Genomic DNA, 56,090 nt, shown 5'->3' with positions numbered 1-56,090 from the left:
GAATCAATGAGAAAAAAAATTAAAAATAAACGTTAACTTCAGCACCAAAATGAGTCGATCTCGTGCACTTGATTTGCACTGCTCACTTTCATCCGCCGCAGGTGGTATACATTGACCGCCCTATCCAAATAAGCTCAAAATCTCCTCGTCTAAAACGGTCAAACTTGATTCGCTATAATCCAATCCATCATCTAGTCTTTTATTGAAACTAGAAATCAGTCGTTCAGCATTATTTGTAGATTTTTCAATAAATTCCAATTGCGTTTCATCAATCGGATTTTGATTAGATTTTTCGTTTCGTTTTGTCTTGAAAAAGTCAAATATTCCCATAATTTTATTTCGTTATAGATTTTCTCAAATGTGTGGTAACGGTCTCGGCTATGAGTAGTTGCGTGGGTTAGCATTAAACTTTGCAAGTACACACCAAACTGAAAATTCGCGAGGATTTTCAGAAGTAGGCGAGAGCAAGCAATTACTTATAGCCATTGTTGTGCGTAGTTTTTATTTTTTCTAATAAGTCAGTTGATATTTTAATTAAATCTTCGTCATTAATTTTTCTGTCTAATGAAAATCGTCCATCCATTAATGATTGATAGAAATTCCGGGAAACAATTTTTGAATTATTGTAGTAGAAATCAGTATAATTAATTTTATCCCATTGAAATTCAGGATTTAATTCTCTAATGCTAACCTTTATTAATTTATCGTTTTGAAAGTAATAATCAAAAATTAAAAATCGGTCAAATCTTTCAAAAAAAATGGTTGTGGTTATGAAGTTTTTTGTTTTGTAAAATGTAAAAGGTTTCGATGATTTTGCTTTAAAGAAACGTCTTTTAACTTCCTTATCGTTTAAATAGACAAGAACATTCAATATCTTTTCTTGATAGAAACTTCTTCTAAAATCATCGAATTTTGAAGGTGTTAAATAAGAGAGATTACCATTTTCAAATACAAAGTTAACTTTAATGTCATTCGCCCAATAATTGGTCGTTATCACATTTTCGCATTTTTCAATATCGTCTATATATTTGAATGAATATTCGAGATTTTCCAAATTATTTTGAGAGTATATTTCGTAGCAAAGCGAATCAATCTTCTGTGGATTAATTTGCTCAGTTTTTGCTTCATAAACATCTTTTTCATTTTGAGATAAAACGAAGGTTGGAAGAAGAAATAATACTATAAAAATTACTAAATATTTCATTTTTCAAATTACGCACAACGGTTTGGCTATGATTTCGGCGTGGATAAATCCGGCAGGATTTGTCCGGGAGAAATCGGGCCCTGTTAATGGTTGATAGGTTTAAATTTAGCAATAAAGCAGCAATGAATTATAGCCAGTGTTACCTGTAGTTTTTTAATGAATTGTTATTGTAACATGTCGAGAGTGACACCAATCGATTACTTTTCCTTTATCATTTAATTCTATATGATAGTTATTCCCTTGTCTTTCATATGACTCATAGATATTAACAAAAAATCTTGTTGGGTCTTTAGTAGAAACCATCGGATAGCTTATGAATAATTTAGGAAAGTTGCCTCGTCCATTTCTCCTGATTCTAAATTGTTTTTTGTCAATTTTGCTTAAGTCCAATTCAAATTTGTCTGAATCGATATGTAATTGTTTGTACTCAGCTTCATCAACTTTTTTCAATTGATTTTTAAATATGGGATTTTCCAAACATTCTCCTTCCACAAAATGTCTAGTAGAATCTTGAAATTCAAAGTAATATCTATAAACGCTTATTCTTTTTTTTACAGGATTCACTTTAAGTATCTCTTTCGCATAGAAGTCAAACGCGTTTTGCTCGAAAAAAGGAAATTCCGTTTGTGCCCATCCAATTCCGACACCAAAAATCCATAATGTCAATATTTGTAAAGGTTTTTTCAAAATTACAGGTAACGGTCTCGGCTATGAGTAGTTGCGTGGTTTAGCACTTAACTTTGCAAGTACACACCAAACTGAAAATCCGCAAGGATTTTCAGAAGTAGGTGAGAACAAGCAATTACTTATAGCCATTGTTGTGGTGTCGTTTTTTTATTCAGTTTGTTTGTCATTCTCTATTTCAGATGGTGGCAAATAAGGCACAACTTCCCAAAATGATATATTGAGTTCCAATTCAGTTTTTAGTTTGTCATATTCTTGAGTTAATTCATTTAGGAAATTTTCAATTCCGTTAATTTTTTCGTCCCGATTAGATTCCATAATCATAAAATAACTTTTGATAACATCAGTTTCGTCTTCTACCTTGAAATAGGCAAAGTCGTTCTTTAAAGTCCAATCCAAAGAATCCGCCTTAATTTCTTTGCTAAAATGGTCTTTATAAAATTTACCTTTTGTAAAAGAAACATAGTGTTTTCCTTCTGGGTCAAAAATCATCGGTTCGCAATGTTCAATCGGATAAATATTCCGAACTATATTTTCTTCTTTAATGACTATTCTGGGAATACTATCATTGCAGGTTATTTCACGAATTCTGTCAATGAGTTTTCCATAATTTTTAAATTCCGATAATTTAAGAGATACATTTAAACTTCCACTTTCGCTTTTTGGAAATCCATAATTCTTTATTTCAGTTTCTTGCTTTCCACAATTTGCCAAAAGCAGCATAATTATCAAATATTTGGCAAATTTTAAATTCATTTTTAGGGTTTGTTTAAATGCACCACAACGGTCTCGTATAACCGTCATTTACGGGTTAATATGCGTTAATTTTCGGTTTGGCACTGACGTTAGCAATTCCGAGTGGATTCGGACGTAGTCGAATCCGCCGTAATTGCGGTTATACATTGTTGTAACACGTTTTTATTTTATTTCACAGCTCCGCAAATAATTCCCGAGTAATTCAGTCAAATTCTCTTTTTCTTCGAGTTTGTAATATTCATCATCTAATCGGTCGAGTTCTTGTTCTATTTCTTCATTTTCCCAATATTTATTCTGGGTTATGAATTCAAACAGGTCAGTTTGCGGTTCTTTATGTTTATTTAATATTTTGATTGCACTTTTTAAAAGTGCAAAAGTCAATTCAGCTCCAATTTTTTTCAGTCCATTTAGCGTTTCCTCTGCAAAAATTCCATAATCATTGTCGAAATACTGTTCAAATCCACCATTCATTACTTGCATATTTAAAACTCCAATTCCATACCTATATCGAACAGGTTCTGATAATTCAAAAACTGTGTCGTACCACATTTTAGTTTGACTCCAATCATTGATTTTTTCATTCAGATATTTTCCTGCAATATCATAGTAGACATAATCAATTAATTCTTCGTTTGTCAATGTTTCTTGGGTTTTCATCAAATGTGTTACAACGGTCTCGCGGTAAGAAATCGTTGGGGATTTCGAGCTGCGGTCGTATCCTGGTGCACGGGAAACGATACGAGCCGTAAGGCTCGCCATACCACCCAAACCCCCAATGTTTTTTACCGCGTGTTGTGCGGTCGTTTAGTATTAAATTTTTACATGTCAAATTCAAAATAATATGCCTTATTATTCTCATTGTCAAACCAATAATACTTATAATACTGACCTCCATTTGTCCAGCTATATTTAACGAGTTGTGAGATTTTATCTTTATCCCACCAATCAAAGTCATGCTGGAGATTAAATCCATTATCTGAGTTATTAGTATCTCTGGTCAAATTGTGGGTTTTAATAATCTTATCAGATGTCTGTGAGTTACAAGTAAATGAAAACATGTAATCAGCGTCAATTCCTATCGCATCATCAAAGCAATAAATGTTTTTAACATCCTCTGTCAACTCAACTTTTATAAAATCCTTAAATCTTCTTTTATTATTTTCTGTATCAGCTTTGTCACTGTCAAAAGGTGGAAATACCTTATCAACAACTTTATCTGTTTGTTTTTTTATTTCCTTTTTTGTCTTTGACTTGACTTTATTGGTTATATCGTCAGTCTTATTTTTAATCCGTGAGCAATTCACAAGTGTTATTGAAATCAGAACAAATGGTAATATTTTAAAATTATAATTCATAGTCAGTTATCCTATTACATGAACAACACCACCAATATTTTTTCTCTTTGTCTTCCAATCTACTTTCAGTTTTTTTTCCACAATTTGAACATTCTCGCTCAAAAGATTCATCCTCATAAGCTATATATCCACAATCATAGCAGCCCCAAGAGGTTAGGTTTACGTCATCATCAATATGCCAGGTAAAAGAATTTGCTTTACATTTCGGACAAATTTGTGTAGACATGTCTTATTATCTTAATCAAGTTATCAATTTTGCAGTGTCGTTGGTAAATGCCGCACAACTTGTTTATAGAAACGTATAATACATCTCTATACACCCAAAATAGGAATAAAAGCGATGATTTGGGTTGTTTTCTATATTAAATCTCAAACTCATCAAACGGATTCTTTATTTTGTCCAGACTTGTGGTGCTAACATGAGTGTAGATCATGGTGGTTTTGGGGCTATTATGGCCCAGTAGCTCTTGTATATATCTTATATCTGTACCATTTTCTAATAAATGCGTAGCATGACTGTGACGTAAAGTATGCAAGGTAATTGACCTTTCAATTTTGGATAAATGTAAAGAACGTTGTAAGATCTGACGTGCACTCACAGCCGAATATTTTCCGCCATTTTGACCTTCAAAAACAAAATCATTGGGAGTATAGCGGACCATGTATTTATTCAGTAAATCAATCATCCTAATTGGTATTGGAACATACCTGTCCTTGGAGCCTTTCGCTGATTTGATATGCATGGACCTCCTTTTGTTGTCAATATCCTTCACCTTGAGTTTTAGTGCTTCTCCAATTCTTAGACCACAGGAATAAAGTAAGCTGATCAAGGTTTTGTGCTTTAGGTTCGTTGTATTCTGAATTATTAGCTGGATTTCCTCAACACTCAATACCTCGGGCAGCTTCTTTGTTTTTTTAGGACGTTCCAAATTTTCTGGTAACAATTGTGTTTTCCCTTGTTGGCGGTAAAAAAGTTTAATGGCATTTATTGCTTGGTTTTGGTAAGTATATGAGAACCCATTGGCCAAAATATAATCAGTATTGAAAGTGACAATATCTTTTTCTGTAATTTCCAACTCCGTCTTTGGGAAATGAAACCGAAAGAATATAAGCAGCATCCCTTCATAAGTCCTGATTGTATTCTCACTATAGCGTTTTTGGCTCATCCAAGTTTTAAAGTAATCAATACTAAGTTTGACTTTTTTGACTATTCGGTGCCCAGCATCCACTTTTTTGATTTTCTCAGTATTTACATTGGATGATTTTCCAGTGGTTAACGCAGAATAGTCAATATAATAATTTTCCGCTCTGAGATATTGGAACAAGGCATTGGTTATTGCCTTGGAAAAAGGCAGGTAAAATGCCCCAAGAGATTTACTCCAAATAATACCATTAAACTTCTTTAAATATCCATGCAATTTCAAATTGCTTGGAAAATTCACAAGGAGAACTACCTGTCCCTCATAGTTGGATTTTGAGAATAAAACAACGGGCTTTTCCATGAAAAGTAAATTTAAAATCTGGCCGTGAGACCAGAATCGTGAAGAGGTTGGGAATCTATGAAAAGATAAGATAAAAACTATGAAGTTAATATCAGGGAAAAATGCGGAGAATATTCATCATTGGTCACCCTTTAATATGGAACTTATAAAGCAAGTTCTGTCACCTAGATTGTCAACCAAAAAAAAAGCCCCTAAAAAAGGGACTTTTCACGTCATTAAGCGGAGAAAGAGGGATTCGAACCCCCGGAGGTGTGACCCTCAACAGTTTTCAAGACTGCCGCATTCGACCACTCTGCCATTTCTCCAGTAAAAAAGAAGGTCTGTTTTCAAGATTGCCGCTCCCAATAACCATCGGGACGACCACTCTGCCAATCCTCCTAAGCGGGTGCAAATATATAAAGCTTTTTCCTTCTGTGAAAAACCAAAGCATTTTATTTTTTAATCGCACAAGAATTCAACTATTGCCTGTACTTTTGCCCCATGTTGGAATGGTATCATTATTTGCTTCTTGTTGCCGTTGGTTTTACTGTTGGTTTTATCAATACTATTGCGGGTGGGGGTTCCCTACTTTCGTTACCAACGCTCATCTTTTTAGGGCTTCCCGCCGCGGTGGCCAATGGTACCAATCGGGTGGCCATTGTAATACAGACCGCCATGGCCACGGCCGGTTTTAAGAGCAAGGGCATTTCCACCTTTCCATTCAATGTCTATTTGGGCATTTCGGCTTTTTTTGGATCTATACTGGGGGCTTGGATTGCGGTCGATATCAAAGGGGAAACCTTTAATCGGATCTTGGCCATGGTCATGTTGGCCGTGGTACTGATCATCATTTTTAAGCCCAAAATGCGAATGGAGGACATGCAGGAGCGACTCACCGGAAAATATTTATGGATCAGTTTGATTGTTTTTTTCGGCTTTGGTGTCTATGGGGGCTTCATCAACGCTGGACTTGGCTTTCTGATGATGCTGTTTACGCACTACGTTAACCGAATGAATCTTGTACGGTCCAATGCCACCAAAGTAACGGTCGTATTTATCTATATGTTGGCGGCATTGGCAGTATTTGCCTTTCATGATAAGGTCAATTGGAAAATCGGGTTAATTTTGGCCATAGGCAACGGGTCGGGAGCCTGGGTGGCAAGTCGTTTTTCGGTAAAACGCGGAGATGGCTTCATCAAGACCTTTTTGGTGGTAGCTGTAGTGATCATGGCCATAAAACTGTGGTTTTTTTAAGTCGAATTAAAATGGAACAATAGGAATGCCGGGATTTGAACTTTTTGGTGACAAGGAAAGAAAAGAGGTGCAGGATGTGTTGGACTCGGGGGTGCTTATGCGCTACGGATTTGATGGTATGCGTAATGGTCATTGGAAAGCCAAGGAATTGGAAGCAGCCCTTGCCAATCGCATGCAGACCCAACATGTGCATTTGGTGAGTAGCGGTACCGCCGCCTTGACGGTGGCCTTGGCCAGTATAGGGGTTGGTGCAGGGGATGAGGTCATTATGCCTACCTTTACCTTTGTGGCCAGTTTCGAATCCATATTGGCATTGGGAGCCGTTCCTATCCTTGTGGATATTGATGATACACTTACCTTAGACCCCGCTGCGGTGGAAAAGGCCATCGGACCACGTACCAAAGTAGTGATGCCCGTGCATATGTGTGGCTCCATGGCCAATTTGGACGCCCTGCAAAAAATCTGTACAAAACATGGACTGTCGCTTTTGGAAGATGCTTGTCAGGCCATTGGAGGTAGTTATAATGGTAAACCGCTGGGAAGTTACGGCGACCTCGGCTGTTTTTCTTTCGATTATGTAAAGACCATTACCTGTGGCGAGGGCGGGGCCATCATCACCAATAACGAGGCTTATTACGAAAATACCCATAAGTATTCCGATCATGGCCATGACCACATAGGTAGCGATAGGGGAGCGGAGCAGCATCCTTTTTTGGGATACAATTTTAGAATCTCGGAATTGAATGCTGCGGTAGGATTGGCACAACTTTCCAGATTGGACGAATTTCTTTCCATCCAAGAAAGAAACTATACCATTTTAAGAAATGCTCTGTCCGGTATTCCAGAGGTCACCTTTAGAAGAGTTCCCGATGGAGGGGAGGAGAATTATTCATTCCTCAGCTTCTTTCTTCCAACGGAGGGATTGGCACGAAAGGCACACAAATCCCTCAGGGAGAATGGAGTTGACAGTTGTTTCTATTGGTACAACAATAATTGGCATTATTATAGAAAATGGGAACACCTTACCCAGTTAAAATCGTTGGGCAATTTACCGCAAGAGATTAGGAATGCGGTTCCGGATTATACCCAAACTGATTTTTCTGCTTCCGACCATTGGATGGGCCGAACGATTTCTTGTCTTATTAAGTTAAGTTGGTCCGAAAAGGAAATGGAGGACAGGGCATCAAAAATGGTTTCCGCTATCCAGGAGACACTTTTCAATTGACAATAAGCCATTAACACTTTTCAATTTGGGTTAAGGCTGGCGTACGGAGCAAAGCGAAACATCTCATCACGTCTGTTTTTTAATAAAGTGGAACTACCCTGTCATGCTGAGCAGAGCGAAGCATCTCAAAAAAGGATTGAATGCCACATGATCAAAGGCAATAGATAACTTTAACACTTGCCCCTTGATTCTTTTCAATTTTACCCGAACGAAGAGTCTTCAATCGCAGTCTTTTAAAGAATGACAGGAGGGGAGGTACACGTACTTTAATAATTCACATATTCCACAATCTCCAATCCGTACCCCACCATGCCAACACGACGGGTGTGTGCAGAATTGCTCAAAAGACGGATTTTAGAAATATTGATGTCATGCAGTATTTGGGCGCCGATGCCAAAATCCTTACTGTCCATATCAATTTTTGGGGCACTGGTTACACCTTGCGCCTGTAATTTCTTGAATTCGGACAACCTGCTTAACAAGTTCATGGATTGGTTGCCCTGGTTGATGAAGATCATGGCACTGTTTTCTTCGGCATTCAAAACCTTGAACATGCGTTGGAGGGCTTCATCAGGGTTATTGGTCAACGTTCCCAGTATATCATTGTTCACTAATGTTGAATTGATACGGGTCAACACGGGCTCGCCACTTTTCCAGTTTCCTTTTAAAAGGGCAATGTGCACCTGGTCATTGGTGGTTTGTTGGTAGGCTCTCAACCTGAACTCGCCAAACCTGGTTTGGATGGTAAAGGCTTCCTTGAGTTCTATAAGGCTATCGTGTTCCATACGATAGGCGATCAAATCTTCAATGGAAACGATTTTAAGGGCGAATTTTTTGGCAACCTCCATCAATTGTGGCAATCTGGCCATAGATCCATCCTCATTCATGATCTCTACAATGACCCCGGCAGGCTCCAAACCGGCCAATCGGGCAAAATCTATGGCTGCCTCGGTATGTCCAGTCCGTCTTAATACCCCACCTTCCTTGGCAATCAAAGGAAAAATATGACCAGGTCTTCCCAAATCATGGGCCTTTGTGGTAGGATCGGTCAATGCCAATACCGTTTTGGCCCTGTCAGAGGCAGAAATACCGGTGGTGACACCATTTCCTCTTAAATCAACAGAAACCGTAAAAGCTGTTTCCAAAGGGTCTGAATTATGGGTGACCATTTTATGCAGACCAAGATCTTTGCATCTTCCCTCTGTTAAGGGCGCACAAATAAGCCCGCGACCGTGGGTGGCCATAAAATTGATGGTCTCAGGGGTAATGAGCTCTGCTGCGGCTAGAAAATCACCTTCGTTTTCCCGGTTTTCATCATCAACCACAATGATTACCTTGCCTTCACGAATATCGGCAATGGCATCCTCTATGGCGTTGAGCTGTATTTTTTTGTCTTTGGCGGCCATCATTCCTCTGAATCTTTATTCTTTCTCTTAAAAATGGATTTAATCCGATCCCATACATTTCCGAACCCGAACAACCCTTTGTCCGCAGTGGCTCTTTTGGTCAAGGATACGCCCAAGGGCAACATGATCAATGTGGAAAGCCACGCACCCAGGGCTGGGTGAATGTTACCTTCCTTGGCGTAATTACCAGCAAATACCCCAATAAAATAATAGGTCAAAAATAAAATAATAGCGATTACCATGGGCAATCCAAGTCCTCCCTTCCTGATAATGGCACCCAAGGGCGCCCCTACAAAGAAAAGGATGATACAGGACAGCGCCAGTGCATATTTTTGGTGCAGGGATAGGATATGGCTGTTGTAGAACTTAAATCTGGTCTGTAGCTCGTCTTTTTTAGCGATCACAGTGCTCAAAATACCGGCAACATCATTCTGTGCCTTTTTCATCACTTGCAGTTGCTCCCATAGCTCGAGATTTTTCACCAGATCATCAGTACTTTTTATGGAATCCTTATGTATTTTTTTGACTTTTTCTGAAACAATCAGTTCTGGGCCATTCTTTTGTTCCGTGCTGTCTTTTTTGGGTAGGATAGGGAATGCACCCATTCGGTTGACGATGTTCTTGGAAAAGGCCTCTACCTTTTCCAAGTTGTTTTCACGCAATGAGTCGATATCCTTGATCAACCGACTCACATTCTTCATTTTATTGGTGGTGATGTTCTGATCTTCTTCCAGATCCTGATCGTTCAGTTCCGATATGTCGATATTGATGGTATACGTCTCGAAATCGGATTTGGCAAAAGGTTGTTTTCTGCGTTCTTTGGCATCTTTTGGCTGCAGTTCCTCGTAATAATTTCCATCCTTGAGTACCAATTGGATAATATCCGATGTCTCGCTACTGATAAGCTCCCCGGATTTTGCCTTGATCACGGTAGTATTGATTCCTTGGTTCGATTTTTTATGGATGATCACATTTTCCAAAAAACGATCCTGTTCCCCATGCTTTCGGTCTACTTTGATGTTCATGCCTTGGGCAGTTCCTTCAAAATTACTGAAAACCCCTTCAGTAATGGCGGCAGCAGGTTTTACCTTGGCTATGTTCCGCCTCAGGTTGAACATTTTTTGCTCTGATTTTGGGATTACGTTATTGGCAAAGAAAAAGGTGACCACTCCCAAAAAGAGTACGAACACGATCAAACTCCGCATACCTCGCTGGAGCGAAATACCCGAAGCTTTCATGGCGGCAAACTCATAGTTCTCAGCAAAGGTCCCAAAAGTAAGGATAGACGAAAGCAATACCGTTAATGGTAAAACCTTGTCGATCAATGTAGGAATGAAATAAAAAATGAATTTGGCGATGATGACGATACCCAGACCTTTCCCGGCCAAATCATCTATGAACAGCCATATTCCCTGAAAAATGAATATGACGATCAGGATGAGAAAGGAACTGAAGAAATTATAAAGGAACCTCCTTAATATATACTGGTCTAGTATTTTCAACGCCTAGTTTCTTGTAATGTAATACCCTTTGTCCTCGTATTTTTTCTCGTTAAAGGTAAACAGAGTGCTCGAAAGTGGTTGATTGGTTTTGAAAGAATTAACGGTAATAGTGGTCTTGGTGCCATTATTTCCCGTTTGGATCAATTTATAGATATGTTTGGTTTCCGTATCTATCCCGAGCAAAATAGATTTAATCTCTGAGTTGGAATCGATAGGGGTAAGCTTTACATATTGAATTTTTCTACCGCCCACATTTTGAAGGATGTCCCATTTGTAGTTATGGCCCGTTTTGTAAAAAGTCAGCATTTTGGATGGGCTCACATTGTCCTCTTCCTCGTTCACGTCCTCAATGGTAACCTCCTCATTTTCGGGTACAATGGTGTATACTTTCTTACCATCAAACAATTGTTCCGCACCAAGGTAGTTCAACACATATTTTTCACCCTTAAGGGTTACATTACCATTGGTTTCCTGTTTTATGTTGGCCTCTGTATTTTCAAGGGAAGATTGAAACTCAATATAAATATTGTCATAGGACTTCACCTTGTTGTATACATCATCCAAAAGGGATTTTGCCTTATTGGCATCCTGACCGTAAGAAAAAAGTCCGACTGTGGCTAAAGCGATAAAAAGTATATATTTTTTGATCATGGTCTTATTTTGTTTCATTTTCCAAATGTTGTTCCAAAGAATAAATATCCGGGATCAATACCTGTCTGGCCTTACTCCCTTCAAATGGCCCCACAATTCCGGCGGCTTCCAATTGATCAATGATCCTGCCGGCCCTGTTGTAGCCCAATTTTAATTTACGTTGTATAAGGGAGGCGGAACCTTGTTGGGCCGTTACAATGACTTCTGCGGCTTCACGGAACATGGCATCCCTTTCCGAAATATCATAATCAATACTTGTGCCAGAATCCTCACCAATATATTCAGGTAACATATGGGCTTCTGGGTAAGCTCTTTGGGATCCGATATACTCAACAATTTTACCTACTTCAGGAGTATCCACAAAGGCACACTGCAAACGTGTCATGTCATTTCCCTGGGTGTAGAGCATGTCCCCACGGCCAATAAGTTGATCCGCGCCTTGGGCATCCAAAATGGTGCGGGAATCTATTTTTGAAGTTACCCTAAACGCAATACGCGCCGGGAAGTTGGCCTTGATAATGCCCGTGATCACGTTCACCGAAGGACGCTGCGTGGCAATGATCAAGTGGATGCCAATAGCCCGTGCCAACTGTGCCAATCTGGCAATAGGCGTTTCCACTTCCTTGCCAGCAGTCATAATGAGGTCGGCAAACTCGTCAATCACCAAAACTATGTAGGGTAAAAACTTGTGCCCATCATTCGGATTCAATTTTCTAGCCTTGAACTTGGCATTGTATTCCTTAATGTTCCGTACCATGGCTGTTTTTAACAACTCATAGCGGTTGTCCATCTCAATACAGAGCGAGTTCAAGGTATGGATCACCTTGGTGGTATCGGTGATGATGGCCTCGTCCGAATCCGGAAGTTTGGCCAAGAAATGGCGTTCAATTTTATTGTAAAGCGTCAATTCCACTTTTTTCGGATCCACAAAGATGAACTTCACTTCCGCAGGATGCTTTTTATAGAGCAAGGAGGTGATGACGGCATTGAGACCAACGGATTTACCCTGACCAGTAGCACCGGCCATAAGCAAGTGGGGCATTTTGGCCAGGTCCACGACAAAGGTTTCGTTGCTGATGGTCTTGCCAAAGGCGACGGGAAGCTCCATTTCCGCCTTTTGGAATTTATTGGAGGCAATCACGGAACGCATGGAAACCACCGTGGCATTTTTGTTCGGTACTTCAATGCCTACGGTTCCTTTGCCGGGAATAGGGGCAATGATGCGGATGCCCAAAGCAGCCAAGGATAAAGCAATGTCATCCTCCAGATTTTTGATTTTGGAAATACGGATACCCGCATCGGGAACAATTTCGTATAGGGTAACTGTTGGACCAATGGTTGCCTTGATCTGGGCGATTCCGATCTTATAATTTTTAAGGGTGCTGACAATACGGTTCTTGTTTTCCTCAAGTTCTTCCTGATTAATGGTGATGCCGCCAGATGCCCCATGGGCATCCAAAAGATCTAAAGGGGGAAATTTGTAATTGCCGAGTTCCAATTTGGGGTCGAATTCGCCAAAATCCTTCACCAGTTTGGCCGCCTTAACATCGCTTTCCTCTTCTTCCTTGGTTTCTTCAACAGTCAAGTCAATGTCAGATGCATCATCTTCCGGTAGGTTTACATCCAAACCGGCTTCGCTTTTAAGAGGGGGTATATCCTTTTTATGGGTGTAGGTGTCTATTTTTTCCTGGACTTTGTCGTCCATCCTGAGTTCAATGCTGCTTTCCTCATCTTCCTCGGTATCATCAGCATCAATAGGTTGTTCATTGGTGTCGGTAAAGTCCGATTTTATCTTTTGTTTTTGTGATTTGAAGAAATTAGCAAAACCTTCCGGGGTAAAATTGAAAAGTCTTACCAAGATGACCATCAATACAAATATCAAAATAAGGAACACCCCAATTTTACCTGTGTAGTCTTGAAGAAAATCATTCATCTCGTACCCGATCGATCCACCCAACAAGGGAAGGTCCGCAGCAAAAAAGCCCAAGGCCACGGAGACCCAAATGATTCCGGTTAGGCCCCAAACCCATTTTCCGACCAGGCCTTTGCCGTCAAGCCCTAAAAAAAGATACAATCCGGTGACAGCCAACAGCAGGGGAAAGGCAAACGAGGCCAATCCGAAGCCTTTGTACATGAAAAAATGGCTAACGGCCGCCCCAAACTTGTTCAAAAGGTTTTTGGCCTGCGCATTGCGATCGGCAAATTCGGAAAGCATGCTCTGGTCTTCCTGCCAAGTGAAATAAAAAGACATGAAGGAGAAAAATAGCGCTATGCTGAGAACGATCAAAAGACTTCCGAAAATAATCTTGTTCTGCTTGGAGGGTTTAAGCGAGAACTTCTTCTTGGAGGTCGTAGGTTGAGATTTTGATTTTGTCCTTTTTTTTGCCATCAATCCTGTTTAATGCGGGGCTAAGTTACAAATTTACGAGGCTACAATTGTTCTTGGATGCCATTACATGAATTTGGGCAGATAAATGATCAACCCAATGATACTGGCAATGATGGACACGATCATAACGGCACCTGCGGAAATATCTTTTATGAACCCGATTTTGGGGTCTAGGTCGGGTTGGATATAATCAGAGACCTTTTCAATTGCCGTGTTCAATCCCTCAATGCCCATCACCATACCAATGGCCAACAACTGCAAAACCCATTCCGTACTTGAAATTTCAAAATAGAACCCAGCGACCGTCATGACAAGGGCAATACAGAATTGGATCTGTATGCTGTTCTCGGTGCGCAACAGCAGGAACATGCCCTTAAGGGCATATCCCACTCCGCGGATTCTATTGGTTATGAAAGATTCCCTAGGCATTTTTCAGTGCGTCCAGCGCTGCCTCATAATTAGGTTCATTGGCGGTTTCGGCCACTTGTTCGGTATATACTACTTTTCCGTTTTTGTCCACCACCACAACACATCGGGACAAAAGGTTTTTGAAAACTGTATCCGCAAAGGTCAAACCGTAATCGTTTCCAAATTTACCGGTCTTGAAATCCGATAGCATGACCACATTTTCAATGCCTTCGGCACCACAAAATCTTTTTTGTGCAAAGGGAAGGTCTTTGGAAATGCAAAGCACCTTGGTGTTTTCCAATTCGGACGCATTCTTGTTGAAATGACGAACCGATTGGGCACAAGTTCCAGTATCTACACTTGGGAAAATGTTCAAAACCAATTTTTGTCCTTTAAAATCCGAAAGGGAGGCTTCGGAAAGATCCAATTTCGTCAATGTGAAATCAGGTGCCATGGAACCAATTTGTGGAAGATCACCGATGGTATTTGCAGGGCTTCCGCCCAATGATATGGATGCCATATGAATATGTTTTTATTTTGGCGTGAAGGTAAAAAGATTAAAGCTGAAAGGCACAAAACCTATCAGTGATTTTAGAAAAAAATTAAAGAAAAGCCCTATTCGGAAATGCTGGTAGTGAGCTGTTTGATCTTAATTTTGAAGGCAGCGAACAAGAGTGTCATGATGGGACTCAGCCAATTGAAAACGGCAAAAATGCCATATTCCGCAACACTAACACCCAAAACCCCGCTGTGATAAGCGCCACAGGTGTTCCAGGGCACTAAAACCGAAGTGACCGTGCCTGAATCCTCCAAAGAACGACTTAAATTTTCAGGGGCCAATCCACGGTCCTTGTACGCTTTGGAAAACATTTTGCCGGGCACCACAATGGCCAAATATTGGTCGGAGGCCGTAACGTTGAGCGCCAAACAGCTCCCCACGGTACTGGCAAAGAGCCCAAAAGTGGTCTTGGCCATTTTCAAGAGGGACTCGGTGATACGTTCCAAAGCTCCTATACCATCCATGATACCGCCAAAGACCATGGCGCACACAATTAGCCAAATGGTTCCGAGCATGCCAGACATACCTCCAGAGGAGAAAAGATCGTTGAGCGCGGGATCTTCCGTGGCAATATTGGTATCTACGGTAATGGCATTTAAAATGCCTTTGTAAGCGGTTTCAAAGGTCAATTGGCTGCTTCCTCCGATCTGTGCCACAATGTCCGGTTGAAAAATCAGGGCAAACACCCCGCCCAAAAGCGTACCGATCAACAAGGCCATTAATGGAGGAGCCTTTTTTACGATCAATACAATAACTGCAATAGGTACCAAAAACAGCCATCCACTAATGTTGAAGGTGTTGCTGATGTTCGTCAAAATGGAACCGGTATCGGCAACACCTGAGGTGTCAATGGTAAAGCCCATAATGATAAAGAACACCAAGGTGATGATGATGGTAGGGGTGGTGGTCAAGGCCATATAGCGAATGTGGGAAAACAAATCACCCCCTGCCATAGCCGGTGCCAAATTGGTGGTGTCGCTCAAGGGAGACATCTTGTCCCCAAAATAGGCACCTGAAAGCACGGCCCCGGCCGTCATTCCTAAAGGAATGCCCAGCGCATCCCCAATGCCTACCAAGGCAATACCCACCGTGGCAGAAGTGGTCCAACTACTTCCTGTGGCCACCGAAATAATGGAACAAATGATCACACAGGCCGCTAAAAATATGGTCGGGTTCAATATCTGCAGACCGTAATAGATCATGGCAGGAATGATACCACTCACCAACCAAGTTCCGGAAAGAGCCCCAACCATGAGCAGGATAAGCAAGGCTCCCGTGGTGGACCGCACATTTTCAGCCACTTCATCTATCATTTGCTGGTAGGAAACCTTGTTGAAGAAACCGACAATTGCCGCCACGGCACCTCCCAACAATAGGATAAATTGATTGGAACCACTCAGTGCATCGTCACCAAAGACAAAAACGTTGTAAGCCAACATACCAACCAAGGCAATCACAGGGATGAGCGCTTCGGCAATGCTAAGATTTTTGTTCTCTACAATATGTTCGTCTTCCCTAAAATGTGGTTTTTCCTCTGGATTAGCCATGTGGTCTGAGTTTGTTAAGAGGTAATATTACGATTTTGCCCCTTGTTCTGCAAACGGGATCGCAATACAATCAGACCAAAGCTGAAACAGGTGAAAGGATTCCCAAAGTTTCCATACAGTGACGCATGGATAGATAGGTTTTGTGAATATCATTGTCCAAACCTATGGAAAAACGGATAAGTCCTTGGGAAAGACCCAATTGCTTTTGTTCTTCTTCGGGGATTTCGGAAGACGTTGACGTTCCGGAAGCACTGAACAAGGTTTTGTAAAAGCCCAAACTCACTGCCAGATACCCCAATTTTTCTTTTTGCATGAGTTCCATCAAAGCATTGGCTTGGTCCAAGGAGCCAACATCCAATGTCAACATACCGCCGAAGCCGTATTCAGGGTTCATCTGTTTTTTCATTAACGCATGGCCAGGATGACTCTCTAAACCGGGATATACCACCTTTAAACCGTCCTTTTCAAATTGTTTGGCCAAATAATGGGCATTTTCACTATGTTTTTTGATGCGGATATGCAGCGTACGCATATTTTTTAGGATGGATGCCGCCCGAAGACTATCCAAGGTACTTCCGAACAGCATGCCGGCACCATTATTCACATCCTTAAGGCTAAGACAAAAATCCTTGGTGCCACAAACGGCCCCAGCCACACAGTCGCTGCTACCGTTAATGAATTTGGTGAGGCTGTGTACCACGATATCTGCACCTAATTGGGCTGCGCTGATGTTCAAAGGGGAAAAGGTATTGTCCACCACCAAAGGAATATTGTTCTTTTTGGCAATTTTGGACAGGGAAGCTATATCGGCCACCTCTAACAACGGATTACTGATCGCTTCACAATAGATCATTTTGGTTTTTGGCGTGATGGCGTTGGCAACGCCATCCAAATCCGTAATATCCAAAAATGAGGTAGTTATGTTGAACTTTTTCAAGAAATTCTTCAAGAAGGCATAGGTGCCCCCGTAAATGGTTCTACTGCATACGATATGGTCGCCACTATCGCACAATTGCATGATCACTGCACTTATGGCCCCCATGCCACTTGCAAATACGTTGGCGGACTCGGTGCCTTCCAATTGGGCCATGGCCTCTCCCAAATATAGATTGGAAGGGGAGGAATGCCTGCTGTATAGGTAACAACCTTCGGTGTTGCCTTCAAAGGTGTCGAACATCGTCTTCGCGGTCAAGAAGGTGTAGGTGGATGAATCTGATATGGAAGGGTTTACACCACCAAATTCACCAAAATATTGAAGATCTTGAATATGTTCTGCTGCTTTGTAATCCATGATATACGATTTTTTGTAAATCTATTCAAATGTTGATTAAAAGTCAATCAATTGACCTAATTAAAGGAAATAGAACTAATATTTTAATTAAAATTAGAATATTGTTCTAATTTTGAAGTATATATCGGTTTCAATAGAAAAATCATCATGATGGAATTGGATGCCTTGGACAAACAATTGGTTGCGCTTCTTCAGGAAGACTGCAAAAAGACCACAAAACAATATGCGGACGCCCTGCAATTGTCCAAAACCGCGGTGTATGAGCGCATTCGTCGCTTGGAACGGACCGGTGTCATTACCGGTTATGTGGCATTGTTGAACAAATCCAAGATCAAGCGCGACTTTACCGTATTATGCCACATTCGTTTGGTGCAGCATACCAAAGAAAATGTGTTGCGTTTTGAACGCGAGATCTTGAAGTTGGAAGAAGTGTCAGAATGTTTCCATGTTGGCGGTGATTACGACTATATTCTGAAAATCAACGTGGAGGACATGAAAAGTTATCGCGAGTTCATGATCACCAAGCTCACCGCCATCAACAATATTGGCAACACACAGAGTTCCTTTGTAATCAATGAGGTGAAGAACAGTCCTTCCGTTCATATTTAACAGCGGACCATGTATTTGTCATATCATCCAAATTGATGTATTTCAGAATCAATTGATGGGACGGTCCCGAAAAACATTCGTATTTTTACAGCTGTTTTTTATGAACAGATCAGTTACAAAAATATCCTTACAAATCATTCAATATGAATCAATATGATGTAGCTATCATCGGCTCCGGACCTGGAGGCTATGTAGCGGCCATTCGATGTGCCCAATTGGGAATGAAAACTGCCATAATCGAAAAATATGCCACCTTGGGCGGAACCTGTCTCAACGTGGGCTGTATTCCATCCAAAGCCCTTTTGGACTCTTCCCATCACTACGAGGATGCCGTAAAACACTTTGAGGAGCACGGGATTGATATTCCTGGCGAGATCAAGGTGAATTTGGCGCAAATGATTGCCCGCAAGCAGAGTGTAGTGGACCAGACCACAAAAGGTATCGACTTTTTGATGGACAAGAACAAAATCGATGTATATCATGGCGTTGGTAGCTTTAAGGATGCCACGCACATCAATATTACCAAAGAGGATGGCCAAGAAACCATTGAGGCGAAGCACATCATCATTGCCACGGGATCAAAACCATCTACCCTTCCTTTTATCAAAATTGATAAGGAAAGAGTAATCACTTCCACAGAAGCTTTGAAACTAAAAGAAGTACCCAAGCACCTGATCGTAATCGGGGGTGGGGTCATTGGTCTGGAGTTGGGCCAAGTGTACAAGCGTCTTGGTGCGGAAGTTACCGTGGTAGAATACATGGACCGTATCATTCCGGGAATGGACGGAGCCCTTTCCAAAGAACTTACCAAGGTTATGAAAAAGCAAAAGGTGCAGTTCAACCTTTCGCACAAAGTGAAATCTGTGGAGCGTAAAGGAGATGAGGTCATCGTAAAAGCTGATGATAAAAAAGGCAATGAAGTGACCATGACCGGAGACTATTGCTTGGTTTGTGTGGGCCGCAGACCTTATACCGATGGATTGAACCTTGAAGCGGCCGGTGTAAAAATGGACGACAGAGGTAGAGTGGAAGTGAACGATCATTTGCAGACCAACGTTTCCAATATTTATGCCATTGGTGATGTAATCAAAGGAGCCATGTTGGCCCATAAAGCGGAAGAAGAAGGGACCTTGGTCGCCGAATTATTGGCAGGCCAAAAACCGCATATCGATTATAACTTGATTCCAGGAGTGGTTTACACCTGGCCGGAAGTTGCAGCAGTGGGTAAGACCGAAGAGCAATTGAAGGAAGAAGGCGTGGAGTACAAAGTGGGACAATTCCCGATGCGTGCCTTGGGTAGATCCCGTGCCAGTATGGATTTGGACGGTTTCGTGAAGATTTTGGCGGACAAAAAAACCGATGAAGTATTGGGAGTCCACATGATCGGTGCGCGTTGTGCCGATTTGATCACCGAAGGTGTCACTGCCATGGAGTTTAGGGCTTCTGCAGAGGATATTTCACGCATGAGCCATGCCCACCCAACGTTTGCGGAAGCTGTGAAAGAAGCAGCATTGGCCGCAACAGCTGATAGGGCGTTGCATATTTAAGGAATACATAAAATAAAAGGATAGCAAAGCATTCAGTTTTAGGACTGGATGCTTTTTTAGTATCGACTATTCGCGTACGGTACGGAATACTCTTTTCAGGAACAATCTTGCCCTCACAAAAAGTTCAAGAATAATTGGAATGGAAGCCTCTCTCAAATCAATTAATTGAGAGACAATTGTAGCGTAGCCCAAACTGATCTGGGATTTGATACGCTCTTCGTACTGGTTGTATTTCAAGGCCAAAAAAGTGCAGGCAACCATAAAGGCCAATGCTCCGGAGATGGCCACTTGCGGAGCCAAGGAGTGGTTAAGGAATCGGTACAGTCCCAATCCCGTAAAACTACCATAAAGGATGATAAAATGTATCACGTAGATGGAAAGAGTACTCGCGCCAATATTCAAAACGGTTTTGTTGGTCATGAACTGGCGAAGCACCATAAATACCGCAAAAACTATGAAAACATTTCCTAATCGGATGAAAAGGTAATTATTGGCCAAAATCATTTTGAACAACTCCAATCCTGTTACATCGTACAGGCCATCAAACATTCGGGAGGATTGATAGATCAACAGATAACCAACCACTAACGCTATGGAAATGGCGGCAGGGAACAAGTATTTGGATTCCCTGTACTTGGTGAACAATACTGAGATAAAGGCTCCCAAGGCCGTATACCCAAACCAAGGAATGATGGTGAACACAGATCCGTTGGCCTTGGTAAAATAGTTGGCAATCAAATCAGGCAAGAACGAGAACGTCCATTGTTTGTAAACAGGTTCCAAGAGGAAAAGCAATAAGGTAATCCCGATCAATACCGATGGAAAAACATCTTTTCTTTTGTTGGAGGTGAGTAAATACAAGCCGATGATGCCCAAAATGGAAAGACCGATGCAGTGCAGTACATCCACCAAATAAAAGGAATTATACAGTTGCCCTTTAAAAAGACCAAAAAGGTTCAATCGGAGCAAATAACCAATGAGCAACAGTTGTAAACCACGACGCACACCTTTGGCAACCCTTGGATTTTCCAATCCCATTTGGGGTACCCTGATGAGCAAATATGTAAAGATGAATCCTGAAACGGTAAAGAAGACAGGAGCGGTTATTCCCCTGAAATAGAGCCAAATATTGTATACGGGATTAGAAGTATCCCTAAAAACAGGGTCAAGAAGCCCATCGATGAAATGCCCCTGTAACATCATCAAAATGGCCCATGCCCGCATGGCATCAATAAAAAATAACCTGTTGGTCTTTGCTGTCATTCGGTCAAATATTATCCTATATACTTGTTTAGCAGTAGGTTTGGATGCTTTTCGTGGCAAAAATATGCAAAATACTCGCTTCTGATCCGCAATTGGGGTATTTTAGCGAAACAATCAACGATTTTCGGGTATGGCTGCAATATTGGCATTTGCTGGAAGCAATTCTTCCACTTCTATTAATTTTAGATTGGTAAAACTTACTGTTTCCTTGGTGCAATCCCATGAGGTTCAGGTGTTAAACATGGCCAATTGTCCTTTTCCCATGTTCAGTGAAGATGTGGAAAAACAGAAAGGGTACTCCAATTCGTTGGTAGAATTGCGAGACGACATTCAAAAAAGCAAAGGCCTTATTTTGTCTGTAAACGAACACAATGGGAATCCTTCGGCGTATTTTAAAAATGTATTGGACTGGTTATCGCGCTTGGACCGCAATTTTTTGCAAGGCACCAGGATCCTGCTGATGTCCACTTCCGGAGGAAAAAGAGGGGCAAAGGGATCTTTGTCGGTCATTGAAAACATGCTCCCTCGGTTTGGTGGCGAGGTGGTGACCAGCTTTTCCCTACCTTCTTTTTACGATAATTTTTCAGATGAAGGAATTCTTGATGCCGATTTGAAAACGGCTCATGAAACCGCTTTGCAAACCTTTCTGGATTCTTTAAAATAAATTGCCTTGCGAATCCTTCGCTCCTTTAAGGTCAAATCTATCTCCGAGACCAAAAGCGCTCTGTTGCAGTGGTCCAAACCGTTTGAGCAGGTGGTTTGGTTGGATAGTAACGGCCATCGTGACCGTTATGGTTCGTTTGAAGCTTGCCTTGCTTTTGGGGAAGAAAAGCGTTTGAACACTTTGGATGGGATCGCTTCTTGCTTGGAAATGGATCCAGACTGGCTTTTCGGCTATTTTTCCTATGACCTTAAAAATGAACTGGAGGATTTGGTTTCCGAAAACGCAGATGGCCTGAATTTTCCAACACTTTATTTTTTCCGGCCCAAAAAAGTCATCGTATTGGAGGGGGATGCCCTTCATTTCAAATATTTGGATGTTTTAGGTCATGAAATCGAATCCGATTTTCAGCAAATTTCCAGTTTCATTGATTTGAAAGGACCATCGACTCCAATGCTCCAACCTGTCAAGATCAAGATGCGTATCCACAAGGATGCCTATTTTGAAAAAGCGAAACAGTTTTTGGGGCACATCCACAGAGGGGATATATACGAGGCCAATTTTTGTCAGGAATTTTATGCTGAAGATGTCCTTCTCGATCCCCTCAATATTTACAGTAAACTCAATGCCATTTCGGAGCCGCCGTTTGCAACGTTTATGCGACTTGACAATCACTATTTGATGTGTGCCTCCCCAGAAAGGTCCCTTAAAAAAGTAGGACAAAAGGTTATTTCGCAACCTATTAAGGGCACCGCCCCCCGCGGGAAAACCAAATCTGAAGACCTGAAATTGAAAACAGAATTGGAGCAGGATGAGAAAGAAAGGGCCGAAAACATCATGATTGTCGACTTGGTTCGTAACGATCTGTCCAAGAGTGCTGTACGAGGTAGCGTTCAAGTAGAAGAACTTTGCAAAGTGAACAGCTACAAGCAAGTACACCAAATGATCTCCACCATCGGTTCAATGGTTTCCAAGGATAAAAACCCTGTGGAATTGATCAAGGAAGCCTTTCCCATGGGTAGTATGACCGGGGCTCCAAAACTATCGGCCATGCAGATCATTGAAAATTTAGAAGAAACCAAACGTGGACTCTACAGTGGAGCCGTTGGGTATTTTGAACCCAATGGGGATTTTGATTTTAACGTAGTCATCCGGAGTATCTTGTACAATGGAGCGAACAAATATGCTTCCTTTTCGGTAGGGAGTGCCATCACTTCAAAATCAGACCCGGAGAAAGAATACCGGGAATGTTTGCTCAAGGCAAAAGCCATGCGTAAAGTATTGGAAAAAGGCTGATGTTTATTCGTAATTTTGCTTTATGCTGTCCAAATTTAAAAGCCACATCAACACCAAACTTTCTTTTTTAAAAGGAAAAAAACTATTGCTGGCCTGTAGTGGGGGACTGGATAGTGTGGTGTTGGCTCAGCTTTGCAAGGCAATCGGGTTGGATCTCACATTGGCGCATTGCAATTTTAAATTGCGAGGAACTGAAAGCGATGGTGACGAGGCCTTTGTTCGGAATCTGGCCAGTTCTTTGGAACTTGAGGTCTTGGTAAAGGAATTCGATACCTTGGATTACGCCCAAAACCATAGGGGCTCGGTCCAAATGGCGGCCAGGGAGTTGCGTTATCAATGGTTCAACCAACTTTTGGCAGACAAAAGCTTTGATTGCCTGCTCACGGCCCATCATCTTGATGATGATTTGGAAACCTTCCTAATCAACCTTTCCCGAGGCACCGGTTTGGAAGGACTTTTGGGAATTCCAGAGCAGAACGATAAAGTCATTCGCCCTTTGTTGGTCTTTACCAGAGAAGAGATAACGGCTTATGCCGAAGAACAAAAAATCCAATGGCGGGAAGATAGCAGCAATTCGGAATCCAAATACCTCCGAAATAAGATTCGGCATGGGATTGTTCCCAAACTGAAGGAGCTGCACCCAACATTTGTCCAAAATTTTATCCAGACCCAATCGTATTTGCATCAGACCAGTGATTTGGTCAACAATCATTTGGAGGAGGTCAAGACTAGGTTATTCCAAAAAGCCGATGGTACAATCAAGGTCAATGTAGCCGATTTACAAAAGTTACAGCCCTTGCAAGCCTATCTATACGGATTGTTCCATGGGTTCGGCTTTTCCGATTGGGAAGCGGTTCATGGATTATTGACCTCCATGAGTGGCAAGGAAGTGCTTTCCAAAACCCACCGCCTGTTAAAAGATAGGGATCAGTTGATCCTTTCCAAAATAAAAACTAGGGTAAATGAACATTTCCCTGTCTTTGATAAGGATACCATGCTCGAACAGCCCATCAAATTGACCATGGAAAAGGTGGACAGTGTGACGAAACCATTAACCAATACTGTATTTTTGGATAAGGAAAAGTTAAACTTCCCGATGGTGTTAAGAAATTGGGGGAAAGGCGACTATTTTTATCCCTTCGGGATGAAAGGCAAGAAAAAGTTGTCCAAGTTTTTCAAGGATGAGAAGATTGATGTCGTTTCCAAGGAAAAGCAATGGTTGTTGTGCTCGGACGATGAAATTGTTTGGGTAGTGGGCAAAAGGGCCGATGAACGATTCAGGGTTGACGATTCGACCCGACAAATAGTAAAGATTACATGGATTTCATGAGAGTATTGAAAGTTTTTTTAGGTTTATTCTTCATCAATCTAACCCTGTTTGCACAAACGGATACCAATCCCGCAGTTTGGAGCCATGAAGTACACAAATTATCAGACACAGAATACGAACTGGTCTTTACGGGAAAGATCATGGATGGCTGGCACGTGTATTCCCAGTTTACTGCAGAAGGAGGTTCCTTGCCCAGCGAATTCACCTTTGAAAAAGCGGGCCAGGACTACGAACTGGTAGGCGGTACCGAGGAAAGCGAAACGATCAAGGAATATAGTGACGTGTTCGAGGTGGAAGAGACCTTCTTTAAAAAAGAGGCCATTTTTACTCAAAAAATAAAACTCCTCAAGCCTGATGTACGGCAGGTTACCGTCAATTTGTTTTACCAGATCTGCAAAGAGGTCTGCATCCCTAAGGATCAAGTGTTCGAAGTTTCATTGGATGGGGGTGATTTTGTGGCCGACACCAAAACCTTGGATGACCGTAGTGTGGCCCTCGGTGAGTCCCTTAAACTGGATTTGAAGAACAAGGAACTGCTTAATCAAGGTGGTTTGGTGGATTCTGAGGGAAAATCGAATCTTTGGATGATTTTCGGGCTTGGCTTTTTGGGAGGGTTGATCGCCTTGTTGACGCCCTGCGTCTTCCCGATGATCCCGTTAACAGTTTCATTCTTTACGAAACAATCCCAAAACAAATCCAAGGGAATTGCCAATGCGGTGCTGTACGGGTTGTTTATTGTAATGATCTATTTCTTGTTGAGTTTGCCCTTTCACTTGTTCAATTCCGTCGACTCACAGATTTTGAACACCATTGCCACCAACATTTGGCTCAACGTGTTCTTCTTTGTCATTTTTGTGTTCTTTGCCTTTTCGTTCTTTGGGTATTACGAACTCACCCTGCCAAGTTCTTGGGCCAATAAGATGGATTCCGCTTCATCCAAAGTAGGTGGGGGATTGGGCATCTTTTTTATGGCATTGACCTTGGCCATTGTATCATTTTCCTGTACGGGCCCCATTTTGGGAGGTCTTTTGGGCAGTACCACTTTAGCGGAAGGTAATGTGGCTACTAACTTGACCATGGGTATGGTGGGTTTCGGTTTGGCTCTGGCCTTGCCTTTTGCCTTGTTCGCCATGTTTCCTGCTTGGTTGCATTCCTTGCCAAAATCTGGCGGTTGGATGACGACTGTAAAAGTGGTGTTGGGCTTTTTGGAACTGGCTTTGGCCTTTAAGTTTTTGTCCAATGCGGATTTGGTAGGCAATTGGGGAGTGTTCAAACGGGAGATTTTTATAGGGATATGGGTGGTATTGTTTGTGTTGATGACGCTTTACCTCTTCGGGGTGTTCCGTTTTCCACATGATGGCCCCAGAAAAAACCTTTCACCCTCAAGAAAAATGGTGGGGCTTTTAAGCTTTGCCTTCTCTGTCTATTTGGTTCTTGGGCTGTTCCATGTCACTAATTTGAAACTGTTGAGCGGATTCCCACCGCCAAGTTTCTACAGTATTGTGGAAACCGAGAGCGATTGTCCGTTGGGATTGGATTGTTTCAAGGATTTTGAGGAGGGAGTGGCCTATGCCAAAGAGGTGAACAAGCCCATTCTACTCGATTTTACCGGTTGGGCCTGTGTCAACTGTAGAAAAATGGAAGAAAACGTTTGGAGCGATGCCAGCGTGTATCCCATCCTAAAGGATGAGTATGTGTTGATCTCACTTTATGTGGATGATAGAAAGGAACTTCCCGAAGACCAAAAATTCGATTTTAAGTTTGATTCAGGAAGAATAAAGTCCATCGAAAATGTTGGCCAGAAATGGGGTACTTTTCAGACGGTCAATTTCAACGCCGCATCACAACCCTATTACGTCTTGATGACCCCGGATATGGAAATCCTGAACGATGCCGTGCAATATGTGGATGTGGAAACCTATCAAAAATGGTTAAAATCCGGTTTGGAAAAGCATCAGCTGTCTATGAACAAATAACGATTATTTTTCATGGGAGTAGGAAATTAGTTATACCTTAGAGTGACTAATTGACTTAACCATATCTTCGTGAAAAAGTTTAAAAAAGTACTTCTGATACTTGGGGGACTACTTCTGCTTTTGGCGATTGCCATTGCCATTTTCTTCAATTCCTTAAAACCTGAATATAGCGGTTCAAAATACATGGAAGGCCTTCAGAGTGAGGTCAATGTGTATTTTGATACGTATGGAATCCCTCATATTTATGCAGATAATGAAAAGGATGCCCTTAGGGCATTGGGCTATGTGCATGCGCAGGACAGGCTATGGCAAATGGAACTTTTGCGAAGGGTGGCAAAGGGTAGGATAGCGGAAGTATTCGGTGCGGATTTTATCAAGACGGATAGGTTTTTTCTTTCAATGGGTATCGATGACCAATCTGCCCTAACAGTTGCCAACCTTGACAAACAGAGTGAGACAGCCATGATGGCCCAGGCCTATTTGGACGGTATCAACGACTTCATCAAAAAGGGTCCGACCCCTATAGAATTTTATTTGACTGGAATTGACAAGGAACCTTTTTCTTTAGAGGATGTGTACAATGCCGTGGGCTATATGGCCTTCAGTTTTGCCATGGCCCATAAAACGGACCCCTTGCTTACCAGTATGAGGAATAAACTAGGGGACGAATACATGAAAGACCTTGCAATCGATTCCGATACTTCTACCGTGTGGATAAAAAATTACCATGGGATAAAAGCTGATACGTTAGGAGCCAATATTACGGCAAGCGTTACTGCCGCTCTTAAAAATTTACCTGTCCCACTTTTTGAAGGTAGCAACAGTTGGGTGGTTTCTCCTGAAAAGACCAAGAACGGTAAGGTTATTTTCGCCAATGATCCCCATATTGGGTTTGCACAACCTTCGGTTTGGTATGAAGCCCATGTGGTCACACCCACTTATGAAAAATACGGCTACCATTTGGCTGGAGTTCCCTTTCCTTTGTTGGGTCATGATAGAAACCTGGCCTATGGTTTGACCATGTTCGAGAACGATGATATCGATTTTTACTTTGAGGAAACCAATCCTTCGGATTCCACACAATACAAAACCGTAGACGGTTGGAAGACTTACGAATATGTCACCAAGACCATCAAGGTGAAAGACGGGGATGACGTATCGTTTACCTTTAAAAAATCGCAACACGGTCCGATCATGAACGACATTGCCGACCAAATATCCGGCGAACGCCCCGTGGCCATGTCATGGATTTATACCAAACCTAAAAATGAGGTGTTGCACGCTTTATATGGGTTGAGCCATGCCACCAATTTGGAGGAATTTCAAAGTGCCCTTCCCAAGATACATGCTCCAGGACTCAATGTAATGTACGGTGATGCCAAAGGCAATGTGGGGTGGTGGGCCACAGCCAAATTATACCAGATGCCGGACAGCGTTTCCACTAAATTTATTTTGGAAGGCACTTCGGGTAAGGACGAACCCATACGTTACCTCGACTTTTCAGAAAACCCAAGTGCCGTGAATCCGCCTTGGCATTACGTCTATTCCGCGAACAACCAACCTGATTCCATTGCAGGGATGTTATACCCCGGTTATTATTTGCCCGAGAACAGGGCCAAAAGAATTGTTCAGTTGTTGGATGCCAAAAATGATTGGGACAAGGAATCTTTTTCCGAAATGATCTTGGATGTTACCTCACCCGTAAATACCGATCTGGTAACCGAATTGATCAAGCTGTTCGATGTATCCCTTTTGTCCACAGAGCAATTGGTTCTGGTCGATTCCCTTAAAAACTGGAGCGGGGAGTACACTTTGAACAGCACAAGCCCTACGTTGTACCATCGCTGCGAGTATTTTATGGCGAAAAACACGATGGAAGACGAATTGGGTCCTGAAATGTTCAACGAATTTCTGGACACCCATGTTTTTAAAAGACAGATTGCATGGGGAGCCAAAATGGATTCGGGAAAATGGTGGGACAATGTGCATACCAAAGACGTAGTGGAAACCCGAAAAGATATTGTAATGAAGTCCTTTGCCGATGCTTGGGAGTCCTTGGTGAATGATTTAGGTCAGGACGCGAGCCAATGGACTTGGGACAAAGTGCATACCTTGGAACATCAGCATCCCTTTGGAAAGGTGGAATCCCTTAGAAAATATTTCAATGTAGGGCCGTTTCCCGTGGAAGGCACCCGCGAAGTCATCAACAACCTCTCTTTTCCGTATGATAGTACAGGCTATTACAAAGTCAGTTCGGGACCATCTACACGCCGGATCGTGGATTTTTCGGATGTAGAAAACAGTATCAGCATTTTGCCCACGGGCCAATCGGGAAATCCGTTCAGCAAGCATTACAAAGATCAAGCTGAAATGTACGTACAGGGCAAGTTCCGTAAGATGATGATGAACAAACAGGAGATTCAGGAAACCGCGGAATCCGTGCTCACGTTTACCAAGAAGTAATCCATTCACTAATTCGGAAAGCACCTGTGTCAATCCAAAATAGGGCATTCATCAATCTACCCTCTCATGCCAATTTGTAAAAGTTAATTTTTGAGGGTAATCTTCAAGAATTTATGAATGCTTATAAAAGTGTATGGCAGTGCCGTTTTTGGCATTGAGGCGACCACGATTGTGGTAGAGGTCAACATAGATAAAGGGGTAGGGTATCATCTGGTCGGGCTGCCGGACAACGCCATCAAAGAGAGTAATTTCCGTATTGCGGCAGCCTTGCAGAACAACGGGTATAGGATTCCCGGCAAAAAGATCACCATCAATATGGCCCCGGCCGATTTACGCAAGGAAGGATCCGCCTATGATCTTACCTTGGCCTTGGGCATTTTGGCCGCTTCGGAACAGATCAAATCCGAAGATATCCACAACTATCTGATCATGGGGGAACTCTCCTTGGATGGCAGTTTGCAACCCATTAAGGGAGCGTTGCCCATTGCCATAAAGGCAGAGCATGAAGGATTCAAGGGATTCATCCTTCCAAAAGAAAATGCCAATGAAGCGGCCATTGTAGACGGACTGCAAGTGTATGGTGTGGAAAACATCAAAGAAGTCATTGCCTTTTTTGATCAAGGCATTCCCTTGGAAGAAACCATAGTGAATACGCGCCAAGAATTTTATGACCATCTGAATTTGCCCGAATTTGATTTTGCTGATGTGAAGGGGCAGGAAAGTATTAAACGCTGCATGGAGATTGCGGCTGCCGGTGGTCACAACATCATTTTGATAGGCCCGCCAGGAGCAGGAAAGACCATGTTGGCAAAGCGATTGCCTTCCATTCTGCCTCCCATGACCTTACATGAGGCCTTGGAAACCACCAAAATACATAGCGTGGTGGGCAAGGTAAAGAACAAAGGGTTGATGAGCCAACGACCGTTCCGTAGCCCCCACCATACGATCAGTAGTGCTGCCTTGGTAGGTGGGGGAGGTTATCCGCAACCTGGGGAAATTTCCTTGTCTCACAACGGTGTATTGTTTTTGGATGAACTCCCCGAATTTGAACGTAGGGTGTTGGAGGTGATGCGCCAACCCATGGAAGATCGGGAGGTGACCATTGCAAGGGCACAATACACGGTGACCTATCCGAGCAGTTTCATGTTGGTGGCCAGTATGAACCCCAGTCCGGGAGGATATTTCAATGATCCCGATGCCCCGGTAACTTCTTCGCCTGCTGAAATGCAACGGTATTTGGGTAAGATATCAGGTCCTCTGTTGGATCGTATCGACATTCATATTGAAGTGACCCCGGTTCCTTTTGAAAAACTTTCCGATGACCGAAAAGGGGAAAGCAGTGTGGAGATCCGGAAGCGAGTGGAGGCGGCACGGGATTTTCAAACCTTAAGGTTTGAAGACATCAAGGACCTGCATTACAATGCCCAGATGAATACCAAGCACATCAGGGAATTTTGTAAGTTGAATGCATCTTCAAAGACACTTTTAAAAAGTGCGATGCAACGCTTGAACCTTTCGGCTAGGGCCTATGACCGAATATTAAAAGTGGCCAGAACCATTGCCGATTTGGAAGGCCAAGAGCATTTACATGAAAACCATATCTCCGAAGCCATCCAATACAGGAGCTTGGATAGGGAAGGTTGGCTGGGTTAAAGGCTCAATTGAATTTTTTGACTATTATCTATTAAAATAGAAAATTAGTTTACTTGAAATTGTTACTGTAAATCAGTGAAATAGATCAGAACTTTTGTTTATTTTAGAACTAAACACATCATTAAACTAGTATTATGGATGCATATGAATGGACATCTAGTATTTTAGGTTTTTTGTCCCTTGTATTAATTTTTGGCGGTCTTATCTATGCGGGTAGACAGGTCTATTATTTGAAACAACAAGTCAAACTTCTCATCAAAGAGAATTCAGATAACCAAGAATGGAACAGAAGAAAAACATCATTAGATATTAATCTAGAAATACTTACTGAAGGATTTTCTAAGATAGCGGATGAATTAAATAATTTTGATATATCGTTGAAAGGAAAAAAGTACAATGAGGTTGTTGACTCAATTGATAAGAATAAGCTTGAAAGTTTTGATTCTAAATTGGATAGACTTCTGAACTATTGCGAGATGATTTCAATAGGCATCAAAAATAATATTATAGACAAGGAGATAAGCTTCGATTACGGGGCAACAATGATTTTGAGATATTACGATTTCGCTGAAGAGTTCATAAAGAACAAAAGAAATGACCAGTCTTCAGACACATTTTGCATCAATTTGGAAAATTTGGTTAAAGAATGGAAAGTTAAAGTTCATGATTTAGATCAAAAAATGAGAGATCAATTAGTTAATGCAGGTAAGGAAAAACTTGGTTGAGTCTATTTCAAGTGAATTTATTTATGAAATTTCGTATTTCATTCAAATTAAGAAAGTTGGTAATCAATTTAGTTAAATCTCTTGATCATCTGATATGAAAACTCGACCATCTCCTTGTAATTTTCCTTGCTGATTTTTTCATCAATGCCATGAAAACGGGAAAAACTCTCCGGACTGATGCGGATGGGATAAAAACGGTACACATCGTCAGAAACCCCATAAAAATAGCGGGCGTCGGTGCCACCGCCGATCAAACCGGGCACGACTACCACATCTGGAAAAACAGAACGGATAGTCGTTTCCAGATTTTTGAAAGCGTCTGAATCAATTCCTGAAACAGGGGAGGGGTCTACGGCAAATCCTGCCAGTTCCACTTTTACTTTATCCCCAACGGTTTTTTCGATATGCTCCTTTACCGATGCAACCGTCTCTCCTGGCAAAATCCTAAAATTGATGGTAGCCTTGCCCACTGTTGGGATCACATTGTCCTTTACACCACCTTCCACAATGGTCGGGGCCGTTGTGGTATGTGCATTCAACGCTTTTAGGACCGGTCCTTTAAAAAGCCATGGATTGGCAAACGCCATTCTTTTAAAGAAAGGCATTTCCGCTCCCATGTATTCAAATTGGTAGTCAATGGGCTTGACCAGTTTATAAGGCAATTGGTTGTTCTCCAAATCCACGATGGCCTGTGCCAACATGCCCAAGGTATTGTCTTTGGGAGGGGATGAGCTATGTCCACCCTTGGTTTCTACGATCAGGTTAAAGGACGCGTACCCTTTTTCCGCCAAATTGAGCATGGCTATGGTCTTATCGAACCCGGGGACCATGTTCTCGGCCAACAGTCCGCCCTCATCCAAGGTCATTGCCGCGTGGATGCTTTTATCTTTCAGATAAGCTGCAATCTTCTGAGCCCCATTTTCACCACCAAGTTCCTCATCATGTCCAAAGGCCAAATAAATGGTCTGGGAAGGGGTGAAGGATTCTTTTAGCAGAGTCTCTATGGATTCCATCAAGGCCATCAAGGAACTTTTATCATCCAAAGTGCCCCTGCCGATGATATGGGTATCGGTAATCTTCCCGGCAAAGGGAGGAGCCTCCCAATCGGACAGGGTAGGTTGGTCCACGGGAACCACATCTTGGTGAGACATAAGGATGATGGGCTTCTTTGATGTATCCGATCCTTCCCATGTATAGAGCAGGCTGTAGTCACTGATTTTCTCCAAAGACAGTTTTTCATGGATCAAAGGATAAGTTTCCCTTAAAAACTGATGGAATCCGTTGAACGCCGTGGAATCCGGTATGGCATCTTCGCTGTAGGAAATGGTTTCGAACTGCACTGCCTTGGAAAGGTGCTGATAGGCATTCGCCGGAAAATCCATTTTTTGCAATGGTTCCGTGGCTACTTGCTTGGAAGACAGGGAAAGGGTATTAAAAGTTAAGACGGCGGCCAATACGATGATAAGGCTTAAGAGCACGAAAAGGAATTTTTTCATTCTTGAGGTGGTTTAGTTGGTTTCAAATTGAAAAGTGTTTCGAATTTTCCTGAAGATGATACACTTGGTGACAAATTAGATAAAAAAGTCAAACGGAAGCCCATACCCCGGATTGTTTTTGAAAAAGGCAAAATTTTAAGGTTTTTCAATCAAAATTGGCAATTTGTATGCATAAAGGATTAACAAGTGTGAAAAATACAACAAATAGTCACATCGATCTGTAATTGAGGTGGTTAATGGCTATATTTGCCGCTATTTTTCAAATTTTAGTGGAATGCAATGTGTGGAATTGAACCCGGTGGGCAATTTTGACCCTTGGGAACAGGAGAAGATCGATGAGTTGCTGCATCAAAAAATAACAGAGTCTTTAAGCAATAGACTTGTGTTTGAAAACGAAAGTGTCAAACTATGGGATTTACATCTCGCACCCGGTGAGCGGATTCCTTTTAGAAGGCATAGTACAAACTACGGTTGGGTTTGCCCAACAGGCGGTCTGGTAATCACCCGCTATGGGAATGGAAAAATCGACATGTTCAAGATAAACCCGGGAGATACCGAATATTTTGAGAACAGGGGCAAAGACTATGTGAACGACTTGGAAAACATAGGGGAACACCCTGTCTGCATCAGTATTTTGGAATACAAGGAAACCAAAAAAAACAACAAGGTGGAATTCTGTGATTAGATGGCCTTGATGTTCGCTTTGAGTCCTGAAATAATTCCCAAGATATTCTGTACCGTTTCCTCTAAATAATATTTGATGGCCAAATGGGGGATCCTAATGGTGGTGAACCCATTTTTGAACGAATGCATGGCATCTTCAAGATCGTTGATGGCCTGTTCATGGGTAATCATGTTGTAGTCCTTGTCGATCTCAATATTGAGCTTTACACGGGAAATGGCGATATCCACGGATCGTTTGCCGTCCCACCATTCCAACATGGGGTGTGCTCCGGCTTCCTTTAGGGCGTAAAAGAGGTGTATGGCCTCCAACGGCGTGTTGTTATCAAGAATTACTTTTTTAATGAGCCGCGAATGACGGTCGCACAAGTGGATTCCCAAAGACTCCATAGAAGTCGTATACTGATGGGAATCAATACTCTTATCACAATCCTTACATGTCATAAGTATTTGTCAAGTTTAAGGTCAAAGTTCGATTTGGGACTATTATAACTTCACCATTTTTAAAATCGTATATAAATTCGATGTAAAACATCCCACTTTTAGACGAAATGCATTTTTTTGGATGAAATACATGGTTTGTCCCAATATCCTGTTAAATTCAACACCGTAAATCAACCCGTTTATGTTGAAAAAAATAGGACCCGGAGTGTTGGTGGCGGCGGCCTTTGTTGGACCTGGAACCATTGCCATGTGTACGTTGGCCGGAGCGCGATTTGGATATGCCTTGATTTGGGCCTTATTGATTTCCATCCTGGCCACGATCGTATTGCAGGGCATGGCCGGGAGAATCGGTTTGGTGACCCAAAAAGGCCTAGTTGACGTGGTTCGGGAACAATTAGGTACACCGTGGGTCCGAAATGTGGTCCTTGCCGTGGTATTGGGAGCTATTCTCATTGGTAATGCGGCGTACGAAGGAGGGAACATTGGAGGGGCTACTTTGGGGCTTGAACAGATTTTTCCAAATCCCCAAATACGACCTTTTCTCCCAATGTTGATTGGTATTGCCATTTTCTGCCTGCTGTGGTTCAGCAATTATAAAGCGTTGGAAAGAATTTTTGTGGGTCTGGTAGGATTAATGGGAGCAAGCTTCATTATTTGTGCACTCATGACCAAGCCCTCCCTATCCGGTATTTTGAAAGGTATGTTTGTGCCAACTCTGCCCAAAGACAGCTTGTTGACCGTAGTGGCCTTGGTAGGTACAACCGTAGTACCCTACAATCTGTTCTTGCACGCATCCTTGGTGCGTGAAAAATGGAAATCCCAAAACGACCTGAAAGTCGTGAAATGGGACACCATCATTTCCATAGCCTTAGGTGGACTGGTGTCCATGGCTATTTTGATCACGGCTTCCGCGGCACCTATTTCCGACATCAACAATGCCATGGACATGGCCAAAGGCCTGGAGCCCCTTTTTGGGAAAATGGCCCTTTACTTTATGGCCATCGGACTTTTGGCGGCAGGGGTGACCTCGGCCATAACGGCTCCTTTGGCTGCTGCGTATGTGGCCAGTAGCTGTTTTGGTTGGGAAGGGGGCATGCAGGATAAAAGATTCAAATTTACATGGGCATTTGTCTTGCTCTGCGGGGTGATTTTTTTGTCCTTTGACATCAAGCCCATCAAGGTCATCCAATTTGCCCAGGTGGCCAATGGTGTTTTGTTGCCTATTATGGCACTTTTGTTATTGTGGGTAGTGAACAAGAAATCTGTTATGGGGGAAAACAGAAACACCCTTTTACAAAATGTTTTGGGAATGGCCATAGTGGCCTTTGCCATTTTCTTGGGAGCGAAAAGTATTTTAAAAGTGATAGGAACCCTGTAGATGAAAGCATTTGCGATTGATATCAACTGTGATGTAGGGGAAGGAATCGGCAATGAACCCGAAATTTTTCCCTATATCAGTTCGTGTAATATTGCCTGTGGCGGCCATGCGGGAACCGAAGAAACCATGTCAAAGGTGGTAGCTCTGGCCCTAGAACACGGTGTTAAGATAGGAGCACACCCATCGTACCCTGATAAAGCGAATTTTGGGAGAGAGGTTTTGAATATTCCAAATGAGATGCTGATACAAAGTATCAAGGATCAAATGAATGTTTTTGATATCATTTTAAATCGAAAAAAAGTAAAGCTCCATCATATTAAGGCACATGGGGCGCTTTATAACCAAACCGCAAAGGATCCAAAATTGGCAAAAACCTATTTGGAAGCTATTTCAGCCTACAAGGAAAAAGCCGTTCTTTATGTACCATTTGGGTCTGTTGTGGCAGAATTGGCAATGGAGGTGGGTTTTCAAATATGGTACGAAGCCTTTGCGGACCGAAACTACAATGCAGACCTGAGCCTCGTGTCCAGAAAAAGTGATAACGCCTTGATCCAAGAGCCGAAAGAAGCTTTGGCCCATGTGCTGCCCATTATAAAAGATGCAAAAGTGAAGACTGTTTCCGGCAGATTCCATAAAATTGAGGCGAACACCCTTTGTGTACATGGTGATACTGCTTCGGCATTGGAAATATTAATGTATCTTTCACGGGAATTACCCAAAAATCAGGTGCAAATACAAAAGTGAAAAGTTACCCCATCAGCATCAAACCCTTTGGAGAACGAGCCGTTCTTGTGGAATGGCCCAGTGAGGTGAAGGAATCCATTTTGGCCGATATCCTAGATTTTATGGAAGCCTTCAAGGCACTCAAAATTCCAGGTTGGGAAATGTCCGTAGCCTATAATTCCTTGACCATGGTCTACAACAACGATCATCTGGACTTTGAGGAAACCCAAAAAATGATTCTGGATTGCCATGCAGGTCAGGCCAAGAGCCCATCGAATAGGGTACAACACCTGTGGACCATTCCGGTATGCTACGATCAGGAATTTGGAATAGACATACAAGAAGTTTCCAAAACTTTAAACTTGTCCGTTGAGGAACTCATCCAACAGCATACGTCACACCAATACGTGGTATATGGCATAGGATTTTTGCCCGGGTTTATGTATTTGGGAGGTCTTCCACAGTCTCTGGAAATCCCCAGACGGTCGGAACCACGTTTGCAAGTTGCCAAGGGCTCGGTTGGTTTGGCAGGGAAACAAACGGGCATTTATCCCCAGGAATCTCCGGGGGGCTGGAACATCATCGGCAACTGCCCCGTTCCGTTGTTCAATCCTGGTTTAAAGGAACCTTGTTTTGTAAAGGTGGGGGACAAGATCCAATTCAATAAAATTTCCAAGGCTGAATACGACCTCCATAAAATAGAGGCCGAAGTAGGTATTTACAAACCCGCTAAAGTTGTGTTGCATGCTTAAGGTACTTAAATCGGGATTTTTTGTGACGATACAGGATCTTGGCAGGTATGGTTATCGTGATATAGGGGTGCCTGTATCTGGGGCTATGGATGCTGATTCCGTAAAAAAGGCCAATCTTTTGTTGGGGAATGACCCCAACGCGGCCGTAATGGAGATCACCATGACGGGACCAACCTTGCAGTTTGACGAGCCGACCTTTATCTGCCTTTCGGGAGCGCACATTTCAGCTACCGTGAACAACAGGCCCATAGAGAACTATCAAGTGGTACAAGTAACCAAAGGCGATATTCTGTCCTATGGGAAATTGCAGAACGGATTTCGTGCCTATTTGGCCATAAAAGGCGGATTCCAGACGGAAAAGGTTTTGGGCAGCCGCTCGCAGTTTGTTCCCGTGACCAAAACAAAAAGACTCAAGGATGGAGAAGAGGTGCCCTATATCAAGAACATCTCTTTTAAACCCCTCATTTCCGAAGTAAAGATCGATGATCATTTTCTAGAGAATCATCTGGACGTGTACAAAGGCCCAGAGTTTGAACTCTTGTCCGATATGCAACTATCCGGAATATTTACCAAAACCTTCACGGTATCCAAAGAAAACAATAGGATGGCCTATCAGTTGTCCGAATTGATAGAGAGCCATTCCCATTCCATGCTTACCTCGGGCACTTTGCCCGGAACGGTACAGTTGACACCGGCAGGACGGTTGATCATTCTGATGAAAGACGGGCAGACCACGGGAGGCTACCCAAGAATACTGCAACTTTCCGAGGAATCCATTTGTACTTTGGCGCAAAAGAAGTTGGGGGACAAGTTCTCCTTCAAATTACTTTAGTTGTTTTTTCTGCTGGGATCCAACATATTTTTTTGTAACATTGAAGCATGAAAAGAAATAATCTGGTCATTAGAGTGGTCATTATTGTTCCAAATTTGGAATGATACAGACTTGCTTTTGATGACGAAGGGCCTGTATCTAAATAGATGCAGGCCCTTTTTCTTTATAAAGAAAATAATTGAATATTGGATTTTGAATTGATGTAAGTATTTGAAAAACAGAATTTTGTATATTTTATGTTTCAAATGGATTTAAACAGGCTTAAACTGTTAAAAATCTAAGGCTTTTTAAACATCTATCTTTGATTGACAGTATAAATTCAGCGGAATTCTGTATTTGAATGAAATTTGACAATGGAACTGAACAAGTTTAGTAAAAGTGTGACCCAAGACCCAACGCTGCCAGCTGCACAGGCCATGTTGCACGCATTAGGGCTCAATGATGAAGATCTTAAAAAACCATTTATTGGAATAGCCAGTACAGGTTATGAGGGGAACCCCTGCAACATGCACCTGAACGGATTGGCCAAGGAGGTTAAAAAAGGAGTGGAGGCTTCCAATATGGTCGGACTCATCTTCAATACCATCGGTGTTAGTGATGGAATTTCCAACGGAACACCTGGAATGCGATATTCCTTGGCGTCAAGGGACATCATTGCCGATTCCATCGAAACCGTAATGCAGGCCATGTATTATGATGGATTGGTGACCGTTGTGGGTTGCGATAAGAACATGCCCGGTGCGCTTATGGCCCAACTAAGGCTAAACAGACCTTCTATTTTGGTATATGGAGGCACCATTGCCCCGGGATGCCATAATAATAAGAAATTGGATATCATTTCCGCATTTGAGGCCTATGGCCAAAAAGTAGCAGGAACCATTGACGAAACTGAATTTAAGGCAGTGATCCATAAGGCATGTCCAGGAGCCGGAGCCTGTGGAGGGATGTATACCGCCAATACCATGGCATCGGCCATTGAGGCCATGGGTATGTCGTTACCCTTTAATTCATCCATTCCGGCAGTAAACTCTGCTAAGGGTGCCGATTGCGAAGCTGCAGGGGAAGCCATTCTGAACCTGTTGGAAATGGACTTGAAACCCAAGGACATCGTGACCAAAAAGGCATTGGAAAATGCTTTTAGGTTGGTAACGGTTTTAGGTGGTTCCACAAACGCCGTATTGCATTTTATGGCCATTGCCCATGCCGCGGAAGTGGATTTTACTTTGGAAGATATCACACGTATCAGCGAATCGACCCCGTTGTTGGCCGATTTAAAGCCCAGTGGAAAATATTTGATGGAAGACCTTCATAAAATCGGGGGTGTGCCAGCAGTGTTGAAGTACATGTTGAAGAAAGGCATGCTTCATGGAGATTGTATGACGGTAACCGGAAAGACCTTGGCAGAAAACCTATTGGATGTTCCCGATCTGGAAGAAGGCCAGGACATCATCAAACCTTTGGAACAGCCAATAAAGGAAACAGGCCATATCCGAATCCTGTATGGTAATTTGGCGACCGAAGGTGCCGTGGCCAAGATCACGGGCAAGGAAGGATTGAGTTTCACGGGAACCGCAAGGGTCTTCAACGGTGAAATTGAAGTGAACGAAGGCATCAAAAATGGGAAGGTGCAAAAAGGGGATGTAGTGGTCATTCGTTATGAAGGACCAAAAGGTGCCCCGGGTATGCCTGAAATGTTGAAACCTACATCCGCCATCATGGGTGCAGGATTGGGTAAGGATGTTGCTTTGATCACCGATGGGAGGTTTTCAGGGGGATCCCACGGGTTCGTGGTAGGTCACGTTTCACCGGAAGCCCAAGTGGGTGGCGGTATCGCCTTGGTGAAAGATGGGGATGAGATCACCATTGATGCCGTGAAGAATACCATCAACATCAACATTTCCGACGAGGAATTGGAACAAAGGAGAAAAGCTTGGGTGCAACCCGAGTTAAAGGTGAAATCCGGTAGTTTGTACAAATACGCCAAAATGGTTTCTTCGGCATCTAAAGGTTGTGTTACGGATACATTCTAACCACTCAAATCGAATTAAAAGTAAGGGGGAGTTCCCAAAAAAAGATAAGCTTATGGAAACATTGAAAGCGGAAAAGAAGGAAAAAAAGCAAGAAACTACCATGCGCATCACAGGTGCGGAGGCCATTATACATTGTTTGTTGGCGGAAGGTGTCGATTTGATTTACGGTTATCCCGGAGGTGCCATCATGCCCGTGTATGATGAGTTGTACAAGTTTCAGGATAAGCTGACGCACATCCTTACCCGCCATGAGCAAGGTGCCGCACACGCCGCACAGGGCTATGCCAGGGTTACAGGTAGAGTGGGTGTGGCCATGGCCACCTCCGGACCTGGAGCCACCAATTTGGTCACTGGTATCGCCGATGCTCAAATCGATTCAACCCCAATGGTGTGCATTACAGGTCAGGTGACCAGGAGTCTTTTGGGTTCCGATGCGTTCCAAGAAACGGATATTGTAGGTATTTCCACCCCGGTGACCAAATGGAACTATCAGATTACCCGTGTAGAGGAAATCCCTGAGATCATGGCCAAGGCATTCTATATTGCAAAATCTGGAAGGCCAGGCCCCGTTTTGGTGGATATCACCAAAAATGCACAGTTTGATGAACTGGATTTCAAATACGAAAAATGTACTGGAGTAAGAAGTTACAAGCCGGTTCCAGAGCCCGATGCTTCAGCTATTGAAAAAGCTGCTGAACTCATCAACAACGCCAAAAGACCTTACATCATTTTTGGTCAAGGTGTTATTTTGGGCGAAGCTGAATCTGAATTGAAAGCGTTGGTTGAAAAAGGAGGAATTCCTGCCGCTTGGACTATTTTGGGCCTTTCCGCTATGGAAACGGACCACCCCTTAAATATGGGTATGGTTGGTATGCATGGCAATTATGGTCCAAATGTTTTGACTAACGAATGTGATGTTCTAATTGCCATCGGTATGCGATTTGATGACCGTGTTACTGGTAATTTGGCCACTTATGCCAAACAAGCAAAAATCATTCATTTTGAAATAGATCCCGCTGAGGTCAACAAGAATGTGAGGGTTGATGTTGCGGTTTTGGGCAACGCCAAAGAAACCTTGGGCATGCTATTGCCATTGATCAACAAGAACGAACACAAGGAATGGCTTGCCGAATTTGAAAAGAAACATAAAATCGAGTTCGAAACCGTCATTGAAAAAGATATCTACCCCACCAAGGAAGGACTGACCATGGGTGAGGTCATGGAGCAAATCAATATCGCGTCCGGAGACAATGCCGTAATTGTTTCTGATGTAGGACAGCACCAAATGATTGCCTGTAGATATGCCAAGTTCAAAGAAACGAAAAGCAATATCACTTCTGGTGGTTTGGGTACCATGGGCTTTGGACTCCCGGCGGCCATTGGAGCCAAAATGGGTGCCATGGACCGCGAAGTGGTAGCCATTATTGGGGATGGTGGCTATCAGATGACCATTCAGGAATTGGGCGTGATTTTCCAACACAACGTACCGGTAAAAATTGTCGTGCTAAACAACGATCACTTGGGAATGGTTCGCCAATGGCAGGAGCTTTTCTTTGAAAGCAGATATGCATCGACCGTAATGACCAATCCTGATTTTGTAAAAATTGCCGAAGGATATCACATCAAAGCCAGAAGGGTGGTGCAACGTTCCGAATTGAAGGACGCTGTGGAAGAAATGATAGCTTCCAAAGACCCCTATTTTTTGGAGGTTAAAGTGGAAAAAGAGGACAACGTTTTCCCGATGATTCCAACAGGTGCCTCGGTAGCCGACATCAGATTAAAGTAAAATGGACCAGACCAAGATCATTCAAATGCCGGGCCAATATCCGGCTTTGCTTGCAAAGTCTAAGGAACTGGGGTTCACCATGCCATCAGATGTCTATGTTGGGACATTGCTGAAAACATTGGTGGCATCAAAACCAAACGGCAACTTTTTGGAGCTAGGCACAGGTATAGGATTGTCCTTGGCTTGGATGACCGAAGGAATGGATGAGAAGTCCAGGATGACAAGTGTGGATAACGATCCAGAGCTTATCCAAATAGCCAATCTTTTCTTTAAGGAAGAACCAAGATTAACATTAATATGTTCCGATGGCGAAGAATGGTTGGAAAATTATACCGGAGAGTCTTTTGACCTGATTTTCGCAGATGCATGGCCGGGAAAATACAGTCATCTGGATAAGACAATGAGCCTCATTAAAATAGGCGGATTTTACGTAATAGATGATATGAAAAAGCAGCCCAATTGGCCGGATGGACATGAAGAAAAGGCCAAGGCGCTTGTTCAAATTTTAGAACAACGAGAAGACATAACAATAACAAAAATGGATTGGTCCACGGGATTGATCGTTGCAGTAAAAATAAATTGAGAATGGAAAAACAATGGTATACCATATCGGTGTATTCCGAAAATAATGTGGGATTACTGAATAGAATATCAGGGATATTCTTAAAGAGACACATTAATATAGAAGGTTTAAATGTTTCTAAATCAGAGATTGAGAACGTTTCAAAATTCACGATTGTAATTTATACCACAGAGGATTGGACACGGAAGATTGTTCAGCAGATTGAGAAGCAGGTAGAGGTCATAAAGGCATTTTATCATACCGATGATGATATTATCTACCAGGAATCTGCCCTGTTCAAGATAGCATCCCACTTGCTGTTCGATGAACGTCAGATCCAAAACATCATAAAAGAAAGCAACTCTCAGATCGTAACAGTGAGCCGTGAGTTCTTCGTATTGTCCAAGACCGGCCGCCGACACGAAATCGATGAGATGCACGATGCTCTGGAACCTTATGGGATCATGCAGTTTGTCCGTTCAGGACGTATTGCGGTGACCAAGGCGGCCATGCCGATATCCGAAATATTAAAAGAATTTCAAGAAAACTAAATAGCATAAAATCAAATCATAAAATGGCAAATTACTTTAACACACTATCACTTCGTGAGCAATTGACCCAATTGGGAAAATGTAGGTTTATGGACCCCAGCGAATTTACTGATGGTGTTACAGCTTTAAAAGGAAAGAAAATTGTAATCATTGGCTGTGGGGCCCAAGGTTTGAACCAAGGTCTCAACATGCGCGATTCGGGATTGGATGTGTCTTACACCCTTCGCGAAGCTGCGATCAAGGAAAAAAGACAATCCTTTAAGAATGCTTCTGAAAACAATTTTGTTGTAGGAACGTACGAGGAATTGATCCCAACGGCCGATTTGGTCATCAACCTTACACCGGACAAGCAGCACACCAATGTAGTGGGAACCGTAATGCCCTTGATGAAGAAAGGGGCTACTTTGTCCTATTCGCATGGATTCAACATCGTTGAAGAGGGTATGCAGATTCGCAAAGACCTTACCGTGATCATGGTGGCGCCCAAAAGTCCAGGTTCCGAAGTTCGTGAGGAGTACAAAAGAGGATTTGGAGTGCCTACCCTTATTGCGGTTCACCCTGAAAATGACCCTGAAGGAAAAGGGTTAGAGCAAGCCAAGGCCTATGCAGCGGCCACTGGCGGTGATAAGGCCGGGGTGTTGGAATCTTCATTCGTGGCAGAGGTTAAATCGGATCTGATGGGTGAGCAGACCATTCTCTGTGGTTTGTTGCAGACTGGTTCCATTCTTTGCTTCAATAAAATGGTAGAAAAAGGAATTGATAAAGGTTACGCTTCCAAATTGATCCAATACGGATGGGAGACTATTACCGAAGGGTTGAAGCAAGGTGGTATCACCAACATGATGGACCGTCTGTCCAATCCTGCCAAGATCAAGGCTTTTGATTTGGCTGAGGAACTGAAAGTGATCATGCGTCCGTTGTTCCAAAAACATATGGATGATATCATGAGCGGACATTTCTCCAAGACCATGATGGAAGATTGGGCCAATGGCGATAAAAACCTTTTGGATTGGAGGGCTGAAACCGGGGAGACCGCTTTTGAAAAAACGCCTGCCGGTGACGTATCTATCTCGGAGCAAGAATACTACGATAATGGCGTTTTGATGGTGGCCATGGTGAAATCCGGAGTGGAATTGGCTTATGAGACCATGACAGAATCAGGAATCATCGGTGAATCCGCTTACTACGAATCGTTGCACGAAACCCCTTTGATCGCCAACACCATCGCCAGAAAGAAATTGTTCGAGATGAACCGTGTAATTTCCGATACTGCTGAGTACGGATGCTATTTGTTCGATCATGCATGTAAACCACTTTTGACCGATTTCATGAAGAGAATGGATACAGATGTGATCGGTAAACATTTCGGCGAAGGCAAGGACAATGGTGTGGACAACATTAAATTGATCAAGGTGAACAAAGCCATCAGAACCCACAATGTTGAAGTTGTAGGTGCCAGATTGCGTGCATCCATGACCGCAATGAAGCCAATATAATTCAAGTATACTGGCCCCATGAACAAAGAAGCCGTGGAAACATATTTCCCGCAACTTGCGGATATTCAACAAGCAGCAGAGACCATTTCACAAGTTGTGGAGAAAACCCCTTTGCAGCAAAATATCCGCTATTCGAAAAAATATGGGGCCAATATTCTTTTAAAGCGCGAAGACCTTCAACGGGTCCGTAGTTATAAAATCAGGGGTGCGTTTAATAAAATTGCATCCCTTTCCAAAACAGAGTTAGGGCAAGGCGTGGTCTGTGCCAGTGCTGGTAACCATGCCCAAGGGGTTGCCTTTGCCTGTAGCCATTTGGAGGTGAAAGGAACCATTTTTATGCCCGTGGTCACTCCCAAGCAAAAAATTGACCAAACAAAAATGTTCGGTGGAAATTGGGTGGAAGTGATCTTGGAAGGTGATACTTTTGACGACGCAAATAAGACGGCCCAATGGTACTGCGATCAATATGGCAAAACCTTTGTGCATCCTTTTAATGATGAAAAAATTATTGAAGGACAGGGCACCGTAGGATTGGAAATTCTTCAACAATCCGATAAACCTATTGATTATATCTTCGTTCCGGTAGGAGGTGGAGGATTGGTTTCCGGGTTGTGCGGAGCTTTCAAGGCCTTGTCTCCAGAGACTAAAATCATAGGGGTGGAACCTCTGGGGGCCCCTTCCATGAAACGGTCCATGGAAACTGGAAAACTGACTGAGCTAAATGAAATCGATAAGTTCATTGACGGGGCAGCTGTTCAAAAAGTAGGAACTTTAACCTATTCCATCTGTAGTAATTGTTTAAGTGAAATGGTTTTGGTGGCCGAAGGTAAAGTATGCCAGACCATCTTGGATCTGTACAATCGTGATGCCATTGTGGTAGAACCTGCTGGTGCTTTAACGATAGCCGTGTTGGATGATTTCGCCGAAGAAATTAAAGGGAAAAATGTGGTCTGCATTGTAAGTGGCAGCAACAACGATATTACCCGAACCGCCGAAATTAAGGAGCGGGCTTTGCTGTATGCCAACCTGAAGCATTATTTTATTGTAAGATTCCCACAAAGGCCAGGTGCCTTAAAAGAATTTGTCGCCGAAATCCTGGGCCCCAACGACGATATCACCCACTTTGAATACTCCAAAAAATCAAGCCGTGAGAATGCCCCGGCAGTCGTGGGGATTGAACTAAAATCTTCGGATGATTTGGAACCATTGATCCAACGGATGAAGGCAAGGCATTTTTTTGGGGATTACCTGAACGATAAGCCCGATCTTTTTCAATATTTGGTCTGATTTTCACAACGATCCGGTATCTTGTTTTCTAAATCGATTTCGTTGTAAAACCCATGGAAATGAGCTGTTTTCCTCCAGTTTTTATGTTAGCTTTGTGAAGGATGGGCGACCATTTCCATGAACACTAATTCTATAAACAATAACTATGTCAACATCTAAGAACGTGATTCCTGAAGCTTTTCAGATTACGGAAGAAATACATCAAAGAACCTACTTGGTAAATGGTGAACTCCGAAAATGGCAAGGAGCTACAAGCCAGGTAACCTCAACAATTTCATCCACAAAAGAATATGCGCCTACGCCTCTGGGGAGCATTCCCGATATGGGAGAGCCTGAGGCAATGGAAGCCTTGGATGCTGCATTGGCGGCCTATAACAGGGGCCAAGGTGTTTGGCCAACCATGAAGGTCAAGGACCGTATCATGTGCATGGAGGCCTTTGTAAAAAAAATGGAAAAGAAAAGGGAGGATGTGGTGAAACTCCTCATGTGGGAAATTGGCAAATCCAAACCGGACTCTTACAAGGAATTTGATCGTACCGTTGAGTATATTTATGACACAATCGAAGAATATAAGCAATTGGATCGCGGTTGTGCCAAATTTGATAAACACGATGGTGTTTACGCTCACATCCGAAGAGGTCCCCTGGGAGTTGTTTTGTGTTTGGGTCCTTATAACTACCCTTTGAACGAGACCTTCGCATTGTTGATTCCTGCCATCATCATGGGGAACACTACCATTTTTAAACCGGCCAAGCACGGTGTCCTATTGATTACGCCGCTTATGGAGGCTTTTCAGAGCAGTTTTCCAAAAGGAGTGGTCAATATACTTTTTGGCCGTGGAAGGGCCGTAGCGGCACCCATAATGAAAACCGGCAAGGTGGATGTACTGGCCTTGATCGGTAACAGTAAATCTGCCAATGCATTGCAGGACCAACATCCAAAAAGCAACAGGCTCAGATTGGTGTTGGGATTGGAGGCCAAAAACCCCGCTATTGTGCTACCAGATGCTGATTTAGATCTCACCATCAACGAATGTATTTCAGGAACCTTGTCGTTTAATGGACAGCGTTGCACCGCTCTTAAAGTGGTGTATGTGCATGAGGATATTAAGGATGAATTTTTAAAACGATTCTCGGAAAGGGTAGATGCCCTGAAATTTGGTAACCCATGGGATGACGGTGTCAACTTGACCCCGCTGCCTGAACCAGAAAAGCCAGCATACATACAAGAGCTGTTGGATGATGCCAAGATGAAAGGTGCCAAAGTGCTGAACAAAAAAGGAGGGAAGCATTTCGACAATTATATCTGGCCAGCGGTAGTATATCCTGTTTCAAAGGACATGAGGGTATATGAAGAGGAGCAGTTCGGTCCGATAATTCCCGTGCTTTCTTTCAAGGACATTGAAGAGCCATTGGATGACATGGCAGAATCCAACTATGGTCAACAAGTCAGCTTGTTCGGGAAGGATGTGTATACACTTTCCCCATTGATCGATGCCTTGGCCAACTTGGTATGCAGGGTAAACTTGAACAGTTCCTGTCAACGTGGACCAGATGTATATCCATTTACAGGAAGAAAGGACTCTGCGCAATCCACATTGAGTGTGCACGACGCCTTAAGATCCTTCTCGATTCGTACGTTTGTGGCGTTCAAGGATAATGAACTGAACAACCAGACCATCGAGCAATTGCTGGAAGCGAAAGTGAGCAACTTCTTGAGTACGGATTATATCTTATAAAATTCGATTGAGCTATAAATAAAAAGCCCCGATTCGTCGGGGCTTTATTTTTGGTTTATCTGTTGGGTCGATTAAATATTTTTAGCCAGCCAATCGCCCACTTCGCTGGTTTTATAGGCTTTTCCGCCATCGGCCAAATCTTCGGTAACTACACCTTCTGCCAATGATTTGTTCACCACGTCTCTAATGGCTTCGGCCTCATCCTTCAATCCGAAAGCGGTCTCGAACATCATCGCTGCAGACAACACGGTCGCCAAGGGGTTGGCTATGTCTTTTCCAGCAGCTTGCGGATACGAACCGTGAATAGGCTCGAACAAAGAAGTCTTTTCGCCCAAAGAAGCGGATGGCATCAATCCCATGGAACCGGAAATAACAGAAGCCTCATCGGTCAAGATGTCGCCAAAAAGGTTTTCAGTGATCAAAACATCATAGGAACTTGGCCACTGTACCAAACGCATGGCTACGGCATCCACAAATTCGTATGAAACCTGAACTTCGGGGTATTCCTTTTCCAGTTTTTGCACGGTCTCTCTCCACAAACGGGATGTTTCCAGAACGTTCGCCTTGTCCACGCAACACAGCTTTTTGGAACGCTGTAGGGCCATTTCAAAGCCTTTTCGGGCCAAACGCTCCACTTCCTCACGAGTATAAGTGCAGGTGTCGTATGCGGTATTGTCATTATCCTCTCGACCTCTTTTTCCAAAGTAAATACCTCCGGTCAATTCTCGCAAAAACACCAAATCGGTGCCTTCAATGCGTTCTCTTTTCAAAGGTGACTTATCAATCAAGGATGGAAAGGTGAAGGTAGGTCGTACATTGGCAAAAAGTCCCAATTTTTGGCGCATTTTCAACAAGCCTTGCTCGGGTCTTACCTTGGCGGATGGATCATTGTCGAACCGCGGGTGTCCAATAGCTCCAAAAAGCACAGCATCGGCTGCAACACAAACTTCATGTGTTTCATCGGGATAAGGTTCACCAACGGCATCAATGGCGGCGGCTCCTGTTAGGGCAGGGGTCCACTCGATTTCATGTCCGAATTTCTCGGCTACGGCATCGGAAACTTTTACGGCTTGATCAATAACTTCTGGGCCAATTCCATCGCCGGCCAAAAGGGCTATGTTTAGTTTCATTTGTTCAATTATCAGTTTTCAATAAACAATTATCAATATTCTTAAACTAGGTTGAGCATTTTTTCGGTAGCCTTGATGGCGGATACTGTTTGGTCGGAATCCAATCCACGGGTGGTGAAATCCTTGTCCTTGGTCTGCCATGTGATCACGGTTTCACAAAGGGCGTCAGAGGTGCTGCCAGGGGGAATCCGAACAGCGTAATCCACCAATTTGGGAAGCTCACGGTTTTCTTTTTTGTATACTTTTTTCAAAGCGTTGATAAAAGCATCGAACTGCCCATCACCTTGGGAACTTTCCTCGTATAGTTTTCCTTCAATTTCGATGGAAAGGGTAGTGGAGGGTTTCAACCCCTTGGAATGGGTTAGCACGTAAGACTTCACGAATACTTTTTGGTGATATTGGCTGCTGTCCAATACATCGGAGATGATATAAGGGAGGTCGTCTTTGGTGACACGTTCCTTTTTGTCGCCAAGTTCAATGATACGCTCAGTTACCTTTTTAAGCTCCTCATCGTTCAAGGTCAATCCCAACTCCTGTAAATTCTTTTGAATGTTCGCCTTGCCAGAGGTTTTGCCCAAGGCATATTTGCGTTTCCTGCCAAAACGCTCCGGCAACAAATCATTAAAGTAAAGATTCTTTTTGCTATCTCCATCTGCATGTATTCCAGCAGTTTGTGTAAAAACGTTGTCGCCAACGATTGGTTTGTTGTCAGGGATGCCAAAACCGGTAAAAGCCGATACCAATTTACTCACTTTATAAAGTGAGGATTCCTTTACCCCGATGGTGATTTCAGGTAAAAAATCATTGATTACGGCAACCACACTGGCCAATGGGGCATTCCCCGCACGTTCACCCATCCCATTCACGGTAAGGTGCAGACCATGAGCCCCAGCTTTCAGTGCTTCCATGACGTTGGCCACACTCAGGTCGTAATCATTATGTCCATGAAAATCGAAGTGCGTGTTAGGGTAGCGCGCAATAATTTCCTTGAAAAAGGCTCCGGTTTCCGTATGGGTAAGAATACCAAGGGTGTCAGGCAATAAAATACGTTTGATGGGCTGTTGGGTCAAAAAATCCAGAAACTGCATCACGTATTCCTTGGAGTTGCGCATGCCGTTGCTCCAATCTTCCAAATACACATTGGTATCGATGCCCAATTGTTTCCCTTTGGAAATGACTTCCGCTATTTCGCTGAAATGTTGTTCCGGAGTTTTTTTGAGCTGATGGGTTAGATGGTTTAACGAACCTTTGGTCAACAAATTCTGCACCTTGGCACCGGCCTCTTGCATCCATTTTAACGACACGCCACCATCCACAAAGGTCAATACCTCCACTTTGGATAAATACCCTTCGGAAGCCGTCCATTCCGTAATACTCTTTACCGCTTTCATTTCCCCTTCGGATACACGTGCCGAAGCCACTTCGATGCGGTCTACCTTGAGTTCTTCCAAAAGGAGTTTGGCCAAGGTGAGTTTTTCGGAAGCCGAAAAAGAAACCCCAGAGGTTTGTTCACCATCCCGAAGAGTGGTGTCCATGATTTCAACGGTGCGTTTTTTCATTCTCGTGCCTTGTTCTGAAGGTCAGATTAAAGTGGTGTGTTCTCCGCAAAGGTTTGGATGCCTTCTTTGATGTTCAACAGGTAGTCGATATCATCGAAACCATTGAGCATATTGCCTTTTTTGTAATCGTTGATGTCGAAGCTTTCCTTTTCTCCAGTAGCCAAGATGGTGATGGTCTGCTCAGGTAGGTTGACTTCCAATTCGGTGTTGGGATCCGCTTCGATGGCTTTGAATATTTGGTCCAAAAATTCTGGAGTCACCTGAACGGGCAAAACGCCCACATTCAAACAGTTGTTACGGAAGATATCCGCAAAGAAACTCGACACCACACATCGGAATCCGTAATCGTAAACGGCCCAAGCGGCATGCTCACGGGAAGATCCAGAACCAAAGTTTTTACCACCCACTAGAATTTTTCCACTGTAGATAGGGTTGTTCAATACAAAATGCTCTTTTGGAGTGCCATCGGAGTTATATCGCCAGTCGCGGAACAGGTTGTCCCCAAAACCTTTTCTTTCCGTTGCTTTTAGAAAACGTGCGGGTATGATTTGATCGGTATCCACATTTTCTATCGGCATGGGTACCGCTGAACTTTTTAATATGCTGAATTTATCGTATGCCATGTTGTTTCAATTTTCAGTTGTCAATTATCAATTAGCAATGTCTTTCTATGTTGATTGCTAATTGTAAATTGTTTATTGCTATGCGTAGATTTCTTCCATGAGTTCCCTTGGGTCGGTAACTTTTCCGGTCACGGCCGCCGCCGCCGCTACTAAAGGGCTGGCCAATAAGGTTCTGGCACCTGGTCCTTGTCTTCCTTCAAAGTTTCGGTTGGAAGTACTTACCGCGTATTTCCCGGCAGGAACTTTGTCATCGTTCATGGCCAAACAGGCCGAACATCCGGGTTCACGTAATTCAAATCCCGCATCTTGTAGAATATCCAAAATGCCTTCTTCCTTGATGGCCTCTTCCACTTGATGGGAGCCAGGAACCAACCAAGCCGTTACATTGTCCGCTTTTTTCCTTCCTTTTACGATGGAGGCGAAAGCCCTGAAATCCTCGATCCTACCATTGGTACAGCTTCCCAAAAATACAAAGTCGATGGGTTTGCCGATCATAGCTTCACCTTCGTGGAACGCCATATATTCCAATGATTTTTTATAGGTAGCTACGCCGCCCTCCACGGCCTCGGCCAAAGGAATGTCATTTTTGATGCCCATTCCCATACCTGGATTGGTTCCGTAAGTGATCATGGGTTCTATTTCGTTGGCAGTGAAGGTCAATTCCTTATCAAAAACGGCATCGCTGTCAGAATACAAGGTTTTCCAATATTCCATAGCTTTGTCCCAATCGGCACCTTTAGGGGTGTATTCACGACCTTTGATGTACTCGAAAGTCTTTTCATCTGGGGCAATCATACCGCCACGGGCACCCATTTCTATACTGAGGTTACAAACGGTCATCCTACCTTCCATGGACATGTTCTTGAACACATCACCGGCATACTCCACAAAATAACCGGTTGCCCCAGAAGTGGTCAATTTGGAAATGATGAACAACGCCACATCTTTTGGGGTTACGGCCTTGTTGAGGCCCCCGTTGATGTTGATACGCATTTTCTTGGGTTTCGGCTGCATGATACATTGGGTGGACAATACCATTTCCACCTCACTGGTCCCGATACCGAAGGCAATGGCACCAAAAGCACCATGGGTAGAGGTGTGGGAATCACCACACACAATGGTAGCCCCAGGAACGGTGATACCATTCTCTGGACCTATCACGTGTACAATACCATTTTTCTTATGTCCAAGACCCCAATAAGGAATATTGTAGGCCGTTGCATTCTCCTCCAAAGCTTTCAATTGGTTGGCGGACAATGGATCTTGAACGGGTAAATGTTGATTTATGGTTGGCGTGTTGTGATCCGCAGTGGCGAAAGTGCGCTCTGGGTACAATACTTTAATGCCTCGGTTCTTCAACCCGAGAAAAGCCACGGGACTCGTAACTTCGTGGACCAAATGCCTGTCAATGAACAGTACATCCGGACCATTATCAATATGCTGAACTACATGGGAATCCCATACTTTATCAAAAAGTGTTTTGCTCATGGTAACAATCAAATTATGTAAGCCTACAAAGTTAAAATTTGAATGAAAATGTGTTTAACGGAACAGGGTAAAATTACGATGTTCAACATCAAATTTAAAGGACATTACCATAATCCAACAAATTAACTGCCGAATGAAAGAATAACATAACCTTTAAAATAACCCATTGAATTTTAAATGCATGGGAAGTTTTTAACAAAGCTCTAACGCGGGAGTATCCATAAGCTTTTTACATTGGGAGGAAATATCAAAAAACAAGGAACAACTACATCAAAAACGAACTAATGATGAAAAATTACACCACAATGAGGGCAACTTTCTTGGTTGCCACACTATTTCTGTGCAGAACGGTTTCAGCTCAATTCGATTTTTTACCTCAGGGAAGTCAGAAAGCCGAAGTATCACAAAGAATAGGAAATACGGATTTGACTCTCGAGTACTCCCGACCCAGTGTAAATGGCAGAAAGGTATGGGGCGCGCTTGTTCCCTACGGAATGAACAATTTAGGCTTTGGAACGGCTACCGAATCTCCTTGGAGAGCCGGAGCCAATGAAAACACCATATTCAAAACCACGCACGATGTCAGTGTTGAAGGCAAGAATCTTCCGGCCGGGGAATACGGATTACACATGATAGTCAACGAAGATAATACCGCTACGATTATCTTCTCCAAAAATCATGGGGCTTGGGGAAGTTTTTTCTATGACCCTTCGGAAGATGCTCTCCGTGTAGATGTCAACACCAATGATACCCCTCATGTTGAGCAACTGACCTATTCGTTTGACAATGTAATGCCGAATTCCACAATAGCATCTCTAAAATGGGAGAAAAAACAGATTCCGTTCAAGATTGAAACGGATGTGACCAAAAACGTTTTGGCCGAAATCCGACAGCAGTTACAGACTTCACCCGGATTCAACCGACAGAGTTGGGAGCAAGCGGCCAGTTTTTCGCTGAACAATGGCGGAGATTTGGATGAAGCATTGAGTTGGATCAATGCAGCCATCGAGGGACAGTTTTTCAGTGAAAAGAATTTCAATAATCTGAGTATCAAATCCCAGATTCTGGAAAAACAGGGTAAATCCTTGGAGGCCAAGACAGTAATGGATGAGGCCCTGCCCCTTGGAACTGTTTTTGAAGTACATGCCTACGGAAGACAACTTATAGCCCAAGGCAAGAAAGATGCTGCCCTTGAAGTTTTTAAATGGAATGCCAAAAAGCACAAGGGAACCTGGCCAGTGGATTTTGGTTTGGCGAGAGGTTATTCGGCAGTCGGAAATTACAAAATGGCACTGAAACATCTAAAAATCGCAGCAGGAAGAGCACCTGACCAAGCCAATCGTAATGCGATTGCCTCCTATTTTCCAAAATTGGAACAAGGCGAGGATATCAATTAAAAAAGTTGAACGAAAAATAAAAGCCCAGTTTTTTACTGGGCTTTCAACTAATATAATTCCAGATGGTTTTGTTGGCCATCATTTTGGTAAATGCCCTCAGAACAGGTGCATTTTCCTCTTTTTCCAATCTGGGGTCGTTTTTCAACAATTGTATGGCATGATACCGAGCAGTCTGTAAAATTTGGTTGTCCTTTACAATGTCCGCGATCTTCAAGGCCAACAGTCCACTTTGTTGCGTGCCCATCAAATCGCCTGGCCCTCGCAGCTTTAGGTCCACTTCGGCAATCTCAAACCCATCGTTGGTGCTGGTCATGGTCTGCAAACGCGTTTTGGCATCTTCGGACAATTTGTGGCCTGTCATCAAAATACAAAAACTTTGTTCGGCACCTCGGCCCACACGCCCACGAAGCTGGTGCAATTGGGAAAGCCCGAAGCGTTCCGCACTTTCAATGATCATCACCGAAGCATTGGGAACGTTAACCCCAACCTCGATGACCGTTGTGGCTACCATGATGTGGGTTTCACCTTTTACGAAACGTTCCATTTCGTAGTCCTTATCTGCCGCTTTCATCTGGCCGTGAACAATGGAAATTTGATACTCCGGTTGCGGAAAATCCCTAGCGATACTTTCATATCCGTCCATCAAATCTTTGTAATCCATGGCTTCCGATTCTTGGATCAAGGGATACACGATATACACCTGCCGTCCTTTTTTGATTTCATCTTTTAAAAATCCAAAAACTTTTAAACGATTGTTATCAAAGCGATGGACTGTGGTCACGGGTTTTCGACCCGGTGGGAGTTCATCGATTACGGAAACATCCAAATCCCCATACAGACTCATGGCCAGCGTTCGGGGAATAGGCGTTGCCGTCATCACCAAAATGTGTGGAGGCGTATCGTTTTTATGCCACAATTTGGAACGCTGTGCCACCCCGAAGCGGTGTTGCTCGTCCACAATGGCCAACCCAAGGTTTTTGAACTGGACTTTATCCTCCAAAACAGCATGGGTGCCCACCAAAATGTTCAGGTTCCCATTTTCCAATTGGTTGTGCAATAAGGTCCGCTCCGATTTTTTTGTGGAACCCGTCAACAAGGCAATCTTGATGTCCATTTGCCCCAAAAGTTCCTTGAGTCCGTTGTAATGCTGGGTGGCCAAGATTTCCGTGGGGGCCATCAAGCAAGCTTGGAATCCGTTGTCGATGGCCAACAGCATACACATCAGGGCCACGATGGTCTTCCCTGATCCCACATCGCCCTGCAGCAAGCGGTTCATTTGAGCATTGCTGCCCAAATCGTTGCGGATTTCCTTGATCACGCGCTTTTGGGCTTCCGTGAGTTCAAAGGGGAGATGGTTTTGAAAGAACGTGGTGAAATTTTCACCCACATTTTCAAATGGCAGCCCCTTGATCTTTTGTTTGCGGAGCATTTTTTTGGAAATCAATTGCATCTGCACAAAAAACAGTTCTTCAAATTTTAATCGGAACTGTGCCCGCGCCAACAACTCTTGATTTTTTGGAAAATGGATGTTCAGCAAGGCTTCCGTTTTGGAGATCAACCGAAGTTCGTCCAAAATAGTAGGGGACAACGACTCGGGAAACAGCCCCCTGGATTCTAAAAAAAGTTGCTGCACCATTTTGGAGACAACCTTATTGGTGATGCCCTTCGCACTCAATTTTTCTGTGGAAGGATAGATGGGTTGCATGGCAATTTTCAGGCCTTGTTGATGATGGTGCAAGAGTTCCATTTCGGGGTGGGGCATGGAAAAAGTGCTGCCGTATTGTGAAACCCGACCGAACACCACATAGGGTTCGTTGATTTTTAAATTTTCTTTGATCCATTTGTGTCCACGGAACCAAACGAGTTCCATTTGCCCGGTTTCATCCACAAAAGTGGCCACCAAACGTTTGCCGCGCTTTTGTTCCACCATTTTAAGGTGGATGATTTTCCCTACTACCTGTACATCGGCACCACTGGGCTGCAATTGGTTGATCTTGTAATAACTGGTGCGGTCCAAATAGCGATTGGGAAAGAGATGGAGCAGGTCCCTGTAGGTTTCTATACCCAGTTCGGCCTTTAGAACATCGGCCCGGTTGGGACCGACACCTTTGAGATAGGCAATGGGAGTTTGTAGAAAATTGGGATTCATCGAACTAAAATATGTAATTTGGAAGGACTTTTGATGGGATGATCGTATGAAGCTGAACCCGATTCTTATTTTTTTCCTATTTGTGCACCTCTTGAACGCCCAGGTTCAGGACAAGGTGGATTTTATCCATGCCAAACCATTTTTTTATGTGGATGTTGATAGTCTGAAAATAAAGGGGTCAGTAGAATATACATTTGATGTCATTTCACAACTTGACACTTTTTTTCTGGATGCACAAAATATGAAAATCTTTAATGTAGAACTGAATGGAAAAAAGGTGCGTCATTTTTATGACAATAAAAAGCTGGTAGTTCACAAAAAACTAAAACCTTCCAGGAACAATAAGCTATATATCTACTATGAAACTTCTCCTAAACAGACGGTTTATTTTTTGGGATGTAATGACAATATAAAAGGAAATGAACAAATCTGGACCCAAGGTCAAGGGAAATATACCAGCTATTGGCTACCCAGTTTAGATGACATGACCGAAAAAGTAGAGTTTGATATCATAATAGCCGCTCCTAGGAAGTATAAGGTGATTTCAAATGGGAAGCTAGATAGAAGTTTTAATAGTATTCGGGATTCCAAACATTGGTTTTTCGAAATGAAGCAACCCATGAGCAGTTATTTGGTCGGTTTTGCCATTGGGGATTTTGATAAAAAAGAGCTCAAATCTTCATCCGGAGTGCCCATTGAACTGTATTACGAACCCAAGGACAGCTTAAAAGTGGAGCCCACGTATCGTTACAC

The 56,090-nt window shown here is 43.0% G+C and carries 48 protein-coding genes and 1 tRNA gene (1 of these 49 running past the window's edge); 25 read left to right on the top strand and 24 right to left on the bottom strand.

Going from position 1 to position 56,090, the window contains the following annotated elements:
- Positions 1-120: 120 nt before the first annotated feature.
- The 8 genes from GTK07_RS06935 to GTK07_RS06900 form a co-directional block, all read right to left on the bottom strand.
- The gene (locus GTK07_RS06935) at positions 121-330 is read right to left on the bottom strand and encodes a hypothetical protein (RefSeq protein ID WP_163634381.1); all 210 of its coding nucleotides are present in this window, start codon (positions 328-330) and stop codon (positions 121-123) included.
- A 142-nt stretch (positions 331-472) separates the two neighbouring features.
- Positions 473-1,204: a hypothetical protein gene (locus GTK07_RS06930; protein WP_163634379.1), complete on the bottom strand. Its 732-nt coding sequence runs from the start codon at positions 1,202-1,204 to the stop codon at positions 473-475.
- A gap of 153 nt (positions 1,205-1,357) precedes the next feature.
- Positions 1,358-1,891 (bottom strand): hypothetical protein, encoded by a 534-nt coding sequence (locus GTK07_RS06925; protein ID WP_163634377.1) that lies wholly within the window; start codon positions 1,889-1,891, stop codon positions 1,358-1,360.
- A 147-nt stretch (positions 1,892-2,038) separates the two neighbouring features.
- On the bottom strand, positions 2,039-2,692 hold the full coding sequence (locus tag GTK07_RS06920; protein ID WP_163634375.1) for a hypothetical protein: 654 nt from the start codon (positions 2,690-2,692) through the stop codon (positions 2,039-2,041).
- Between the two features lie 114 nt (positions 2,693-2,806).
- Entirely contained in the window at positions 2,807-3,403 is a 597-nt protein-coding gene (locus tag GTK07_RS06915; RefSeq protein ID WP_235932478.1) for a DMP19 family protein, read from the bottom strand.
- A gap of 59 nt (positions 3,404-3,462) precedes the next feature.
- Complete coding sequence (locus GTK07_RS06910) at positions 3,463-3,999, bottom strand: hypothetical protein (protein ID WP_203583749.1); 537 nt, start codon at positions 3,997-3,999, stop codon at positions 3,463-3,465.
- Positions 4,000-4,361: 362 nt separating this feature from the next.
- On the bottom strand, positions 4,362-5,501 hold the full coding sequence (locus GTK07_RS06905; RefSeq protein WP_235932464.1) for a tyrosine-type recombinase/integrase: 1,140 nt from the start codon (positions 5,499-5,501) through the stop codon (positions 4,362-4,364).
- A gap of 220 nt (positions 5,502-5,721) precedes the next feature.
- Positions 5,722-5,806 (bottom strand) — tRNA-Ser (locus GTK07_RS06900).
- 175 nt (positions 5,807-5,981) lie between these two features.
- Between GTK07_RS06900 and GTK07_RS06895 the strand changes: the two genes are divergently transcribed.
- Both GTK07_RS06895 and GTK07_RS06890 read left to right on the top strand, forming a co-directional pair.
- Positions 5,982-6,734: a sulfite exporter TauE/SafE family protein gene (locus GTK07_RS06895; RefSeq protein ID WP_163634371.1), complete on the top strand. Its 753-nt coding sequence runs from the start codon at positions 5,982-5,984 to the stop codon at positions 6,732-6,734.
- Between the two features lie 25 nt (positions 6,735-6,759).
- Positions 6,760-7,959, top strand: coding sequence for a DegT/DnrJ/EryC1/StrS family aminotransferase (locus GTK07_RS06890; RefSeq protein WP_163634369.1), 1,200 nt, complete (start codon positions 6,760-6,762; stop codon positions 7,957-7,959).
- A gap of 266 nt (positions 7,960-8,225) precedes the next feature.
- Here the strand turns inward: GTK07_RS06890 and ribB are convergent, their stop codons facing one another.
- From ribB to GTK07_RS06850, 8 genes are all read right to left on the bottom strand, one after another.
- Complete coding sequence (gene ribB / locus GTK07_RS06885; protein ID WP_163634446.1) at positions 8,226-9,365, bottom strand: 3,4-dihydroxy-2-butanone-4-phosphate synthase; 1,140 nt, start codon at positions 9,363-9,365, stop codon at positions 8,226-8,228.
- The gene (locus GTK07_RS06880) at positions 9,365-10,867 is read right to left on the bottom strand and encodes an LptF/LptG family permease (RefSeq protein WP_163634367.1); all 1,503 of its coding nucleotides are present in this window, start codon (positions 10,865-10,867) and stop codon (positions 9,365-9,367) included. Before GTK07_RS06880 ends, ribB begins: the two co-directional genes overlap by 1 nt.
- Positions 10,868-10,870: 3 nt before the next feature.
- Entirely contained in the window at positions 10,871-11,536 is a 666-nt protein-coding gene (gene lolA1 / locus GTK07_RS06875) for an outer membrane lipoprotein periplasmic chaperone LolA1 (protein ID WP_417938967.1), read from the bottom strand.
- A complete protein-coding gene (locus tag GTK07_RS06870; RefSeq protein ID WP_163634365.1) occupies positions 11,523-13,907 on the bottom strand; it encodes a DNA translocase FtsK in 2,385 nt (794 codons plus the stop codon). Before GTK07_RS06870 ends, lolA1 begins: the two co-directional genes overlap by 14 nt.
- A 63-nt stretch (positions 13,908-13,970) precedes the next feature.
- Positions 13,971-14,336: a diacylglycerol kinase family protein gene (locus GTK07_RS06865; RefSeq protein WP_163634363.1), complete on the bottom strand. Its 366-nt coding sequence runs from the start codon at positions 14,334-14,336 to the stop codon at positions 13,971-13,973.
- Positions 14,329-14,835 (bottom strand): thiol peroxidase, encoded by a 507-nt coding sequence (gene tpx, locus GTK07_RS06860; protein ID WP_163634361.1) that lies wholly within the window; start codon positions 14,833-14,835, stop codon positions 14,329-14,331. The genes GTK07_RS06865 and tpx overlap by 8 nt, the downstream gene beginning before the upstream one ends.
- A 95-nt stretch (positions 14,836-14,930) precedes the next feature.
- A complete protein-coding gene (gene nhaC, locus GTK07_RS06855; protein WP_163634359.1) occupies positions 14,931-16,421 on the bottom strand; it encodes a Na+/H+ antiporter NhaC in 1,491 nt (496 codons plus the stop codon).
- Positions 16,422-16,491: 70 nt separating this feature from the next.
- Positions 16,492-17,712, bottom strand: coding sequence for an aminotransferase class I/II-fold pyridoxal phosphate-dependent enzyme (locus GTK07_RS06850; RefSeq protein WP_163634357.1), 1,221 nt, complete (start codon positions 17,710-17,712; stop codon positions 16,492-16,494).
- Positions 17,713-17,862: 150 nt separating this feature from the next.
- On the opposite strand from GTK07_RS06850, the gene GTK07_RS06845 reads away from it, so the two are divergent.
- Both GTK07_RS06845 and lpdA read left to right on the top strand, forming a co-directional pair.
- Entirely contained in the window at positions 17,863-18,321 is a 459-nt protein-coding gene (locus tag GTK07_RS06845) for an Lrp/AsnC family transcriptional regulator (protein WP_163634442.1), read from the top strand.
- 143 nt (positions 18,322-18,464) lie between these two features.
- Positions 18,465-19,868, top strand: a complete 1,404-nt coding sequence (lpdA, locus tag GTK07_RS06840; RefSeq protein WP_163634355.1) for a dihydrolipoyl dehydrogenase — start codon at positions 18,465-18,467, stop codon at positions 19,866-19,868.
- Positions 19,869-19,934: 66 nt separating this feature from the next.
- On the opposite strand, the gene GTK07_RS06835 is transcribed toward lpdA, so the two are convergent.
- Positions 19,935-21,131, bottom strand: coding sequence for an acyltransferase family protein (locus GTK07_RS06835; RefSeq protein ID WP_163634353.1), 1,197 nt, complete (start codon positions 21,129-21,131; stop codon positions 19,935-19,937).
- A 130-nt stretch (positions 21,132-21,261) separates the two neighbouring features.
- Between GTK07_RS06835 and GTK07_RS06830 the strand changes: the two genes are divergently transcribed.
- The 7 genes from GTK07_RS06830 (at position 21,262) to GTK07_RS06800 (ending at position 31,235) form a co-directional block, all read left to right on the top strand.
- Positions 21,262-21,795, top strand: coding sequence for an NADPH-dependent FMN reductase (locus GTK07_RS06830; protein ID WP_163634351.1), 534 nt, complete (start codon positions 21,262-21,264; stop codon positions 21,793-21,795).
- A gap of 6 nt (positions 21,796-21,801) precedes the next feature.
- Entirely contained in the window at positions 21,802-23,088 is a 1,287-nt protein-coding gene (locus tag GTK07_RS06825; protein ID WP_163634349.1) for an anthranilate synthase component I family protein, read from the top strand.
- Between the two features lie 22 nt (positions 23,089-23,110).
- Positions 23,111-24,418, top strand: a complete 1,308-nt coding sequence (tilS, locus tag GTK07_RS06820) for a tRNA lysidine(34) synthetase TilS (protein ID WP_163634347.1) — start codon at positions 23,111-23,113, stop codon at positions 24,416-24,418.
- The gene (locus tag GTK07_RS06815) at positions 24,415-26,394 is read left to right on the top strand and encodes a protein-disulfide reductase DsbD family protein (RefSeq protein WP_163634345.1); all 1,980 of its coding nucleotides are present in this window, start codon (positions 24,415-24,417) and stop codon (positions 26,392-26,394) included. The genes tilS and GTK07_RS06815 overlap by 4 nt, the downstream gene beginning before the upstream one ends.
- Positions 26,395-26,463: 69 nt before the next feature.
- Positions 26,464-28,857: a penicillin acylase family protein gene (locus tag GTK07_RS06810; protein WP_163634343.1), complete on the top strand. Its 2,394-nt coding sequence runs from the start codon at positions 26,464-26,466 to the stop codon at positions 28,855-28,857.
- 117 nt (positions 28,858-28,974) lie between these two features.
- Complete coding sequence (locus tag GTK07_RS06805) at positions 28,975-30,510, top strand: YifB family Mg chelatase-like AAA ATPase (protein WP_163634341.1); 1,536 nt, start codon at positions 28,975-28,977, stop codon at positions 30,508-30,510.
- 134 nt (positions 30,511-30,644) lie between these two features.
- Positions 30,645-31,235 (top strand): DUF4760 domain-containing protein, encoded by a 591-nt coding sequence (locus GTK07_RS06800; protein WP_163634339.1) that lies wholly within the window; start codon positions 30,645-30,647, stop codon positions 31,233-31,235.
- A gap of 68 nt (positions 31,236-31,303) precedes the next feature.
- Here GTK07_RS06800 and GTK07_RS06795 read toward each other — a convergent pair whose 3' ends face one another.
- Positions 31,304-32,731, bottom strand: a complete 1,428-nt coding sequence (locus GTK07_RS06795) for a M20 family peptidase (protein WP_163634337.1) — start codon at positions 32,729-32,731, stop codon at positions 31,304-31,306.
- Positions 32,732-33,005: 274 nt separating this feature from the next.
- On the opposite strand from GTK07_RS06795, the gene GTK07_RS06790 reads away from it, so the two are divergent.
- Positions 33,006-33,416: a hypothetical protein gene (locus GTK07_RS06790; RefSeq protein ID WP_163634335.1), complete on the top strand. Its 411-nt coding sequence runs from the start codon at positions 33,006-33,008 to the stop codon at positions 33,414-33,416.
- On the opposite strand, the gene GTK07_RS06785 is transcribed toward GTK07_RS06790, so the two are convergent.
- Entirely contained in the window at positions 33,413-33,856 is a 444-nt protein-coding gene (locus tag GTK07_RS06785; protein ID WP_163634333.1) for a hypothetical protein, read from the bottom strand. The two genes, GTK07_RS06790 and GTK07_RS06785, sit on opposite strands and share 4 nt — an antisense overlap.
- Before the next feature lie 181 nt (positions 33,857-34,037).
- On the opposite strand from GTK07_RS06785, the gene GTK07_RS06780 reads away from it, so the two are divergent.
- The 11 genes from GTK07_RS06780 (at position 34,038) to GTK07_RS06730 (ending at position 46,991) form a co-directional block, all read left to right on the top strand.
- Positions 34,038-35,234, top strand: a complete 1,197-nt coding sequence (locus GTK07_RS06780; RefSeq protein WP_163634331.1) for an Nramp family divalent metal transporter — start codon at positions 34,038-34,040, stop codon at positions 35,232-35,234.
- Positions 35,235-35,978 (top strand): 5-oxoprolinase subunit PxpA, encoded by a 744-nt coding sequence (gene pxpA / locus GTK07_RS06775; RefSeq protein WP_163634329.1) that lies wholly within the window; start codon positions 35,235-35,237, stop codon positions 35,976-35,978.
- The gene (gene pxpB, locus GTK07_RS06770; protein ID WP_163634326.1) at positions 35,975-36,709 is read left to right on the top strand and encodes a 5-oxoprolinase subunit PxpB; all 735 of its coding nucleotides are present in this window, start codon (positions 35,975-35,977) and stop codon (positions 36,707-36,709) included. The genes pxpA and pxpB overlap by 4 nt, the downstream gene beginning before the upstream one ends.
- A complete protein-coding gene (locus GTK07_RS06765) occupies positions 36,702-37,541 on the top strand; it encodes a 5-oxoprolinase subunit C family protein (RefSeq protein WP_163634324.1) in 840 nt (279 codons plus the stop codon). The genes pxpB and GTK07_RS06765 overlap by 8 nt, the downstream gene beginning before the upstream one ends.
- Positions 37,542-37,894: 353 nt before the next feature.
- Positions 37,895-39,571: a dihydroxy-acid dehydratase gene (gene ilvD, locus GTK07_RS06760; RefSeq protein ID WP_163634322.1), complete on the top strand. Its 1,677-nt coding sequence runs from the start codon at positions 37,895-37,897 to the stop codon at positions 39,569-39,571.
- 52 nt (positions 39,572-39,623) lie between these two features.
- Positions 39,624-41,357, top strand: coding sequence for a biosynthetic-type acetolactate synthase large subunit (gene ilvB / locus GTK07_RS06755; protein ID WP_163634320.1), 1,734 nt, complete (start codon positions 39,624-39,626; stop codon positions 41,355-41,357).
- A 1-nt stretch (position 41,358) separates the two neighbouring features.
- A complete protein-coding gene (locus GTK07_RS06750) occupies positions 41,359-41,940 on the top strand; it encodes an O-methyltransferase (protein WP_163634318.1) in 582 nt (193 codons plus the stop codon).
- A 2-nt stretch (positions 41,941-41,942) separates the two neighbouring features.
- Complete coding sequence (ilvN, locus tag GTK07_RS06745; RefSeq protein WP_163634316.1) at positions 41,943-42,470, top strand: acetolactate synthase small subunit; 528 nt, start codon at positions 41,943-41,945, stop codon at positions 42,468-42,470.
- Positions 42,471-42,493: 23 nt separating this feature from the next.
- Complete coding sequence (gene ilvC / locus GTK07_RS06740; protein WP_163634314.1) at positions 42,494-43,966, top strand: ketol-acid reductoisomerase; 1,473 nt, start codon at positions 42,494-42,496, stop codon at positions 43,964-43,966.
- 18 nt (positions 43,967-43,984) lie between these two features.
- Positions 43,985-45,253 (top strand): threonine ammonia-lyase IlvA, encoded by a 1,269-nt coding sequence (gene ilvA, locus GTK07_RS06735; protein ID WP_163634312.1) that lies wholly within the window; start codon positions 43,985-43,987, stop codon positions 45,251-45,253.
- Positions 45,254-45,398: 145 nt separating this feature from the next.
- The gene (locus GTK07_RS06730; RefSeq protein ID WP_163634310.1) at positions 45,399-46,991 is read left to right on the top strand and encodes an NADP-dependent glyceraldehyde-3-phosphate dehydrogenase; all 1,593 of its coding nucleotides are present in this window, start codon (positions 45,399-45,401) and stop codon (positions 46,989-46,991) included.
- Between the two features lie 71 nt (positions 46,992-47,062).
- On the opposite strand, the gene leuB is transcribed toward GTK07_RS06730, so the two are convergent.
- From leuB to leuC, 4 genes are all read right to left on the bottom strand, one after another.
- On the bottom strand, positions 47,063-48,121 hold the full coding sequence (gene leuB, locus GTK07_RS06725) for a 3-isopropylmalate dehydrogenase (RefSeq protein ID WP_163634308.1): 1,059 nt from the start codon (positions 48,119-48,121) through the stop codon (positions 47,063-47,065).
- Positions 48,122-48,162: 41 nt separating this feature from the next.
- The gene (locus GTK07_RS06720) at positions 48,163-49,680 is read right to left on the bottom strand and encodes an alpha-isopropylmalate synthase regulatory domain-containing protein (RefSeq protein ID WP_163634306.1); all 1,518 of its coding nucleotides are present in this window, start codon (positions 49,678-49,680) and stop codon (positions 48,163-48,165) included.
- Between the two features lie 26 nt (positions 49,681-49,706).
- A complete protein-coding gene (leuD, locus tag GTK07_RS06715; RefSeq protein WP_163634304.1) occupies positions 49,707-50,303 on the bottom strand; it encodes a 3-isopropylmalate dehydratase small subunit in 597 nt (198 codons plus the stop codon).
- Between the two features lie 78 nt (positions 50,304-50,381).
- Positions 50,382-51,791 carry a 3-isopropylmalate dehydratase large subunit gene (leuC, locus tag GTK07_RS06710; RefSeq protein WP_163634302.1) on the bottom strand — a complete coding sequence of 470 codons (1,410 nt, stop codon included), beginning with the start codon at positions 51,789-51,791 and terminating at the stop codon, positions 50,382-50,384.
- Positions 51,792-52,075: 284 nt separating this feature from the next.
- Between leuC and GTK07_RS06705 the strand changes: the two genes are divergently transcribed.
- On the top strand, positions 52,076-53,188 hold the full coding sequence (locus GTK07_RS06705) for a DUF2911 domain-containing protein (RefSeq protein WP_203583748.1): 1,113 nt from the start codon (positions 52,076-52,078) through the stop codon (positions 53,186-53,188).
- Between the two features lie 43 nt (positions 53,189-53,231).
- Here GTK07_RS06705 and recG read toward each other — a convergent pair whose 3' ends face one another.
- A complete protein-coding gene (gene recG, locus GTK07_RS06700; protein ID WP_163634300.1) occupies positions 53,232-55,337 on the bottom strand; it encodes an ATP-dependent DNA helicase RecG in 2,106 nt (701 codons plus the stop codon).
- 46 nt (positions 55,338-55,383) lie between these two features.
- Between recG and GTK07_RS06695 the strand changes: the two genes are divergently transcribed.
- Positions 55,384-56,090, top strand: partial view of a M1 family metallopeptidase gene (locus tag GTK07_RS06695; protein WP_163634298.1) — the 5' portion only. It continues 1,381 nt past the right edge of the window; the window shows 707 of its 2,088 coding nt (coding positions 1-707); the start codon lies at positions 55,384-55,386; its stop codon lies off the right edge, out of view.

It is taken from the genome of Flagellimonas sediminis, from assembly GCF_010500845.1.
Lineage (GTDB): Bacteria > Bacteroidota > Bacteroidia > Flavobacteriales > Flavobacteriaceae > Flagellimonas > Flagellimonas sediminis.
This window is presented reverse-complemented; position numbering and strand designations above follow the sequence as displayed.

Coding starts and splice junctions, on each gene's coding strand:
- GTK07_RS06935 (WP_163634381.1), bottom strand. CDS start 330: ATGGGAATATTTGACTTTTTCAAGACAAAACGAAACGAAAAATCTAAT.
- GTK07_RS06930 (WP_163634379.1), bottom strand. CDS start 1,204: ATGAAATATTTAGTAATTTTTATAGTATTATTTCTTCTTCCAACCTTC.
- GTK07_RS06920 (WP_163634375.1), bottom strand. CDS start 2,692: ATGACGGTTATACGAGACCGTTGTGGTGCATTTAAACAAACCCTAAAA.
- GTK07_RS06915 (WP_235932478.1), bottom strand. CDS start 3,403: ATGGCGAGCCTTACGGCTCGTATCGTTTCCCGTGCACCAGGATACGAC.
- GTK07_RS06910 (WP_203583749.1), bottom strand. CDS start 3,999: ATGAATTATAATTTTAAAATATTACCATTTGTTCTGATTTCAATAACA.
- GTK07_RS06905 (WP_235932464.1), bottom strand. CDS start 5,501: ATGGAAAAGCCCGTTGTTTTATTCTCAAAATCCAACTATGAGGGACAG.
- GTK07_RS06895 (WP_163634371.1), top strand. CDS start 5,982: ATGTTGGAATGGTATCATTATTTGCTTCTTGTTGCCGTTGGTTTTACT.
- GTK07_RS06890 (WP_163634369.1), top strand. CDS start 6,760: ATGCCGGGATTTGAACTTTTTGGTGACAAGGAAAGAAAAGAGGTGCAG.
- ribB (WP_163634446.1), bottom strand. CDS start 9,365: ATGGCCGCCAAAGACAAAAAAATACAGCTCAACGCCATAGAGGATGCC.
- lolA1 (WP_417938967.1), bottom strand. CDS start 11,536: ATGAAACAAAATAAGACCATGATCAAAAAATATATACTTTTTATCGCT.
- GTK07_RS06870 (WP_163634365.1), bottom strand. CDS start 13,907: ATGGCAAAAAAAAGGACAAAATCAAAATCTCAACCTACGACCTCCAAG.
- GTK07_RS06865 (WP_163634363.1), bottom strand. CDS start 14,336: ATGCCTAGGGAATCTTTCATAACCAATAGAATCCGCGGAGTGGGATAT.
- tpx (WP_163634361.1), bottom strand. CDS start 14,835: ATGGCATCCATATCATTGGGCGGAAGCCCTGCAAATACCATCGGTGAT.
- nhaC (WP_163634359.1), bottom strand. CDS start 16,421: ATGGCTAATCCAGAGGAAAAACCACATTTTAGGGAAGACGAACATATT.
- GTK07_RS06850 (WP_163634357.1), bottom strand. CDS start 17,712: ATGGATTACAAAGCAGCAGAACATATTCAAGATCTTCAATATTTTGGT.
- GTK07_RS06845 (WP_163634442.1), top strand. CDS start 17,863: ATGGAATTGGATGCCTTGGACAAACAATTGGTTGCGCTTCTTCAGGAA.
- lpdA (WP_163634355.1), top strand. CDS start 18,465: ATGAATCAATATGATGTAGCTATCATCGGCTCCGGACCTGGAGGCTAT.
- GTK07_RS06835 (WP_163634353.1), bottom strand. CDS start 21,131: ATGACAGCAAAGACCAACAGGTTATTTTTTATTGATGCCATGCGGGCA.
- GTK07_RS06830 (WP_163634351.1), top strand. CDS start 21,262: ATGGCTGCAATATTGGCATTTGCTGGAAGCAATTCTTCCACTTCTATT.
- tilS (WP_163634347.1), top strand. CDS start 23,111: ATGCTGTCCAAATTTAAAAGCCACATCAACACCAAACTTTCTTTTTTA.
- GTK07_RS06815 (WP_163634345.1), top strand. CDS start 24,415: ATGAGAGTATTGAAAGTTTTTTTAGGTTTATTCTTCATCAATCTAACC.
- GTK07_RS06805 (WP_163634341.1), top strand. CDS start 28,975: ATGCTTATAAAAGTGTATGGCAGTGCCGTTTTTGGCATTGAGGCGACC.
- GTK07_RS06800 (WP_163634339.1), top strand. CDS start 30,645: ATGGATGCATATGAATGGACATCTAGTATTTTAGGTTTTTTGTCCCTT.
- GTK07_RS06795 (WP_163634337.1), bottom strand. CDS start 32,731: ATGAAAAAATTCCTTTTCGTGCTCTTAAGCCTTATCATCGTATTGGCC.
- GTK07_RS06790 (WP_163634335.1), top strand. CDS start 33,006: ATGCAATGTGTGGAATTGAACCCGGTGGGCAATTTTGACCCTTGGGAA.
- GTK07_RS06785 (WP_163634333.1), bottom strand. CDS start 33,856: ATGACATGTAAGGATTGTGATAAGAGTATTGATTCCCATCAGTATACG.
- GTK07_RS06780 (WP_163634331.1), top strand. CDS start 34,038: ATGTTGAAAAAAATAGGACCCGGAGTGTTGGTGGCGGCGGCCTTTGTT.
- pxpA (WP_163634329.1), top strand. CDS start 35,235: ATGAAAGCATTTGCGATTGATATCAACTGTGATGTAGGGGAAGGAATC.
- GTK07_RS06765 (WP_163634324.1), top strand. CDS start 36,702: ATGCTTAAGGTACTTAAATCGGGATTTTTTGTGACGATACAGGATCTT.
- ilvD (WP_163634322.1), top strand. CDS start 37,895: ATGGAACTGAACAAGTTTAGTAAAAGTGTGACCCAAGACCCAACGCTG.
- ilvB (WP_163634320.1), top strand. CDS start 39,624: ATGGAAACATTGAAAGCGGAAAAGAAGGAAAAAAAGCAAGAAACTACC.
- GTK07_RS06750 (WP_163634318.1), top strand. CDS start 41,359: ATGGACCAGACCAAGATCATTCAAATGCCGGGCCAATATCCGGCTTTG.
- ilvN (WP_163634316.1), top strand. CDS start 41,943: ATGGAAAAACAATGGTATACCATATCGGTGTATTCCGAAAATAATGTG.
- ilvC (WP_163634314.1), top strand. CDS start 42,494: ATGGCAAATTACTTTAACACACTATCACTTCGTGAGCAATTGACCCAA.
- ilvA (WP_163634312.1), top strand. CDS start 43,985: ATGAACAAAGAAGCCGTGGAAACATATTTCCCGCAACTTGCGGATATT.
- GTK07_RS06730 (WP_163634310.1), top strand. CDS start 45,399: ATGTCAACATCTAAGAACGTGATTCCTGAAGCTTTTCAGATTACGGAA.
- leuB (WP_163634308.1), bottom strand. CDS start 48,121: ATGAAACTAAACATAGCCCTTTTGGCCGGCGATGGAATTGGCCCAGAA.
- GTK07_RS06720 (WP_163634306.1), bottom strand. CDS start 49,680: ATGAAAAAACGCACCGTTGAAATCATGGACACCACTCTTCGGGATGGT.
- leuD (WP_163634304.1), bottom strand. CDS start 50,303: ATGGCATACGATAAATTCAGCATATTAAAAAGTTCAGCGGTACCCATG.
- leuC (WP_163634302.1), bottom strand. CDS start 51,791: ATGAGCAAAACACTTTTTGATAAAGTATGGGATTCCCATGTAGTTCAG.
- GTK07_RS06705 (WP_203583748.1), top strand. CDS start 52,076: ATGATGAAAAATTACACCACAATGAGGGCAACTTTCTTGGTTGCCACA.
- recG (WP_163634300.1), bottom strand. CDS start 55,337: ATGAATCCCAATTTTCTACAAACTCCCATTGCCTATCTCAAAGGTGTC.